Annotated in this window: 40 protein-coding genes and 4 pseudogenes (1 of these 44 only partly in view); 12 read left to right on the top strand and 32 right to left on the bottom strand. The window is 72.6% G+C overall.

Annotation, left to right across the window (positions count from 1 at the left end):
• Positions 1–443 precede the first annotated feature (443 nt).
• Entirely contained in the window at positions 444–2,261 is a 1,818-nt protein-coding gene (locus FRAQA3DRAFT_RS31305) for a serine/threonine-protein kinase (RefSeq protein ID WP_009738372.1), read from the bottom strand.
• A gap of 125 nt (positions 2,262–2,386) precedes the next feature.
• Positions 2,387–3,076 carry a hypothetical protein gene (locus tag FRAQA3DRAFT_RS34670; protein ID WP_009738371.1) on the bottom strand — a complete coding sequence of 230 codons (690 nt, stop codon included), beginning with the start codon at positions 3,074–3,076 and terminating at the stop codon, positions 2,387–2,389.
• Positions 3,077–3,527: 451 nt separating this feature from the next.
• Here FRAQA3DRAFT_RS34670 and FRAQA3DRAFT_RS07000 point away from each other — a divergent pair.
• Positions 3,528–4,828, top strand: a pseudogene (locus tag FRAQA3DRAFT_RS07000) (IS701 family transposase).
• Here FRAQA3DRAFT_RS07000 and FRAQA3DRAFT_RS36815 read toward each other — a convergent pair.
• The 7 genes and pseudogenes from FRAQA3DRAFT_RS36815 to FRAQA3DRAFT_RS06970 form a co-directional block, all read right to left on the bottom strand.
• Positions 4,792–5,316 (bottom strand): ParA family protein, encoded by a 525-nt coding sequence (locus FRAQA3DRAFT_RS36815; RefSeq protein ID WP_051054180.1) that lies wholly within the window; start codon positions 5,314–5,316, stop codon positions 4,792–4,794. The pseudogene FRAQA3DRAFT_RS07000 and the gene FRAQA3DRAFT_RS36815 sit on opposite strands and share 37 nt — an antisense overlap.
• Before the next feature lie 553 nt (positions 5,317–5,869).
• Positions 5,870–6,139: pseudogene (locus tag FRAQA3DRAFT_RS38465) on the bottom strand (pentapeptide repeat-containing protein); the annotation flags it as partial.
• Between the two features lie 109 nt (positions 6,140–6,248).
• Complete coding sequence (locus tag FRAQA3DRAFT_RS06990; RefSeq protein WP_009738368.1) at positions 6,249–7,253, bottom strand: SDR family NAD(P)-dependent oxidoreductase; 1,005 nt, start codon at positions 7,251–7,253, stop codon at positions 6,249–6,251.
• Positions 7,250–8,131: an LLM class F420-dependent oxidoreductase gene (locus FRAQA3DRAFT_RS06985; RefSeq protein WP_009738367.1), complete on the bottom strand. Its 882-nt coding sequence runs from the start codon at positions 8,129–8,131 to the stop codon at positions 7,250–7,252. Before FRAQA3DRAFT_RS06985 ends, FRAQA3DRAFT_RS06990 begins: the two co-directional genes overlap by 4 nt.
• A gap of 9 nt (positions 8,132–8,140) precedes the next feature.
• Positions 8,141–9,046, bottom strand: a complete 906-nt coding sequence (locus FRAQA3DRAFT_RS06980; protein WP_009738366.1) for an SDR family NAD(P)-dependent oxidoreductase — start codon at positions 9,044–9,046, stop codon at positions 8,141–8,143.
• On the bottom strand, positions 9,030–9,782 hold the full coding sequence (locus FRAQA3DRAFT_RS06975) for an SDR family NAD(P)-dependent oxidoreductase (protein WP_009738365.1): 753 nt from the start codon (positions 9,780–9,782) through the stop codon (positions 9,030–9,032). The genes FRAQA3DRAFT_RS06980 and FRAQA3DRAFT_RS06975 overlap by 17 nt, the downstream gene beginning before the upstream one ends.
• The gene (locus FRAQA3DRAFT_RS06970; protein ID WP_009738364.1) at positions 9,779–10,336 is read right to left on the bottom strand and encodes a nuclear transport factor 2 family protein; all 558 of its coding nucleotides are present in this window, start codon (positions 10,334–10,336) and stop codon (positions 9,779–9,781) included. The genes FRAQA3DRAFT_RS06975 and FRAQA3DRAFT_RS06970 overlap by 4 nt, the downstream gene beginning before the upstream one ends.
• Before the next feature lie 463 nt (positions 10,337–10,799).
• Here FRAQA3DRAFT_RS06970 and FRAQA3DRAFT_RS06965 point away from each other — a divergent pair, with 463 nt between their 5' ends.
• Both FRAQA3DRAFT_RS06965 and FRAQA3DRAFT_RS06960 read left to right on the top strand, forming a co-directional pair.
• Positions 10,800–12,014 carry a CaiB/BaiF CoA-transferase family protein gene (locus FRAQA3DRAFT_RS06965; RefSeq protein WP_009738362.1) on the top strand — a complete coding sequence of 405 codons (1,215 nt, stop codon included), beginning with the start codon at positions 10,800–10,802 and terminating at the stop codon, positions 12,012–12,014.
• A gap of 115 nt (positions 12,015–12,129) precedes the next feature.
• Positions 12,130–14,406 (top strand): acyl-CoA dehydrogenase, encoded by a 2,277-nt coding sequence (locus FRAQA3DRAFT_RS06960; protein ID WP_009738361.1) that lies wholly within the window; start codon positions 12,130–12,132, stop codon positions 14,404–14,406.
• Between the two features lie 123 nt (positions 14,407–14,529).
• Here FRAQA3DRAFT_RS06960 and FRAQA3DRAFT_RS34660 read toward each other — a convergent pair.
• A pseudogene (locus FRAQA3DRAFT_RS34660) lies at positions 14,530–14,691 on the bottom strand (RNA polymerase subunit sigma-24); the annotation flags it as partial.
• 652 nt (positions 14,692–15,343) lie between these two features.
• Between FRAQA3DRAFT_RS34660 and FRAQA3DRAFT_RS06950 the strand changes: the two are divergent.
• Complete coding sequence (locus FRAQA3DRAFT_RS06950; protein ID WP_083873727.1) at positions 15,344–16,054, top strand: FCD domain-containing protein; 711 nt, start codon at positions 15,344–15,346, stop codon at positions 16,052–16,054.
• A gap of 56 nt (positions 16,055–16,110) precedes the next feature.
• On the opposite strand, the gene FRAQA3DRAFT_RS06945 is transcribed toward FRAQA3DRAFT_RS06950, so the two are convergent.
• Both FRAQA3DRAFT_RS06945 and FRAQA3DRAFT_RS06940 read right to left on the bottom strand, forming a co-directional pair.
• A complete protein-coding gene (locus tag FRAQA3DRAFT_RS06945; RefSeq protein WP_009738358.1) occupies positions 16,111–17,418 on the bottom strand; it encodes an ABC transporter substrate-binding protein in 1,308 nt (435 codons plus the stop codon).
• Between the two features lie 109 nt (positions 17,419–17,527).
• On the bottom strand, positions 17,528–18,238 hold the full coding sequence (locus tag FRAQA3DRAFT_RS06940) for an ABC transporter ATP-binding protein (RefSeq protein WP_035922414.1): 711 nt from the start codon (positions 18,236–18,238) through the stop codon (positions 17,528–17,530).
• A gap of 145 nt (positions 18,239–18,383) precedes the next feature.
• On the opposite strand from FRAQA3DRAFT_RS06940, the pseudogene FRAQA3DRAFT_RS38460 reads away from it, so the two are divergent.
• A pseudogene (locus FRAQA3DRAFT_RS38460) lies at positions 18,384–18,503 on the top strand (hypothetical protein); the annotation flags it as partial.
• 49 nt (positions 18,504–18,552) lie between these two features.
• Here the strand turns inward: FRAQA3DRAFT_RS38460 and FRAQA3DRAFT_RS06935 are convergent.
• Together FRAQA3DRAFT_RS06935 and FRAQA3DRAFT_RS06930 are read right to left on the bottom strand one after the other, a co-directional pair.
• On the bottom strand, positions 18,553–21,345 hold the full coding sequence (locus tag FRAQA3DRAFT_RS06935; protein ID WP_009738356.1) for a branched-chain amino acid ABC transporter permease/ATP-binding protein: 2,793 nt from the start codon (positions 21,343–21,345) through the stop codon (positions 18,553–18,555).
• A 332-nt stretch (positions 21,346–21,677) separates the two neighbouring features.
• The gene (locus FRAQA3DRAFT_RS06930; protein WP_009738355.1) at positions 21,678–22,475 is read right to left on the bottom strand and encodes an SDR family oxidoreductase; all 798 of its coding nucleotides are present in this window, start codon (positions 22,473–22,475) and stop codon (positions 21,678–21,680) included.
• A 446-nt stretch (positions 22,476–22,921) separates the two neighbouring features.
• Here FRAQA3DRAFT_RS06930 and FRAQA3DRAFT_RS06925 point away from each other — a divergent pair, with 446 nt between their 5' ends.
• Entirely contained in the window at positions 22,922–24,259 is a 1,338-nt protein-coding gene (locus FRAQA3DRAFT_RS06925; protein WP_009738354.1) for an ABC transporter substrate-binding protein, read from the top strand.
• Positions 24,260–24,346: 87 nt separating this feature from the next.
• Here FRAQA3DRAFT_RS06925 and FRAQA3DRAFT_RS06920 read toward each other — a convergent pair whose 3' ends face one another.
• Positions 24,347–24,958: a TetR family transcriptional regulator gene (locus FRAQA3DRAFT_RS06920; protein WP_009738353.1), complete on the bottom strand. Its 612-nt coding sequence runs from the start codon at positions 24,956–24,958 to the stop codon at positions 24,347–24,349.
• Positions 24,959–25,315: 357 nt separating this feature from the next.
• Here FRAQA3DRAFT_RS06920 and FRAQA3DRAFT_RS06915 point away from each other — a divergent pair, with 357 nt between their 5' ends.
• Positions 25,316–26,485, top strand: coding sequence for an amidohydrolase family protein (locus FRAQA3DRAFT_RS06915; RefSeq protein WP_009738352.1), 1,170 nt, complete (start codon positions 25,316–25,318; stop codon positions 26,483–26,485).
• 62 nt (positions 26,486–26,547) lie between these two features.
• On the opposite strand, the gene FRAQA3DRAFT_RS38210 is transcribed toward FRAQA3DRAFT_RS06915, so the two are convergent.
• A complete protein-coding gene (locus FRAQA3DRAFT_RS38210) occupies positions 26,548–27,180 on the bottom strand; it encodes a TetR/AcrR family transcriptional regulator (RefSeq protein WP_009738351.1) in 633 nt (210 codons plus the stop codon).
• A gap of 84 nt (positions 27,181–27,264) precedes the next feature.
• Here FRAQA3DRAFT_RS38210 and FRAQA3DRAFT_RS06905 point away from each other — a divergent pair, with 84 nt between their 5' ends.
• Positions 27,265–27,699, top strand: a complete 435-nt coding sequence (locus FRAQA3DRAFT_RS06905; RefSeq protein WP_232291946.1) for a nuclear transport factor 2 family protein — start codon at positions 27,265–27,267, stop codon at positions 27,697–27,699.
• On the opposite strand, the gene FRAQA3DRAFT_RS06900 is transcribed toward FRAQA3DRAFT_RS06905, so the two are convergent.
• The 8 genes from FRAQA3DRAFT_RS06900 to FRAQA3DRAFT_RS06865 form a co-directional block, all read right to left on the bottom strand.
• Entirely contained in the window at positions 27,700–30,093 is a 2,394-nt protein-coding gene (locus FRAQA3DRAFT_RS06900; RefSeq protein WP_009738349.1) for a CoA transferase, read from the bottom strand. It abuts the gene before it with no gap.
• 157 nt (positions 30,094–30,250) lie between these two features.
• Positions 30,251–31,828 carry a class I adenylate-forming enzyme family protein gene (locus FRAQA3DRAFT_RS06895; RefSeq protein WP_009738348.1) on the bottom strand — a complete coding sequence of 526 codons (1,578 nt, stop codon included), beginning with the start codon at positions 31,826–31,828 and terminating at the stop codon, positions 30,251–30,253.
• A gap of 193 nt (positions 31,829–32,021) precedes the next feature.
• Complete coding sequence (locus FRAQA3DRAFT_RS06890) at positions 32,022–32,861, bottom strand: hypothetical protein (protein WP_009738347.1); 840 nt, start codon at positions 32,859–32,861, stop codon at positions 32,022–32,024.
• 12 nt (positions 32,862–32,873) lie between these two features.
• Positions 32,874–33,893: a DUF2889 domain-containing protein gene (locus FRAQA3DRAFT_RS06885; RefSeq protein ID WP_009738346.1), complete on the bottom strand. Its 1,020-nt coding sequence runs from the start codon at positions 33,891–33,893 to the stop codon at positions 32,874–32,876.
• 91 nt (positions 33,894–33,984) lie between these two features.
• Complete coding sequence (locus FRAQA3DRAFT_RS06880; protein WP_009738345.1) at positions 33,985–34,755, bottom strand: SDR family NAD(P)-dependent oxidoreductase; 771 nt, start codon at positions 34,753–34,755, stop codon at positions 33,985–33,987.
• 101 nt (positions 34,756–34,856) lie between these two features.
• Positions 34,857–36,017, bottom strand: a complete 1,161-nt coding sequence (locus FRAQA3DRAFT_RS06875) for a thiolase (protein WP_009738344.1) — start codon at positions 36,015–36,017, stop codon at positions 34,857–34,859.
• Complete coding sequence (locus FRAQA3DRAFT_RS06870) at positions 36,014–37,267, bottom strand: Zn-ribbon domain-containing OB-fold protein (RefSeq protein WP_009738343.1); 1,254 nt, start codon at positions 37,265–37,267, stop codon at positions 36,014–36,016. The genes FRAQA3DRAFT_RS06875 and FRAQA3DRAFT_RS06870 overlap by 4 nt, the downstream gene beginning before the upstream one ends.
• Before the next feature lie 43 nt (positions 37,268–37,310).
• Positions 37,311–38,237: an SDR family NAD(P)-dependent oxidoreductase gene (locus FRAQA3DRAFT_RS06865; RefSeq protein ID WP_009738342.1), complete on the bottom strand. Its 927-nt coding sequence runs from the start codon at positions 38,235–38,237 to the stop codon at positions 37,311–37,313.
• A 176-nt stretch (positions 38,238–38,413) separates the two neighbouring features.
• Here FRAQA3DRAFT_RS06865 and FRAQA3DRAFT_RS06860 point away from each other — a divergent pair, with 176 nt between their 5' ends.
• Genes FRAQA3DRAFT_RS06860 through FRAQA3DRAFT_RS06850 form a run of 3 tightly spaced genes read left to right on the top strand, consistent with a single transcriptional unit; the run spans position 38,414 to position 42,410 of the window.
• Positions 38,414–39,703 (top strand): acyl-CoA dehydrogenase family protein, encoded by a 1,290-nt coding sequence (locus FRAQA3DRAFT_RS06860; RefSeq protein WP_009738341.1) that lies wholly within the window; start codon positions 38,414–38,416, stop codon positions 39,701–39,703.
• Positions 39,700–40,857, top strand: a complete 1,158-nt coding sequence (locus FRAQA3DRAFT_RS06855; RefSeq protein ID WP_009738340.1) for an acyl-CoA dehydrogenase family protein — start codon at positions 39,700–39,702, stop codon at positions 40,855–40,857. The genes FRAQA3DRAFT_RS06860 and FRAQA3DRAFT_RS06855 overlap by 4 nt, the downstream gene beginning before the upstream one ends.
• On the top strand, positions 40,854–42,410 hold the full coding sequence (locus FRAQA3DRAFT_RS06850; RefSeq protein WP_009738339.1) for a class I adenylate-forming enzyme family protein: 1,557 nt from the start codon (positions 40,854–40,856) through the stop codon (positions 42,408–42,410). The genes FRAQA3DRAFT_RS06855 and FRAQA3DRAFT_RS06850 overlap by 4 nt, the downstream gene beginning before the upstream one ends.
• Here the strand turns inward: FRAQA3DRAFT_RS06850 and FRAQA3DRAFT_RS06845 are convergent, their stop codons facing one another.
• The gene (locus tag FRAQA3DRAFT_RS06845; RefSeq protein WP_035920642.1) at positions 42,411–43,442 is read right to left on the bottom strand and encodes an LLM class flavin-dependent oxidoreductase; all 1,032 of its coding nucleotides are present in this window, start codon (positions 43,440–43,442) and stop codon (positions 42,411–42,413) included.
• 205 nt (positions 43,443–43,647) lie between these two features.
• On the opposite strand from FRAQA3DRAFT_RS06845, the gene FRAQA3DRAFT_RS06840 reads away from it, so the two are divergent.
• Positions 43,648–44,361, top strand: coding sequence for a TetR/AcrR family transcriptional regulator (locus FRAQA3DRAFT_RS06840; RefSeq protein WP_035920641.1), 714 nt, complete (start codon positions 43,648–43,650; stop codon positions 44,359–44,361).
• Positions 44,362–44,377: 16 nt separating this feature from the next.
• Here the strand turns inward: FRAQA3DRAFT_RS06840 and FRAQA3DRAFT_RS06835 are convergent, their stop codons facing one another.
• The 7 genes from FRAQA3DRAFT_RS06835 to FRAQA3DRAFT_RS06805 all read right to left on the bottom strand — a co-directional run.
• Positions 44,378–46,000: an ABC-F family ATP-binding cassette domain-containing protein gene (locus tag FRAQA3DRAFT_RS06835; protein ID WP_009738336.1), complete on the bottom strand. Its 1,623-nt coding sequence runs from the start codon at positions 45,998–46,000 to the stop codon at positions 44,378–44,380.
• A 144-nt stretch (positions 46,001–46,144) separates the two neighbouring features.
• Positions 46,145–47,668 carry an HNH endonuclease signature motif containing protein gene (locus FRAQA3DRAFT_RS06830; RefSeq protein ID WP_009738335.1) on the bottom strand — a complete coding sequence of 508 codons (1,524 nt, stop codon included), beginning with the start codon at positions 47,666–47,668 and terminating at the stop codon, positions 46,145–46,147.
• 498 nt (positions 47,669–48,166) lie between these two features.
• The gene (locus tag FRAQA3DRAFT_RS06825; protein WP_009738334.1) at positions 48,167–49,339 is read right to left on the bottom strand and encodes an acetyl-CoA hydrolase/transferase C-terminal domain-containing protein; all 1,173 of its coding nucleotides are present in this window, start codon (positions 49,337–49,339) and stop codon (positions 48,167–48,169) included.
• 27 nt (positions 49,340–49,366) lie between these two features.
• A complete protein-coding gene (locus FRAQA3DRAFT_RS06820) occupies positions 49,367–50,518 on the bottom strand; it encodes a thiolase family protein (protein WP_009738333.1) in 1,152 nt (383 codons plus the stop codon).
• Positions 50,505–50,963: a Zn-ribbon domain-containing OB-fold protein gene (locus tag FRAQA3DRAFT_RS06815; protein WP_009738332.1), complete on the bottom strand. Its 459-nt coding sequence runs from the start codon at positions 50,961–50,963 to the stop codon at positions 50,505–50,507. Before FRAQA3DRAFT_RS06815 ends, FRAQA3DRAFT_RS06820 begins: the two co-directional genes overlap by 14 nt.
• A gap of 92 nt (positions 50,964–51,055) precedes the next feature.
• Complete coding sequence (locus tag FRAQA3DRAFT_RS06810) at positions 51,056–52,150, bottom strand: acyl-CoA dehydrogenase family protein (protein ID WP_009738331.1); 1,095 nt, start codon at positions 52,148–52,150, stop codon at positions 51,056–51,058.
• Positions 52,147–52,916 carry the 3' portion of an acyl-CoA dehydrogenase family protein gene (locus FRAQA3DRAFT_RS06805; RefSeq protein WP_009738330.1) on the bottom strand. 328 nt of this gene lie beyond the right edge of the window, so the window shows 770 of its 1,098 coding nt (coding positions 329–1,098); its start codon lies off the right edge, out of view; the stop codon is at positions 52,147–52,149. Before FRAQA3DRAFT_RS06805 ends, FRAQA3DRAFT_RS06810 begins: the two co-directional genes overlap by 4 nt.

The following is a 52,916-nucleotide window of genomic DNA, read 5'->3' as shown; positions in this document are numbered from 1 at the left end:
ATGCGTTGCGCGAGTGTCCAACAGGTAACCCTTTGTAGGTCGCTCATCATGCCGCGCAGGAAGCGGCGCATCCGCTGCCGGGACTCGACCCGGGGAAACCGGCGATCAAGTCGAGCCGCGAAGGCCTCGAAACCGGCGCTCCATCCGTCCGGGTCTACGCTGGGACACGGAGCCATCGGTTGATCTTTGCGAGTCCTCACAAACCGCCATGATCGCCGATGGCTTCCTCATGCCCCGACTCGCGCCGGAGCGCGCCAGCCCGGCCGCCCACCGTCAGCCCACAGCCCACCATGATCACAAAAGTCGGGTTGGAGTACTAGAGACAATCATAAAGCTTGCTTGCTAACCAGCAACTTTACCGAGACCCTGTCCAGGACTGCGGGGATCAATTAGCCAGCTCCACACCAGCCAAGCATGACCAACTGTTGTGTGTGACCTTATATCTACCCGTACGACATGGTCCGGCTGCCGCAGTCAGACCCGCCGGGGGACCCGATGCCATCCTTCAGATAAAGGGGCTTCTTGCAGACGCTGGCCAATACGGAAATAGAATTTGGATCATTCGGATACGAGAATTTTATAGTTAAGGTGTATTTGTCGGCAGAGATCTGCCGCGGGGCGCCGATGACAGGATTACCGGCCCCTAGGGAAAGTACTCTGGAGGGCGACGACGGGGAAAAACCTTCGTAATTGAGAGCGAAATACGTGTAGACAGTACTGGACATCTCCGTTTTCAGTGCCGAGGGCGGAACGGAGATTGTCACTGACCACGCGGCCTGACACTGCGTGCCCGCACAGGTAGGCACGAACGACCCGGAGTAGTTCGGGATCACGTAGATGACACTGATTGGCGAACTTACCAGCGGCGTTGTCGCGATCCTGCTGCGAAACACCTTCACCGAGTAACGGGTCAATACGATCGGCGTCACACGAAAGGTATACCTGGCAATCGTGCCGACGGGGCTTAGGTCGACCGAAGCGGCTGGAGTCGGCGGGGCAGCGAAGGGAAAGTGCTGAGCATATAGCGTGACGACCTCGCCGTTGACCGCATTGATGACCTCGCCGCCTATCTGCGCAGTCCCATCCGATCCACCTCCATATACTACAGAAAATTCCTTTGCCTTTTCCGTGTGGGGAGGAGTGGAGACGGTTACCTGAATTTTCGGCGTGGGCGGCACAAACGCGGTCAGATCCGCGGTGGATGGCATGGCGTCCGCGGTTTCAGCCCGCGGCGCGGGGACGGCCAGGGTAGTGATGGCAGCGATGACCGCGATTCCGGCGACCGCTATGGCAGCCCGCAACGGACGCGACGCCCAGCGCTGGCGAAAGCCTGGCTGATCTTCGAGTTGACGTAACTGGATGAAACCCATTGCGGTGCCCTGCTGGGCGGCCGCGGCGCCCATCGGCCACAGCGCTGCCAGGAGCAGCGCGGCCTCACTCAGATGCGACCGTCCGCGACGCCGCCAGCTCTGGCCGTAGGCGCGTGACGCGATAGATTGCAGATCTGCGACCAGACTGGCTGCGTCCGCGGGCCGGCTCCTGAGCTCTTTGGCCATTCCGGTGGCTATTAGAGGTCGCAACGGTTCGGGTAGCAGCTCGAGGGGCACGGGCTCGGAGTTGTGCTGGCGGAGAAGTTCCTCCCGCGTGCCGCTGAACGGCGGACGGCCGGTGACGCACTCATAGAAGGTTGCCGTGGCCGCGTAGACATCCCCGGCCGGGCTTGCAGGGGCACCGGCAAGCTGCTCGGGGGCAGCATACCGCAGAGTGCCTGCGGGAAGTGGCCGCTCGCCGGTGCGTGCGGCGATACCAAAATCGGTCAGCTTGCTTGTGCCCTCACCGTCGACCAGCACGTTTTCGGGCTTGTAGTCACGGTGCACCACGCCGCGCTGATGCGCCGCGGCCAGGCCCAGCAAGGAACCCTCAAGCACTACCAGGGCGGCCTCGACCGTCGTGGCTCCCTGATGGACAAGGATCTCGCGCAGCGAGACCCCGTCGACCAGTTCCATGACGATCCCGGCACCAACCGCGGATTCGACGTACTCGTAAAGCCGGACCACGTTCGGATCCTCGATCGAGGCCAGCGCGGTCGCCTCATCACGGAACATCTGTATGAACATCGGGTCGCTGCACAGGTTGGCGCGCAGATACTTGATTGCGACGGGCATGCCGGTCGCATCATGCCGGGCGAGGACGACCTCACCGAACCCGCCTGAACCAATTTCTTCGATCTCGGTGTAGCCGGGAATAGTCCACGCGGCCATCGGGGCCCCTTCTGATATGCGCCGGACGGCTCGCCGGGCCGTCCGGTTAGGTCACATCGATGCGGCAGACGGGCAATCGTACGCCCACGACTCGCTGTCCGTTGTGCTGCCGGCCCGTTGTTCGGTCAGCACGTGAGCACGACCGGGATCGACGCAGTTCGCGGATCGGGACTGAGGACCTCTAGGACCGCAGTCTGAGCCGAGGAGCCATGACCACTGACCTCGAGGGTGATGACCAGATCCGCGGCGTGCTGCCCGTGAGCGATGGTCTGGTGCAGCGTTGTAGCCTGCTGTCCGCCTGGCTTGAACTGCCACCGGTACGTGATGGTGCCGGCGGCACCATTGGTCGTGACCCGCCCGGCCACTTCAGCCCGGCAACCAGCCGCCTTCTGCACAGTGATCGCGGCACCGGTCACGTGAAGCGGCACATGGTGGAACCGCAGGAACAGGACAATGCCGGAGGCCACGATCAGGATCGAGGTGATGGCCCAGCCGCCCAGCCGCCGTACCGAATGCGCTGGCGGCGTGCCCCCGCCCCAGATGTGCTCGGCAGTCCGGCCCCGTCGGCCACCCGATAGGATGGCCGGAACCCCAGGGCCATGCCGGACAATGCCCGCTGCCGGCGACGGCAGGGTGTTGGTCGGCGGCTCGCCGCCGGCAGTCTCAGCCGCAAGCTCCTGTGACAATCCGCCAGATGCCAGGTCAGATTTCGGGCCAGGTAGCTCGACTGGAGTCGACAGGATAACGGTTTCCTGCTCCGAGCGGAGCGACGTCGCGTCGCCGCTACTATCCTTGCTGTCTCGCGGGTTCGCCATCTACCGGGTTCCCCTGCGGGCAGGACTGGATCCCGCCATCGTCTTGTACCCCATCGACTAGAAGCTAGCAGCCTGACGTCGGCTTTTCCAACGTTTATGGCTAAACACCGTTTTCCCTGGCCAGACGGCGTGTTGACATTCGTGGAGGAGGTAGACGAGGCGGTCGATGCGGCCGCCCGAACGGCTCGGATCGCGACTTGGTGCCTGTGGGCGGGGTGTCGCGTTAGGGTCGAGCAGCGTTACAGCGCACGACGCGGGTCGATAGGGCGTGTAAGGCGTGGCGACTGGATCAGAGTCGGGGTCCAATATAGTACTCCAACCCGACTTTTGTGATCATGGTGGGCTGTGGGCTGACGGTGGGCGGCCGGGCTGGCGCGCTCCGGCGCGAGTCGGGGCATGAGGAAGCCATCGGCGATCATGGCGGTTTGTGAGGACTCGCAAAGATCAACCGATGGCTCCGTGTCCCAGCGTAGACCCGGACGGATGGAGCGCCGGTTTCGAGGCCTTCGCGGCTCGACTTGATCGCCGGTTTCCCCGGGTCGAGTCCCGGCAGCGGATGCGCCGCTTCCTGCGCGGCATGATGAGCGACCTACAAAGGGTTACCTGTTGGACACTCGCGCAACGCATGGGTGAGGACAGGGACCGATGCAGCACTTCCTGTCGAAGGCCGTCTGGGACGACGACGGCCTTCGTAGCGATCTTCGTGACTACGTCACCGAGACGCTCGGCCACCCCGAAGGCGTGCTCGTCATCGATGAGACGGGAGACCTGAAGAAGGGAACGGCTACCATCGGTGTTCAACGGCAGTACACCGGAACCGCCGGGAGAATTGAGAACTCGCAGGTCGCGGTCTATCTGACCTACGCATCCCCGATCGGGCACGCCCTTATAGATAACGCTTTGTACATGCCGAGGTCGTGGATGGACGACCCGGCGCGACGCGAGGCCGCCGGCGCACCCGAAGATCTCGCGTTCGCGACAAAGCCCGCGCTCGCCCAGAGGATGATCGAGAAGACGGTCGATGCCGGCGTCCAGGCACGCTGGGTCACCGGAGACGAGGTCTATGGGGCGAACCCGGCACTGCGGGCCGCGCTCGCCCGTCGCGGGATCGGCTCTGTCCTCGCCGTCGCGAAGAGTGACATCGTCACGACGAAGGCCGGGCCGAAGAAGGCGATCGACCTCGCCGTCACCCTGCCCGACAATGCCTGGAACCGTATTTCCGCAGGTCAAGGCGCCAAAGGCGAGCGGCTCTACGACTGGGCGATCATCGGTGTGACCGACGGCGATCTGCCTGGCCACTGCTACCTGATGATCCGTCGCAGTATCGATGACGGCGCGTACGCGTTCTATCGAGCCCAGAGTCCGACCAGCGTCGCGTTGCGCACGTTGGTGCGGGTAGCTGGTATCCGTTGGTCCGTCGAAGATGATTTTCAGTCGTGCAAAGAACTCGCGGCGCTCGACGAACACCAGGTCAGGCGCTGGACCCCCTGGCATCGCTGGACCATGATCGCGATGCTGGCCTACGCGTTCCTCGCCGTGACGACGGCCCGTGCTCGCAAGATCGAGCCAGCCGAGGGTCTGATCCCGCTGACCGTCAACGAGGTCCGCCACCTGTTCGTCGAGGTAGCCATGCGACGACCTTCCGTGACGAAAGCCTTCCTACTGGCCTGGTCCTGGTGGCGGCGCCACCGACAACTCCTCGCCAAACACTGTCACTACCACCGCCAGACCGTGAAACTACAACTCAACTGATCACAAAAGCCGGGTTGGAGTACTAGATGGGTGCCGCCGGCGTAGAAAGGGCTGGTGTCCATGAGGATGCCCTCTGCGCCGATGTTGTTGGCCTCGTCGTCCAGCACCGTCTTGAGTGACTCCAGGAGTGAGTTGACCACTTGGGGTCGGCCCTGGGCGTTGGCAATCTGCAGCTGCTGGTAGAGCGTGGAGGGGAAGGCGAACATCTCGGCCGATCCGGGGATCAGTCGGCAGTCCTTCTGTCCATGGAAGGCGTCGCAGTACCTCGAGACCTTGTAGGTCAATGTCGACGGTGCGCGTCCGAACGCTGGGCCGAGGAGCACGGGCTGCAGCGCCTGAATGATGTCGATCTCTGGTGACTCATCCGGCATCAGGGTCTCGGTCATGTTGCACTGTGCACAGAGGTCGGCCACTAGCAGCGAGCGCTTGCCGGCGAGTTCGTAGGCGAGGTTGAAGCTCAGGGTCGACTTGCCGACGCCGCCGCGCAACGTCGAGATCGCGTAGCTGCGATACCGCGGGCTTCCGCGCTGATCTTGAGCCCCTCGACTTCGCCTCGCCAGCCGTTGGCCGTGGCCTCGTCGATGCGGTCGCCGAGGTTGCGGATGATCTGCTCGAGACGTGCCCGTTGGCGGGGGTCGACGCGCAGCATGGGGCAGCGAACGCAGGCTTAACCGAACTGAAGACTGGGCTCCGCTTTGCCGAAGGACGTGACTTAGTGTGACGATGCATGTCCTTCGTCCGCGCTCTCTCGGGTGTGTCGGGCTGGGCCGTGCCGCCGAGGCGGCGGTCGGTGGCAGGGAGTCGCGTCGCGGTGTGCGACCACGAGTGCATCGCTGTCGCTGTGTCGGGAACACGTCGTCGGGCACGGTGGGTCGGTCCCCGTCGGATGAGAGGGTGCTTCAGGCGGTCCATGACGACGGTCGGGTAAGCCCGGGTGGCAGCAAGGTCGTCGTCTCCACGTGCCGAATCGATCTGCGTCTGAGTCAGCCCGCGAGCGTGGTCAAGCTTTGCTCCCCGCAGTTCGGCGTCCGTCAGGTCTGCCCCTCGTAGGTCAGCGTGGCCGAGCTCGGTGCGGGTAAGGTCGGCCCCTCTCAGATTTACGTGACAAAGATTCGCGCTCCAGAGGCGGGCGTCGGTGAGGTCGGCGCCGACGAGGTAGGCTCCGTGTCTCTTCATCGGATTGCGGTGGTGGTGTCCGAGTTTTGCGTCGAAAAGGTCTGCACCTCGGAGAATGGATCCGTCGAGCCGGGTGAATACGAGATTCGCATTCCATAGCACTGCGTTGACGAGGTCGGCACCGCGAAGATCCATAAGGCCCAGGTCGGAGCCCCGGGGAGGGTCAATGTTGAAGTTGAGGCGGGCGAGGCTGGCGGCTTCCGCCGCATAGTCCGCGAGGCCGGTCTGCACGGTGGTGTCTTCGTTAGGCAGGACGGTCGGTCGCGGTTGCGGCGGCGCGTTCGGTGAGGCGGCGGGTCAGGGGGCGGTCGGCGGCGCCGAGGTCGGGGACGGTCACCTCCCCGCCGGTCAGCAGGGCCGCGCCGGCGCGGACGTCCTCGGGGGTCAGCGCGCCGTCGACGGTGAGCACGTCGCCGGTGGCGACCGCGATCCGACCGACCGCGTCGACGCCGGCCTCGAAGGCCATCCCGGTGACGGTCGTCGACTCGTGCGCGAGCCACAGCGCCACCGCGGCCACCGACGCCGGCGGCGCGACCCGCTCGATCGCCTCGTACATCTCGGGACGCGACCGGGTCCGGTCGGCGGCCAGCCGCGACGCCGCGAACGGCGCGACCGCGTTGACGGTGATGCCCCGCCGGGCCCCTTCCAGAGCGAGGGTCTGGGTCAGACCGTGCAGGGCGCCCTTCGCGACCGTGTACGGCAGCGCGGCGGCCAGACCGAAGTAGCCCGCCGCCGACGTCGTCGTCACAATCCGGCCGTAACCCTGCTCCGCCAGATGCGGCCAGACGGCGGAACACAGCGCCCAGGTGCCCAGCACATGTACCCGGAAGAACTCGGTGAGCACGTCGGCGGTGACCTCGCGCAGCCGCACGATCCGGTCGATACCGGCGTTGGCCACGACGACGTCCACCCGGCCGAACTCGCCGAACGCGCGCTCGACCAGCGCTTCGGCGACCCCCGGCGCGGCGACGTCGCCGAGGTGCGCGACGGCCCTGCCCCCGGCCCGACGGATCTCCGCGACGACGGCCTCGGCCCCCTCGGTCCCCTCGGCCCCATCAGCCCCCTCGTCCTGACCGTCGGCGGGATCGGGCAGGTCGTTGACGACGACGGCGGCCCCGCGGGCGGCGAAGGCGAGCGCGTGTGCCCGGCCGACGCCGCGCCCCGCACCCGTCACGACCACGGTGCGCCCCGCGAACGACAGCGGCCCCGGCGCGGTGGATGACGGAGCGGAGACGTCGGCGGCGGTCACAGGTCGACCGTCGGGGCGATGAGCTCGTCGCCGAGGCGGGCGACGTCGTCGCGCATCTCGGCGATGGTGCGCCCGCGCACGGCGACGGTGAGCCGGTGGACGCCGAAGTCGGCGTACACCTTCGCCTCCTCGACGTTGCGGGCGCCGCCCGCGGTGAACTCCATGGCGTCGGGGTCGCGCCCGACCGCCCTGGTCTCCTCGCGGACCCGGGCGAGCAGCCTCGGCAGCTCGACGAGCGGGTCCTGGCCGGGGAAGACGAACGGGAAGTAGCCGTCGCCGCGCCTCGCCGCACGGCGGATCGCCGCCTGTGACGCCCCGCCGACGAACAGCGGGATCGCCCGGCGCACCGGCCACGGCCGGCACTCGACCTGGTCGAAGGCGACGTACTCGCCGGCGAAGGTCGCCGTGTCGTCGCGCCACAGCACCCGCATGGCGTCGATGTACTCGTCCATCCGCCGGCCCCGGTTGCGGAACTCCATGCCGACGGCGGCGTACTCCTCGGGCAGCTCGCCGACGCCGACGCCGAGCATCAGCCGGCCGCCGGAGAGATGGTCGAGGGTGGCGGCGGTCTTGGCGAGCACCGTCGGCTGGTGCTCCGGCAGGATCAGCACGCCGGTGCCGAAACGGATGCGGGTGGTCACGGCGGCGACGTAGGTCAGCCAGATCAGCGGGTCGGGCATCCCGCCGCGCCGCGACAGCCGGTCCATGCTGCCGTTGGTGACGCCGCGGTAGGGGGTGGCGTCGGGGCGGCGGGACTGCACGACGTGCTCCGGCGCCCACAGCGACTCGAACCCGGCCTGCTCGGCCGCGACGGCGAGCGCCACGGCGTCCTCGGGGTCGGGGAACCCGGTGCTGGCGAAGACGATGCCCCACTTCATGGAGACTCCTCAGGAAAGCACGGTCGGGGCGTCCTCGACCGCGGCGTGGCGGCCGAGCAGGTCGGCGAGGTAGGGCTGGGCGGCGCCCATGCCGCCGTCGACGCGCAGCACGACCCCGTTGACGTAGCGGGCGGCGTCGGAGGCGAGGAACGCCACGACCCGGGCGACCTCGTCGGGCGTGCCCAGCGGGGACGGGGTGTGCGCGGCGAACGCCGCGCGCATCCGGCGCAGCCCGCGGCCGGGCCCGCGCACGGTGTCGGTCAGGACGAGTCCGGGGGCGATGGCGTTGCACCGCACCCCGGCCGGGCCGTAGCGGGTGGCGATGCTGCGGGTCAGCGATTCCAGCGCCGCCTTCGACGCGCCGTAGGCCGGGCGCAGGTGCTCGGCGGCCGCGGCGGCGCCCGACGAGGTGTTGACGATCGACCCGCGGCCGGCGGCGATCATCGCGGGCAGCACGGCGCGCGCCAGCAGCATGGGTCCGCGCACGTTGACGGCCATCGTCTCGTCCCAGAGCTCCGCCGACATGGTCAGCACCTCGGCGTCGCCGCCGCCGCCGGACAGCGCGGTCGCGGCGGCGTTGTTGTGCAGTACGCCGATCGGGCCGAGCTCGGCTGCGACCCGTTCGACGCAGTCGCGCACGGCGGCCTCGTCGGCGACGTCGAGGGCGAACGCGACCGCCCGCCGGCCGGCCGCGACGATCTCGTCGCGGACCCGCTGCGCCGACGCGCCGGCGATGTCGGTGACGGCGACCGCCGCGCCCTCGGCGGCGAGCCGGCGGGCGCTGGCCGCACCGATCCCCGAACCCGCCCCCGTGACCAGCGCGACCTCGCCGGCCAACGGACCGCCGGCTAACGGACCGCCGGCTAACGGACCGTGGGCGTCGGCGCTGCCGGCCGGCTCACCGGAGGTAGTCATAGCCGCCGTCGACCATGAGCGTCGTGCCGGTGATGTACTGGGCGTCCGGGCCGACGAGGAACACCACGGCGCGGCCGACATCGGCCTCGGCGTCGCCGAGCCGGCCCAGCGGCACCTGGGCGGCGAGGCTCGCCGCGGCGTCGGGCAGGTCGGCGGTCCAGCTGTCGAAGCCGGGCGAGCCGGCCAGCGGGCAGACGACGTTGACCCGGATGCCGTAGCGGCCCCACTCGGCGGCGGCGACGCGGCTCATCGTCCGCAGCGCCTCCTTCACCGCCGCGTAGGCGCCCATCGCGGGACGGGCGGTCAGCCCGCTGCCCGAGCCGAAGTTGACGACGCTGCCGCGGGCGGCCCGCAGGTCGTCGAAGCAGGCCTGCATGAACCGCAGCGACCCGACCGGGCCCGACTGCCAGACGGCGTCCAGGTCGTCCTCGGTGAGCCGGCGGATCGACCCGTAGCGGGTGGTCTGCGCGACGTTGACCAGGCTCGTCACCGGGCCGAGACCGGCGCGCACCGCGGCCACGGCGGCGTCCACGTCGGCGCGGCGTGCCGCATCGGCCTGCACCGCGATCGCCCGCCCACCCCGGTCGACGATCTCGGCCGCCACCGCCTCGCACTTCGCGAGCGTCCGCCCGACGACCGCGACCGCCGCGCCCTCGGCGGCCAGCGCCAGGGCCACGCCGCGTCCGACGCCCTGCCCGGCACCGGTGACCAGGGCGACCGTCTCCGCCAGCCTCACGCCGATTCCCGGACGGCCGCCGCCTGCAGCGTGGAGTAGAGCGGGTCGGTACGGTCGCGCCGCGGCAGGTGCTCGCCGAACGCGGCGATCCGGGCGCGGTCGGCGTCCCAGGGCCGGACCCACTCGATGGCGGTGATCCGGTCGGCGATGCGCCAGCGCCCGTCGCGGCGTTCGAACCGGTCGACGTAGCGGAAGCCGGCGGCGTAGTTCCACCGCAGGTCGCCCGCGGGTTCGCCCGCGTGGTAGGCGACGCCGTAGCTCTCGGCGACGGCGACGTGGGCGTCGGCGACGTCGTGGCCGGCGGGGATGTCGACCAGGACGTTGCCGAGATGGTGCATGGTCATGGTCTGGCGGCCCAGCAGCGGACCGACCCAGTCGATGAACTCGTCACGGGTGCCGGTGAACGGCCCGTGCCGGTCGGTCGCCTCCGGCCAGTAGCAGCCGCGGACCAGTTCGAGGTCGAGCCGATCGATGCCGCGGCAGTACTCCAGCAGCACCCGGCGGATGGCGGACTCGTCGCCGGCCGTGGCCGGCCCGCCCGCCAGCGCGCTCATCGGCGGGCCTCCCGCGGGCCGACGGCGCCGCGACCGGCGCTGCTGGCAGGAGCGGCGCTGCTGGCAGGACCGGCGCTGTCGACGGGACCGAAGATGCTCACGGGAACGCCGATGTTGACGGGACCGACAGATTTGGCGGGCGATCGCCCGCCGAGCCGCTCAGCGGCGGACGATGCGCGGGCTCTTCCCTGGTCACGGTAGTCGGGAACGTCCGTTGCCATCGCGCGCCCACCTCCTCGGGAGGCCGCCGTTGGCCTCGCCACCGTCATTGGAGCGACGTTTGACGGTCATGTCAACATGCAGGATGCTCGACCGGTGGGGCCGACCGGCGCGATGAGTAGCATGCCCCGGGGGCGGCATCCGGACGGCTGCGTCGCCTTCGCGGCGAGTCGGACCGAGAAGCCCCGACCGTGTGGGTATCGAACTGTTGTAGGAGACCGGAGCGGATGAGGCGGGGTATTCGATGAAGCAGGACATCCTGGCTGGCGTGCGGGTCGTCGAGGTGGCGACGTGGACGTTCGTCCCGTCCGCGGGCGCCGTGCTCGCCGACTGGGGCGCCGACGTCGTCAAGATCGAGCACCCGGTCACGGGTGACCCGCAGCGCGGCCTGATCAGCTCCGGCATCGTCGCCGGCGCCGGTAGCGTCAACCACTTCATCGAGCAGCCCAACCGAGGCAAGCGCAGCCTCGGCCTGGACATCGGCAGCGAGTCCGGCCGCGAGATCCTGCAGAAGCTGGTCGCGCAGTCGGACGTGTTCGTGACGAACCTGCTGCCCGACTCCCGGGCGCGCGCCGGCATCGACGTCGACGACATCCGCGCCTGGAACCCGAAGGTCATCTACGCCCGCGGCCACGGCTACGGCTCGCGCGGCGAGCAGGCCGGCCGCGGCGGGTACGACATGGCCGCCTACTGGTCGCGTGGCGGCATCGGCGACTCGCTCATCCCGCACGAGGGCGACTGGCCGGCGCCGCAGCGGCCCGCCTTCGGTGACACCTACGGCGGCTTCGCGCTCGCGGGCGGCATCGCCGCGGCGCTGTTCCGCCGCGAGCGCAGCGGCGAGCCGTCGATCGTCGACGTGTCCCTGCTGGCCGCCGCGATCTGGCAGCTCGCCCCGGACATCGTCGGGGCGGGCGTCACCGGCGCCCCGATCCCGAAGTTCGACCTGGCGGAAATGCCCAACCCGGTCGCGAACCTCTACCGCACCGGCGACGGACGGTTCCTCGCGGTCGTGCTGCTGCAGGCCGACCGCTTCTGGGCGGACTTCTGCACCCGCCTCGGCCGCACGGACCTCATCGACGACCCCCGGTACAGCGACGCGAAGGTCCGCTTCGCCAACCGGCGCGAGTGCATCGCCGAGCTGCGGGCAACCTTCGAGTCGGCGCCGCTGTCGCACTGGGAGAAGGTCCTGGCCGACTTCGACGGCGTCTGGGACCCCGTGCGCACCGCCCCCGAGCTGCATCAGGACCCGCAGGTCCAGGCCAACGGCTACCTGCCGAAGATCACCGACGGCAACGGCAACACGTTCTCCGTCGCGGCGAGCCCGGTGCAGTTCGACGAGAAGCACCTCGACCTCACCGCCGCCCCCGAGCACGGCCAGCACACCGAGGAGATCCTCCTCGAGCTCGGGTACGACTGGGAGAAGATCATCGAGTTCAAGGAAAACGGCGCCACCAGCTGAGCGAGCACGGTGGGCCGCGGCGACGCACGCCCGGCCCACCGTCGCACGTAACTGCTTTGTCACCCCCGCGGGGCGCCCACGGCGCCTCCCGCCGAGCCCCACGAGGTATTCAGCAGTGATCGACCAGGTCGGGGTCGCCGACACCGAGGATCAGGCCGCGCTCACCGAGGCGGTGGTCGGCCAGCTCGCCCGCCACTGGCCCGCCGACGAGCGGCACAAGCAGATCGCCGACCCGGCCCAGGTCTCGGAGCTGCCGGTGTGGGCGGCGCTGGCCGAGGTGGGGCTGGCGGGTCTGCCGCTGGCCGAGGAGCAGGGCGGCGGGGGCGGCCGCTGGGTCGATCTCGCCGTCGCCCTGGAGGCGGTCGGGGCGGTGCTCGCGCCGGTACCGAGCGTCGGCGCCGCCGCAGCGTTGGGGACCCTGCAGGCGCTGCCCGGTGCGGCGGCGTCCGCGCTGCTCGGCGCCGTCGCCGAGGGGACGGTGGCGACCTTCGCCTGGACCGCGCACGAGGATCTGTGGGGCGCGCCCGGCTCGGTGCGCGCGGCCGCGGCGTCGACGACCGACACGCAGGTGACCCTCACCGGCGAGGTCTCGGCCGTGCTGTCCCCGGAGGCCGCCCACGTGCTGGTCCTCGCCGAGGCACCGGGCGGCTCCCTGCTGGTCGCGGTCGACGCCGGCGCCGCCGGGTTCGACCTGACCCGGGTCGCCGGCGTCGACCCGACTCGGCCGCTCGGCACACTGGCCCTGCGCGAAACCCCTGGCACCGTGCTGGCGTCGGGCGCCGAGGCGATCGCGGCGGTGCGCCGCGGCCAGGCCACCGCTGCGCTGGCGCTGGCCGCCGAGCTCACCGGCCTCGCCGGGCACTGCCTGACCGGCGCAGTCGGCTACGCGGGCGACCGCCATCAGTTCGGCCGGCCGATCGGCTCCTTCCAGGCCATCAAGCACCGCTGCGCCGAGATGCTCGCCGAGGTCGAGCAGGCCCGCGCGGCCACCCGCCACCTCGCCGCCCGCCTCGACGACGCCGCGGCCGACCCGGCCGAGCTCGACGACGCCCTGGCGCTGGCCCTGCTCGCCGCCGGCCGCGCCGCCCACGTGGTGTCCAACGAGTACCTGCAGGTCCTCGGCGGGATCGGCTTCACCTGGGAGCACGAGGTCCACCTGTACCTGCGCCGCGCCGCGGCCACCGCGCCGCTGCTCGGCGGCGCCGCGGCACACCGCGCCCGCCTCGACCCGACCCACCACATCGCCCGCGCGCGTCCGGCGCTGACCGTGCCCGACTCCGGGCCGGCCGCGGAGCTCGCCGGGCACGTCGCCGCCCTGCTGCCCGCCTACCGCGAGCGCTGGGGCGACGAGGTGTCGTTCGCCGCCCGGATGGCCTGGCAGCAGGCGCTGCACTCGGTCGGCTGGGTCGCCCCGCAGTGGCCGGTTGAGCATGGTGGGCGCGGACTCGGCATCGTCGACCAGGTCGCCTGCGACCGGGTCATGGCGATCCACCGGGCCCCGCAGCCGCTCGGCGGCGTCCTCGGGCTGAACAACGTCGCCCCGACGCTCATGCGCTACGGCACGCCTGCGCAGAAGGCGCACCTGCCGGCGATCCAGGCCGGCACCGAGATCTGGTGCCAGGGCTTCTCCGAGCCGGGCTCGGGCAGCGACCTCGCCTCGCTGCGGACCCGGGCGGAGCTGGTCGGCGACGGCGACGACGCCGAGTTCGTCATCACCGGGCAGAAGGTGTGGACGTCGGAGGGCATGGAGGCGACCCACTGCCTGCTGCTGGCCCGCACCGATCCGGACGCAGCCCCGCACCGCGGCATCTCCGCGCTGCTCGTGCCGCTCGACCTGCCCGGCATCACCCGCCGCCCGATCACGATGATCACCGGCGAGAGCGGCTTCGCCGAGGTGTTCTACGACTCCGTCCGCGTCCCGCGCAGCGCGCTGCTCGGCCCGCTGCACGCCGGCTGGACGGTCACGATGACCACGCTCGGCTTCGAGCGGGCGGGGGTCATCGAGCTCGCCGCCGGGCTGGAGCAGTCCGTCGACGACCTGGTGGCGGCGCTGTCCGGCCATGGCCTGGACGAGCAGACCCGCCTGGAGCTCACCGACCGGCTCGTCGAGGCCCGCCTCGTCGGCCTGCTCGGCAGCCGCGCGCTCGGCCGCATCGCCGAGGGCGGCGCCCCCGGCGCCGAGCACTCGGTGATCAAGCTGCTGTGGTCGCGGGCCATGCAGCACCAGGGCGAGACGCACCTCGCCGCGCTCGGCCTCGCCGGCGTCGCCGAGGCGACCGGGTACCGCGCGCAGCGGGAGTACCTGATGTCGCGCTCGGCGACGATCGCCGGCGGCACCACCGAGATCATGCGCAACATCCTCGCCGAACGCGTCCTCGGCATGCCCCGCTGACCTGCGACTTCCCCCGCCGGCAACGCGTCGTGCAGCTGGTCTCGACCCGCCTACTCATTGGGAGGCGACCGCTCTGGCCACGGGGCCGCGCCACGTCCCGCGGGCAAATCCGAGCGCGCCCCGTCAACGACACCGGCGGGCGTTGAGCCGGGCGGCCTGGCGCGTCAGGTGGTCGCGCTCGGCGAGGTTGGGTGCCTGGTGGGCCGCCTCGGCGTACAGCCGTGCCGCCATCGCCAGGTCGCCATCGCGCTCGTGGAGGTGCGCCGCCACCGCGGCGTGGCGGGGCCGAATTCTTCGGCTCTCGTAGAGGAGCCTGGGTGAGCCGTCTCGCGGCGTCCGGGGCCACGGCGTGGCGCGAGGGCGAGACGGAGCAAGGCCTTCCAAGATCAGCATGACCAGGCGGCTGAATCGAGAGGAGTCCTCGCGTGCGTCACTGTCAGTGTGGTCCTGGCGTGTCGTGGTGGGCTCGGACCGATGCGTTGTCCGGCGTGGAGAGCATGCACGTCCTCGACGTCACCCGCGATCCCGACGTCGGCGGCGGACAGGGTCTGGTGGTGCTGGACGCCGATCCGACCTGTCTCCGACCCCAGCCCTGGCGGTCGTGGTGTTCCGCGGAACCGGGCACCGCGCCCGAGCCGGCCGCCGGCCTGCGTCGGCCCCCGCTCAGACCCACCCAGGCCGTCACCGCCACACGGCCATCACTTCCCCGCCGCCCCCCGACCCGGTGACCTGAAGGTCGATGTACCGGTCCGGTGCGCACCGGGCCGGTAGCGTGGAGATCCGCCCCACGAAGGAGACGCGCATGCCAGCAGCCGAGCCGGACGCGGGCGCGGGTGTCGCCGGCAACGCTGGTGGGGTCGGCGCTGGTGGGGTCGGCGCTGGTGGGGTCGGCGCTGGTGGGGTCGGCGTCGTGGGGCAGCGGATGCGGGTGCCGAAGATGGCCGAGCTGGTCTCGGCCGACCTGCGCCAGCGCATCGTGCGCGGCGAGCTGGTCGAGGGGCAGGCGCTGCCGACGGAGGCACTGCTCGTCGCGCAGTACGGGGTGTCCCGGCCGACGCTGCGGGAGGCGTTGCGCATCCTGGAGGCGGAGTCGCTGATCACGGTGCGCCGCGGCGCGGGCGGCGGGGCGCGGGTGCAGACGCCGAGCCCGCAGGTCGCGGCCCGCTACGCCGGGCTGGTGCTGGAGCATCGCGGCACGACCGTCGCCGACGTGTGGGAGGCGAGGCTGTACCTGGAGCCGCCGGTCGCGGGGCTGCTGGCGCGCCGGCGCACCCGCGCCGACCTGAGCCTGCTGCGCGCGGCGCTGGAGCGCCACGGTGCCGATCCGGCCGAGACGGTCCGGCTGCACAACGACTTCCACGCCCTCGTCGTCCGGTTGGCGGGCAACGACACCCTCGAGCTGCTCATCGGCATGCTCAGGGAGATCGTCGACCGCTCCACCTGGTCCGCGGTCGAGAGCGACCTCGGGACGTCGGTGCAGGCCGACACCGAGCGGGCGACCGTCCGGGCGCATCACGCCCTGGTCGATCTGGTCGAGGAACGGGACGCCGCCGGCGCGCAGGCGTTGTGGCGGCGCCATCTGCGGGCCGGTGCCGCCTACCTCGACGGGGGCGGCCGCAACGCCGCTGCCCTCGACCTGCTCGCCTGAGGGCGTGAACCGCGGGTCACGCGGCCCACGCCCTCGGCGGTCAGCTCACGAACGGGTCAGTTCGCGCCGAGCTTGTAGATGCCGGTGGCGTCGATGGTGCGGAAGTTCGACAGCTCCGCGGTCTTCGAGGCGTCGGCGACGAAACCGGTCGTCGAGCAGATGTTCGCCGACACCGGGCTCGCCTTGCCGTTGCACTGGAAGGTCGCTCCGCCGCCGAGCGGGTAGGCGGTGGGCTGCGCGGTCTGGACGGCCTTCGTGATCGCCGCCGGGGTCACGTCGGTACCCGCGACGGAGTTGACCACACGGATGAGGCCGAGCATGCCCTGGAAACCACTGACGGTGTACGAGTCGTTGATCTTCAGCCCCTTGCCGTAGGCGTCGATCACCGCCGAGTACAGCTTGTACTCGGCGGTGGTCGGGTCCTGGTTGGCCTGCCCCATGATCTTCACGCCCTCGAAGCCACCGGGGATCGAGGCGCCCTTGTCCGAGCCGACGCAGCGGTCCAGCGCGGTGATCGTCGCCTTGATGCCGAGGGCCTTGATCGCCTTGATCGCGCTGGCGCAGAAGGTCGGGTCACCCGTGACGTGGTACTGCGCGGGCTTGTCCTTCTGCGCGGACTGGATCTGCGGGGTCATGTCCGCGGTACCCGGCGGGATCGCGATGACCTTGGCCTTGCTTCCCGCATTGGCGAAGAAGATCGGCGACAGGGCCTTGGCCGGTCCGCTGGCCGCGGGCACGTCGATGACGAGCACGACCGCGCTGGACAGCTTCGCCTCGCGCGCGTACGCCGCGGCGGTCCCGAACGGCCCGAGCGGGTTGCCGAGCAGGAACACGTTCTTCGTCGTCAGGGCGACCTGCGTCGCGACGAGGTTCAGCACCGTCGGAATCCCGGCGGGAGAAACGATCTTGATCCAGGGGTCGGCCTGCCCCGGGCTGCCGCCGGCCACGGCGGAGACCTTTTCCCGGACGAACGTGTTGCCGCACGCCTGGGCGTCCGCGGGGACGGATTTGTCCTCACAGGCGACGAGTTGGATTGGATGCCCGCGCAGTCCGCCGAGGTGGGCGTTGGCGTAGTCGACGACGGCCTGCGCCGACCTCTCCTCCGCCGAGGCGTCCACCGCCTGGGTACGGCCGGTGCCGACCCAGCCGATTTTCACCGGGGTACCCGTGGCGGCCTTGGCCGGGCCGAGCAGGGCCGAGTCGGCCTTCGTCGACCCGCCCTTGTCGCCACCGCCACTGCCACTGGAACCGCAGGCGGCGGCCACCAGCGAGGTGGCGAGCAGAACGCCGGTCAGCGCGGTGCGGGTACGCGGCCGCGCGGGCAACCGGCCGGCCGTCGACGAACGAAGCGGTAACAAGCGCACGTCAGTGCTCCCTAGTTCTCTGTTCGCTACAAAGGACGCCCGGTCCGTGGCCCATACGGCTCACGGACCGGGCGTTGGTGCGGGATGCGGGCCAGAAAGAATGCGGGGGTCAGGCGGAGGCGCCCGCCTCGGCTCCCAGGTAGGCGGCCTCGAGGCCCGAGCGGTCGGCGGCGAGGTCGGCGGCCGGGCCGCTGCGGACGACCTCGCCGTGGACGAGCACGACGGCCTGGTCGGCGACCTCCAGCGCGAGCTGGACGTGCTGCTCGACGAGGATGACGACGGCCCCGGTCTCGTCGGCGATCCGGCGGACCACGGGCAGCAGCCCCTCGACGATCACCGGCGCGAGGCCCATGCTCATCTCGTCGATGAGCAGCACGCGCGGCTTCTGGACGAGCGCGCGGGCGACGGCGAGCATCTGCTGCTCCCCGCCGGACAGCGCACCCGCCGCAACGCCCAGCCGCTTGCCCAGGCTCGGGAACAGTTCCACGACGTCGTCCAGGCTGTAACCGCCGGAACGCCGCGCCACGACGAGGTTCTCCCGGACGTCGAGATCGGGGAACAGCGCCCGGTCGTCGGGGACGAGCACGATGCCGGCCCGGTTCGCCGCCGCCGGCCGTCCCCCGGGCACGGGCGTGCCGTCCACCAGCACCTCGCCGCCCAGCCGCGGCAGCAGCCCGGCGAGGGTCATCATCATCGTGGTCTTGCCGGAGCCGTTCGGGCCGAGAACGCCCAGCACGGTCCCGCCGTCGGCGGTCAGGTCCAACGAGCGGACCACTCGCACCGCGCCGTAGCCGGCCTCCAGCCCGCGCACGTCCAGCAGCGGCGTGGCGGCGCCCGCCCCGTCCCCACCGGCGGCCGCGGCGGTACCGGGAGCGGGCGCGGCGCTGACGGCCGCGGCGCCAGGGGTGGTGGCGGGAGCGGACGTGCCGGCGCCCGTCACCGGGTCCGACGCGGCCGGCTCCTTCACCAGGGCCGGCTCGGTCGTCACTGCCGGCTCGGTCACCGCTGCCGGCTCAGTCGTCACTGCCGGCTCAGTCGTCGCTGCCGGCTCAGTCGTCACTGCCGGCTCAGTCGCCGCTGCCGGCTTGCCGGTCGCCGCCGCGTCCTTCGTCGCGGTCGGCTCGTTCGTCGCGGTCATGCCGACACCTCCTCCGCGTGGGTGCTGCCGAGATAGGCCTGGGCGACCGCGGGATGGCTCCGGATGTCCGCCGGGGTGCCGTGCGCGATGACCTTGCCGAAGTCGAGCACGTGGATCTCGTCGCAGAGGCTGAGCACGAGGCTCATGTCGTGTTCGACCATGAGGATCGTGACGCCGCTGGCGCGGATGTCGCGCAGCCGCTGGCCGAGCCAGTGGCTCTCGACCGTGTCGAGGCCGCCCGCGGGTTCGTCGAGCAGCAGCACGCGGGGCCGCCCGACGAGCGCCCGGGCGATGGAGACGAGCTGGCGCTGGCCCTGGGAGAGCTCACCGGCGGGACGGTCCGCGACCGCGGTGAGCCGCAGCAGGGCGAGGGTCGCCGCGACCTCGTCGGAACGGGAGCTGCCTGCCTCGCGACGCGAGGCGCCCGCGGTCAGCCCGACGCTGACGTTCTCCCGGACGCTGAGGTCCTCGTAGAGCTCGATGGCCTGGAAGGTCCGGCCGAGCCCGGCGCGGACCCGCTCGTGCGGGCGCAGCACCGACAGGTCCTGCTCGGCGAGCGCCACGCTGCCGGTGGCCCGGGCGAACCCGCTGATCGCGTCGATCGCCGTCGTCTTGCCGGCGCCGTTCGGGCCGATGAGGCCGACGATCCGCCCCGGCGGCACGGACAGGGACAGGTTGTCGACGGCGAGCACACCGCCGTAGCGGACGGTGAGATCGCGCACGGTCAGCACGGGCTCGTCCCCGTCGCCGAAGGCAACCGCCGGCACCGAGGTCGCCGCCGCGGCGTCGGCGACGATCTCGCCGGCCTGCGCGACGACGGCGTCCTCGGGCGCGACGAGCGCGTCGGGACGGGCGCCCCCAGCCCGCGAGCGGCGGCGTTCGAGCACCTGGTGGGCGGGGCCGACGATGCCCTCGGGGTTGAGGATGACGGTGAGGATCAGCAGCAGCGCCGCCACCGCCTCGTACCAGACCCCGGTGGAGACGACCTTGTCGACGAGGGCGTAGACCAGCCCGTTGACGACGGTGACCCCGGCGAGGATGCCGCCGGAGACCGAGGTGGTGCCCGCCAGGTAGACCGTGCCGAAGAAGGTCAGCCCGATGATGGCGGTGAACGGGTCGTTGGTGACGTTGCCGAACTTGTAGGCCAGCAGCGCCCCGCCGATGCCGGCGATGAACGCCCCCAGCGCGAACGCGGCGAGCTTGACCCGCACCACGTTGACGCCGGCCGCGGCGGCGGAGCGCTCGTTGGCGCGCACGGCGAGCATCTGCGATCCCAGCGTGCTGGTGCGCAGCCAGGCGACGCCGAGCCCGACGAGCACGAGCACGAGCAGGCAGACCACCCCGAACGTCACCCGGGGGAAGTCCGAGCCGCTGCCGACGCCGAGGTCCCACCCGAAGATCTCCGGGGTGGGCACCGCCGCGCCGGAGGAGCCGACGAAGTCGAGGTTGCGGAACCACAGCGCTTCCAGCGCGAACGCCAGCGCGAAAGTCACCACCGCGACCGTCAGCCCACGGATGCGCAGCGCGGGCAGGCCGATCACCACGCCGACGACGGTCGCGCCGAGCGCGGCGACGATCGGCGCGAAGGGGAAGGCGATGTGCAGGTGCTCGGAGATCGGCCCGACCAGGAACGCCGCGACCCCGGCCAGCGGGAGCTGCGCGAACGACACCTGCCCGGCGTAGCCGGTGACGACCACGACCGACAGCGCGATGACGGCGTAGACGAACGTGGAGATCAGCCCGTCGCGCAGATCGCCGGTGAACGCGATGAGGCCCACGACACCGAGCACGGTCGGAACGATGGTCGGAAGCACCACGTTGTGTGGTCGAGGAGCACGGCCGAGGTTGCGGGTGATGACCGCTCCACGGCCGGGCAGCGGCTGCGCGCGCACCACGAGGACGATGAGGATCAGGACGAGCGGGACCAGCTCCGGCAGGCCGGACGACGGCAGCCAGTCGTAGCTGTTCTGCAGGTACTGGGCCTCGGACTGGAGGGCACCGATGACGATGCCGGCGATCGTCGCCCACAGGACGTGCTGGAACCGGCCCATGATCGCCGCCGCCAGGGCGGGAACGATGAACAGGGTGTAGGAGACGGGGATCAGCGGGACGATCGGCGCGATGAGGATGCCGACCAGGCCGGCCGCCGCCGAGGAGATCATCCAGTTGCCGGCGGCGACCCGGTCCGGGGAGATGCCGCTGACGTAGGCGCCCTTCTCGCTCGACGCCGTCGCGCGGGTGGCGAGGCCGAAGCGGGTGCGGGCGAACACCAGCGACACCGCGGCGGCGAGCACGAGCACGGTGATCGCCAGGTAGACCCGGTCGCCCGGGACGTTGATCGAGCCGGCCTTCCACAGGTCGGTCGGGTAGATCGGGTCGACCGCGACGGCGGTGGTACCCATCCGCGCGGCGATCAGGGCCGTGATGACCAGCGAGACGCCGAGCGAGGCCACCGCCTTCGCGACCGGCGGGGCGTTGCGCAGCGGCCGGAAGATCAGCAGGTGAAGCCCGAGGCCGAGCAGGGCGGAGAGCAGCACCGCGATCGGCAGTGCGGCACCCATCGGTAAGTCACCGCCGATGTCGACGGTCGTCGGCAGGCCGGGGAGCAGAATGATCAACTCGCCGGAGCGCAGGTAGGCGTAGATGTACGCGGCGAGCAGCGCGATGCTGCCCGTCGCGAAGTTGATGATCCCCGAGCTTCGGTAGGTGATGGTGAGCGCGAGCGCGAGGGCACCGAACACCGCACCGTTGCCGAGGCCGAGGAGCAGGAAAACGATGTGTTGACTCAAAAGTCACTCCGCAGGATCGTCCCAGAGCAGGAGGGGCGCTCATGCCTGCGCAGGTCGCGGATCACCGCGCCTCAACAGGACCGTCGGGGCGCGTGACGAGTCTCGCCGGCCCCCCGATTGAGTTAAACTCATTGGATTCTTGTGTCTTACTTCACAGCCTGTCAAGCGATGCCCTGACCTGCGGTGGAACGGGCGGCAAACGGCGGGTTCGCGGCTAGGCGGAGGACCCACTCCGCACCCACGTCACGCTGCGTCTGCGGTGCCCCGAGCGGGCGGCCCGGCCCGCAATCCTTGGGCCAGCGGCGTCGCTGCTGACGGGGGGCCGAGCTTCGTCAGAAGGCCGAGCGGTGATGGCCCCCGTCGACGGCGATGTAGTGCCCGGTGAGGTAGCCGGCCTGGCGCGAGCACAGGTAGACGATCGACGAGGCGATCTCCTCGGGCTCGCCGAGCCGGGCGGCCGGCACCCCCGCCGTCTCGATCATCCACTTGCGGCGCGCGTCCGGCTCGGTCAGGCCCTCGTGCGTGGACAGGTACCAGTTCGTCGTCTTGGTGGCGATCCAGCCGGGGGCGATGGTGTTGATGGTGATGCCGTGGCGGGCGTACTCGTCGGCGACGCTCTTGAGCAGACCGACGGTGGACGGCCGGGTGGCGTTGGCCACCGTGTGCGGCGGGGAGCTCTGCGGCTCCTTGGCGGTCGCCGAGCCGATGTGCACGTAGCGCCCGAAGCCCGCCTCCTGCATCCCCGGCAGGACCGCGTGCAGCATGTGCACCTGACTGAGCGTGTAGGTCCGGTAGGAGTCGACGTAGTCCTCCGCCCGGGTGATCTCGGCGAAGAAGCCGCGAACATGGAAGTCGGCCTGGGTGATCACGATGAGCGGGGGCCCGAGCCGCTCGGTGACCTCGGCGACGGCGGACTCGATGCCCTCGGAGGTGCTCATGTCCGCGGACACCCCGACCGCCTCGCCACCGGCCTGCGCGATGGACTCGACGGCGGAGTCGATGTGGCGCTGCGTGCGCGCGACGACGGCGACGAGGGCGCCCTCCGCCGCGAGCATCCTCGCCACCTCGAGCCCGATCCCCTTGCTGCCGCCGACGACGAGCGCCACCCGGTCGCGAATGCCAAGGTCCACTGTCTGCCTCTCCTCCCGGGACGGTTCCACTCCTGCCGCCGTTCCCGCCCACACCGGGAGGGAACGGCGTTCCCATCCTGGCACGCGTGCCGCCCGGCCGCCCAAAGCAATGATCACAACGATCGATTGACAACCCAACGTGACCCAAGCCACAATCGCGGCCGGACGTCAACCGGCCGCCGGCCGGGCGCCGTCCGGATGCCGCCACCAGATCCCGCGGAGGAGGCCGTCCTCACGCGGACCACGCTGCCCGCCGGCCGGGAGAAGCGTCGGAGGTTCGACGAACCCACCCGCCGCGTCGCCCACGAGCCCCTCGACCCGACGAACCAGACCGTCTGACGATCTCGACCGACCGGCGGACGAACTCGTCGGACGTCGCGGGGCCCAGCTCCATCACCACCCGGGTCGGCCCCCGGGCATTCCCGCTCATCATGAGGAGTTCCAGCGTGCATATCTCCAGGTCACGATTACCGCTTCGGCGCGAGTGTCCGACCCGCCCCCGCGGGCACCTGTCCCGATCGGGCGGGCATGCCCGCGCCGGACTGTCGGCCGTGGCGCTCGCCGTGGCGGTCGCCACCGGCGTGGCGGCCTGCGGCGGCAGCAGCGGCGGCGGTGGCAGCACCGGCGGTGCGGCGAAGGCCGACAGCAGCCTGCTCGGCCCCGCCAAGGCCGCCACCGGCACCCCGGTCAAGGTCGGCTGGGTCAGCACCGGCCGGACCCAGGCCGTCGACACCTCCGGCGAGATCCGGGCCGCCCAGGCCGTCGTCGACTACGCCAACGCCCACCTCGGCGGACTGCGCGGTCACAAGATCGAGCTCGTCCCCTGCGAGGACAAGTCCATCCCGGCCAACGCGCAGGCCTGTGGGAACCAGTTCCTGCGGGAGAAGGTCGCCGTGGCCGCGGCCGGCAGCCCCGGGCAGACCGATCCCTGGCTGAAGATCGTCTCGCCGGCGGGGATCCCGGTGTCCCTGAACCTCGTGGCGACCCAGGCCACCCTGTCGACGAAGAACGTGTTCATCTGGGGCAACCCGCTGGCCTCGTTCGGCACACCGGCCGCCTTCGCCCGCGACAAGAAGCTGACCAGCGCCGCCGTGTTCGTCATCGACGTGCCCGCGGCCAGCGAGCCGGCGAAGCAGCTCATCCCGCCGTTCTTCGCCAACGCCGGGGTCAAGGCCGAGGTGATCGCGATCCCGCCGGGCACCGCCGACATGACCCCGCAGGTTCAGACCGCGCAGAAGAACAAGCCGGCGATGTACCACGTGATCGGTGACCCGACGTTCTGCGCCAGCGCCATCAAGGCGATCAAGGCGCTCGGCATCACCACTCCAATCACCGCCCTGGACCGCTGCATCGGTGCCGACCACGGCGCGTCGATCCCCGGCGGCTTCGCCGGCGTCGACATCATCGCCCAGGGCAACGTCGACCCGTCCACGCCCGAGTTCAAGCTGTTCAACGCCGTGATCGACACCTACGGCAAGGACCTGAAGTTCGACGCCATCAGCATGAGCGGCTACCAGGGCATGCTGGGGCTGGTGCGGGGCGTGAACTCGGTGCCCGGCACGGACGTCTCCTCCGCGGCCATCGCCACGGCGCTGCGCACCATGCCGCCGACCGCCTACCCGCTCGGCGGCGGCGCCACCTTCCAGTGCAACGGCAAGGCCAACTCGGTCTCGCCGAACATCTGCTCCACCACCGGGTTCATCGCGGACGCCGACAAGGAGGGCACGCTGACGGACTTCCGTAGCCTCGACACCACCGGGATCTTCAAGCTCGGCGCGCGCTGACGGATACCGCCCGCCGCCAGGGCGGGACACGCAGGTGAGACGGGCGCTCCGGGGCTGCGGGCCCCGGAGCGCCCCTGCTTTCCCCGGCTACCGGGAGCCGGCGGGCTGGGACAGCCCGACGAGGTCCAGGACCAGCTCCGCGTAGGCGGCCACCTCGTCGGCGTCGGGCTGGTGATCGAGGGCGATCCAGGCCGCCTGGCGGCTCAGGACCAGCTCGAACGCGGCGTCGGCGAGCAGCTCCGCCCGCGGCAGCTCGGCTCGTCGCAACGTCCGGGCCAGGGGCTGGCGCAGCGGGAGGGTGAGCGTGGCCTCGGCCTGGGGGAAGCGGTGCAGCAGGCGGTAGCGGTCCAGCGCGAGGGCGCGGATCGCCCGCGCCGCCTCCCCCCGCGCCAGTGACAGCAGTGCCACCGCCCAGGTGCGCACCGCCTCGACGGGCGGTCCGGCGGCGGCGACGCGGCGCTCCACCACCACGGCCGTGCGCCGCGTCGCCTCCTCGACCACGGCCAGGGTCAGCCCGTCCTTCGACCCGAACACCCGGTAGAAGGCGGCGTTGTGCCGCCCGGCGCGCGCCACGATCCGGCTCACCTGGAGATCGACCGTGTCGGTCGCGGCGAGCAGGTCCAGGGCCGCGGCGATGAACGCCTGGCGTTCGCGCGCCAGGGCGACGGGATCGTCGAGGTAGCGCAGCGGACTCGCCATCGACGTTCCCTTCGTCGGCGCACGCGGGCGGCCGGGCACGGCGCGTGGAACATCATTCTACGGTGTGCGAGCGACGTCCCGGCGGCGGCCCCACGGCACGGACGACCAGCGAAAACACAACGTAGTTGACACTTGCGCCAACGACGGCCCCGACGGACCACCGGATCGGGCGGCCGATCGAGCCGCCGTGCCGCCCCCCTCGCTCACTAACGGCAAACGTCCTGCAAGCACGGCACGTCGGCACTCGGATGCCCTGAGCAATCACCTCACCAGCGGCCAACAATCAGGTGACGGGTGCGTCAACATTGGGTACGCTGCCTCGCGCCAAACCGCAACACCGACGAGGGAGCGCGTCTCATGCCGCTGCAGGATCATCATCAGATCGTCTCGGTGGACGACCACCTCATCGAGCATCCGCGCGTCTGGCAGGACCGGCTGCCGGCGGCGCTGCGCGAGCAGGGCCCGCGCATCCAGGAACTCAACGGCAAGCACGTCTGGCACTACGACGGTTCGGTCTTCCCGACCGTCGGGCTCAACGCGGTCGCCGGCCGCCCGCCGGAGCAGTGGGGCATCGACCCGGTCCGCTACGAGGAGATGATCCCCGGCTGTTACGACCCGGTCGCCCGGGTCAAGGACATGGACCTCGACGGCATCCAGGCCGCCCTGTGCTTCCCGTCCTTCCCCGGCTTCGGCGGCGGCGTGTTCCAGCGGGCGCCGGACAAGGACCTCGCGCTGCTGTGCGTGCAGGCGTGGAACGACTTCCACATCGACGAATGGTGCGCGAGCGCGCCGGACCGCTTCATCCCCCTCGCCCTGGTGCCCACCTGGGACCCGCAGCTCGCCGCCGCGGAGATCCGCCGCACCGCCGCCAAGGGCGCCCGGACCATCTCCTTCCCCGACAGCCCCGTCCCGCTGGGACTGCCGTCGTTCCACAACGCCGCCTGGGAGCCCGTGTGGGAGGCGTGCGAGGAGACCGGAATGGTCATCTCGCTGCACTTCGGCTCGGGCAGCTACGTCCCCGGCTTCTCCTTCGCCGCCACCCGCGCCATTCCCGGTGAGGTCGTCCTTCCCGACGCCCCGTTCGCCGTCGCCATCACCATCTTCTCGACCAACCTCATGTGGTCGACCACCGACCTGCTGTTCTCCGGGGTCCTCCAGCGGCACCCGAAGCTGCAGTTCTCCCTGGCCGAGGGCGGCATCGGCTGGATTCCCTACATCCTCGAGCGCGCCGACTTCGTCTGGGAGCGTCACCGCTACTACCAGCCGATCGACTTCGACGCCCGCCCCTCCGAGCTGTTCCGCAAGCACTTCTGGGGCTGCTTCATCGACGACGAGTTCGGCCTGGAGAACCGGCACAAGGTCGGCATCGACCGGATCATGCTGGAGATCGACTACCCGCACTCGGACTCGAACTGGCCGAACAGCCGCAAGCGCGCCGCCGAGGTCCTCGCGAACGTCCCCGACGACGAGGTCGCGAAGATCACCGAGACCAACGCCCGCACGATGCTCAACTTCCCCCGCTCCTGACCGACCCTGTTCTTGGCCGACCCTGCCCCGCGCGAGCCACCCGGCCCGCGCGGGGCGGTGGTTCAGGGCGCGTCGGCGGCCGTGGCGCCGGGGTAGAGCGCGGAGGTCAGCAGCTCGGACTCGGCGTCGCGCCACCGCGTCCAGGACCGCTCGTCGTCGAAGTCGACGTCCAGGGCGTGTTCGAGCAACGGGCCGAGCAGGACCGGGGCGAAGCCGAGGATGAACAGCATCGCCGCCTCCGCGCGCAGGTCCGTCGACGGGCGGGCCTTGCCCATGCGCTCCCGGTGGGCGAGCTCCTCGGCGGACAGGTCGACCGCCCGGCGGAACCAGTCCAGGCCGTCGGGCTGGCCGTCGAGCAGCATCCGGCGGACGTAGGCGCCGAGCAGCGGCACCTCGGCGACCATCCGCTCGAAGCGGACGAGACGGCGTTGCAGCGCCTGCGCCGGGTCGCCACCGCGATCGGGTTCGCGGGTGTTGCGGTGGAGGTACTCGACGATCCACGTCGAGATCGCGTCGATGACCCCCTGCTTCGAACCGAAGTGGTGGATCACCAGCGCCGGGGAGACGCCCGCGCGCTGGGCGATCGCGCGGACCGTCGTCGAGTGCACCCCCCGCTCGGCGACCAGGGCGAAGGCCGCCGCCCGGATGCGGGCCTTCGCGGTGAGATCCTCCGGCCCGGTCAACTGCGTCGACATACCCATCCCCTCCCACGCCGTCGTCCAGCCAGGACTGAACAGATGTTCAGCATAGGGCCGCACAGACGAAAGGAGAGTCCCGAGGTGGCCGAGACCGGTGCAGTGACGCGGAACAAGGCGGCGGTGCGGGCGTTCTTCGACCGGATGAACGCCGGCGACGTGGCCGGCGCCTTCGACCTGCTCACCGACGACGTCGCCTGGTTCAGCCTATCGACGCGGCGGTTCTCCGCCCGCGATCAGATACGCGCGTCGATCGAGTGGGTGAACACCGAGCTGCTGCGGGCGCCGATCCAGCAGACCGTCACGACGCTCACCGCCGAGGACGACCGGGTCGCCGCCCTCACCGAGGGCCACGCGGTCACCGTCGCCGGAAAAAGCTACGACCAGGCGTACCACTTCCTGTTCGAGTTCTCGGGCGAGCGCATCAGCCGGCTGTGGGAGTTCAACGACACCTACCATTCCCGGACCGTCTTCGCGCTGAGCGAGGCCGGCGACCTGCCGCGGGCCGACCCCGCCTGATCACGGCGCCGTGTGCCCCCGGACCGCCCCCGCGGCGAGGAGTTCGGCGATGCGGTCGTCGGAGTAGCCCAGGCCTGCGAGGATGCGGCGGGTGCCCGCCCCCGGGGGCGGGGCCGCCGCGGTGATCTCGACCGGGTTGCCGGACCAGTCGGCGTAGCGGCGCACGACCGTGCACGGGCCGAGGTCCGGCTCGTCGATGCGGGTGAGGATGCCCGCCGCGGCGAACCAGGGGTCGGTCAGGAACCCGCCGCGGTCGAGGACCGGGGCGGCCGGCACGCCCGCGGTGGCGAGCAGATCGGCGGCCTCGGCGCTGGTCAGACCGGCGAGCGCCGCGGTGATCCGATCGGCCGCCGGGCCCGCGGCCGGCGCCCGCAGCAGCGCCGCGGCGTCACCCTCCCCTACCGCGCCGGCCTCGCGCCCCGCGTCGGCGAGGCCGAGCGCGGCCACGAGGGCGGCGGCGTGCTCGGGGGTCGTGGCGGCGACGGCGACCCAGCCCTCCTTGCACGGGTGCAGCCGGTGCACCGCGGTGTCGCCGACGTACTCGTGGCCGCCCACCGCCGGCGCGGGCTGGCCGGCGTGGCGGACGAACTCCCCGGCCTGCATCATCACCGAGGAGTTCACCATCGTGGTGACGACCTCCTGCCCGAGCCCGTCGCGCCGGCGCGCGTACAGCGCGGCGAGGATGCCGAAGGCGACGAGCGCTCCGGTGCCGATGTCGTGCACGAGCATGGCGCTCTGGCACGGCGCGCCGGCGCCGCCCTGGGCGGTGATGAGACCGGAGCGGGCCTGCAGCAGCGGATCGAAGGCGGGGGTGGCGCTGAGCGGGTTGCCGGTGCCCCAGGCGGTGACCGTTCCACGCACGAGCCGCGAGTTGATCGCGGCGAGGGTGGCGTAGTCGGTGCCGATGCGCTCGCGCACCCCCGGGCGGACGTTGTCGAGCAGGACGTCGGCGCTGCGCACCAGGTCGTGGAACGTCTCCCGGCCCGCGGGGGTCTTCAGGTCGACCACGATGTCGTCCTGGCCCTTGTGGAAGGCGAGGAAGGAGACGCTGTAGATCCGGTAGGGATCGCCGTGGGGTCCCTCGACCTTGATGACCTCGGCGCCGTAGTCGGCCAGCAGCGTCGAGCCGAACGGCCCGGCGACGAAGCTGCCCAGGTCGAGCACGCGCAGCCCGGCCAGCGGCGGCGCCGGCGGCTCCTCCGCCGGCCCGGTCGGCTCCCCGGCCGACCCGGCCGCCGCGGCGGGACGCGGGTCGGTCCAGACCGCCGCGGCGTCGATGAACGCCCGCGCGCTCGGCAGGTGGGAGAACGTCCCCGGGGTGCGGCTCAGCCGGACCGGATCGCCGGGGATCTCCACCGGGCCGAGCTCGGGATGATCGTGCACCCGGCGCATCCCGTTCGACGCGACGACCTCGCCCGTCCACCACTCGTCGCGGGTCTGCGCCGGGGCGTTGGGCACCCCGGCCTCGGTCAGCAGCCGCTCCCAGTGGGCCAGTGGCCGCTCGGCGAACCGCGCCGCCAGGCGTTCGACGACCGGGGCGCCGACGCCGGGGCGCAGCAGGTTCAGCATCGAGCCGTCCACGCCCGGCATGGTCAGCACCTCGAACAGGTCGAGCACGTCGAGCGCGGTGAGGAACAGCGGCTCGGTGAGCGCGCCGAGGTAGAGCCAGCGGTCGTCGGCGCAGCGGTAGAGCCGGTAGTTCGGCGACGAGCCGCCGCCCCCGGGCTGGCTCGCGCGGATGATCCCCTCGGCGTCGGTGAGGCTCGCCGCCTGCATCGCCGCCGTCGCGTGCAGCCCGCTGACCAGCACCGCCCGCCCTCGGCCGGCACCGTCGCGGCCGGCATCCCCGCCGCCGGCACCGTCGCGGCCCAGCAGGGCGGCCGCGACGGCGGTCGCGCCGAGGATGGCCTGACCGTAGGCGGCGATCGGGGTGACCAGCGCGAGCGGGTGACCGTCGTAGGAGCCGTGCTCGCCCGACGCGCTGGACACGGCGTCGGCGAGCAGCGGGTCGGCCGGCAGCCGACCCCACGGCGCCACCGGGGCGAGCAGCGGCAGCCACAGGTGGATCAGGTCCGGATGCGCGGCGCGCACGCCGTCCGGGTCGAGGCCGTCGCGGTCGAGGTCGTCGGGGGTGCCGTCGACGACGAGCACGTCGGCGGCGCCGAGCAGGCGGCGAAGCTGCGCCGCCCCGGCGGGGGTCGTCCGGTCCAGCGCGCACAGCCGCTTGTTGCGGTCCCAGCACAGCGCACCCGGGCCGTCGTCGAGCGGGCCGCGCCCCGGCGGGAGTAATCGCACGACGTCGGCGCCCTGATCGGCGAGGTACATCGCGGCCATCGCGCCCGCGATCGCCCCGCTCGCGTCGAGAACCCGCACGCCGTCATACGCGCCGCTCATCCCGCACCTCTCCCACCGAGGTCGCGCTGCCGTCCGCACCGCCGGATCGACCAGGCCGGCGAGCCTCCCTGTCCACCCTAATGTGTGTATTCCTGCAGCTCAGCCAGTTCTGGACACCCCCTCGCACGCGACCTCCGCACAATCCAGCCGATCGACGTCAGAGGGCGAGCTGGAGCTGGCGCTTGAGGACCTTGCCCATGGAGTTGCGGGGGAGCTCGCCGACGAGTTCGAGCTGCTCGGGAATCTTGTAGGGGGCGAGGCCCTCGGCGCGGCAGAACGCCACGAGCGCCGCGAGCGTCGGCGTCGGCTGGTCGGGGTCGGGCACGACGACGGCGACGGCGCGCTCCCCCGTGCGGGCGTCGGGCAACCCGACGACGGCGACCTCGGCGACCGCCGGATGGCGCAGCACGACCGCCTCGACCTCCAGCGCCGAGATGTTCTCCGCGTTGCGGATGATGATGTCCTTCAGCCGCCCGGTCAGGTGCAGCCAGCCGTCGGCGTCGACATAGCCGAGGTCGCCGCTGCGCAGGTAGCCGGCCTCGTCGAAGGCGTCGGCGTCGAGGGCGGGATCGGTGTAGCCGGCGAACAGCTGCGGGCCGCGCAGGCGCAGCTCGCCCTCCTCCCCCGGGGCGGCGGGCGTGTCGTCGGCGCGCACGACCCGCACGCTGACCCCCGGCGCCGGACGGCCGGCGGTGCGTTCCATCCGGTCGTCCGGGGACCCGGGCGCGGCGTAGCCGACGACCGGATGCTCGGTGAGGCCCCAGCCGTTGCAGATCCCGGCCCCGCCGAGCTCGGCGCGGATCCGCGTGTGCAGGCCCGGCTCGTTCGGCGCCCCGCCGGAGACGCACAGCCGCAGCCGGGGAAACAGCGGCTCGTCGCCGTGGCGGCGCTGCGCGTCGAGGTAGGCGTGGAAGAACGGGGCGGCGCTGCCGAGCATCGTCACGCCGTGGCGGGCGAGCATCGCCGGGGTGGCCTCCCGGTCGAAGGCCTCCACGAGCACGCCGGAGCAGCCGACCCGCGCCATGAGGCCCAGCATCCCCGGGCCGCCGATGTGCGCCAGCGGGAACGGGATGGAGGCGACGTCGGCGTCGGTGAACCCGAGCTGGTAGACCATCCCGTTGGAGCTGGCGAGCACCGAACGGTCGGTGTGCCGCACGCCCTTGGGCACGCCGGTGGTGCCCGAGGTGTAGAACACCCACCGCACCGCGTCGGCGTCGGCGTCGGCGGGCGGCAGCACGGCCGGATCGCCCAGCGGCAACGCGATCGGGACCCCCGTCTCCCGTTCCCCGGCCGCCGCGGCGGGATCGCAGACGAGGACGCGGGCGTCGTGGCGGGCGGCGACCTTCTCCGCCATCGTCCGGTGGTCGAACCCGCGGAAGACCTCGGGGACGACGATCCAGCGGGCCCCGAGCTGGCCGACGATGAAGTCGACCTCGGCCTCGCGCAGGACCGGGATGAGCGGGTTCTGCACCGCGCCGAGGCGGGCCAGCGCGGACATGAGCACGGCGGCCTCGATCGTCGTCGGCAGCTGCCAGCTCACCGTCTCCCCCGGGCGCACCCCCAGCTCCCACAGGCCGGCGGCGGCCCGCTCGGCGACATCGCGGAACTGGCGGAAGGTCAGCCGCCGCCCGGCGGCGTCGACGAGCATCGCCAGCTCCGGGGTCGCCCGCGCCCGGCGCTCGATCAGCTCCCACCAGGTGACGGCGTCATTGATGACCGAAACCGGAACCGGCACGCGAAGCACCCCTCGGACTCGATGCGGCTCGGCCGGCGGAACCGACGCAAACGAGATCCCCGAATGACAGAGGAATCCCGGCGCAGGATACGGAGGACACCTATTCGCCGCACGTAGAATGCTATTCTATGAACGCGCCGCAAGTATCGTCAATGACGGGACGCCCCGAAGCGGCCCGCTCACCCGACGTGCGTCACACCCGGCGGAAGACGGCGCGGGCGACGCTGACGACACGGTCCCCGCGACCCTCGTCGCGCAGGGTGAGCTGCGTGGCGATCCGCTCGGAGCGTCCGCTGACGACCTCGGCCTCGGCCCGGAACGGCCCGGCGACGCCAGGGCGGACGAACATGACGATCCAGCTGTCGACCTGCAGCGCGTCGGTGCCCGCGTGCGCGGCGGCGGCGTCCGTCGCCGCGGCCTCGAGGACGATGTTGATGGGCCCGAGGTGCAGCGCGGCGTGCGGCGAGGACAGCTCCGGGGTGACCTCGGGCAGCCGCCAGACCCCGTCCTGCCCGCGGCGCGCCCCGAAGACCTGGTGCAGCGGCGGCAGCGACGGGGAGTCCACGACCGGGACCGGGGGGTTCGAGACCTTCTGGTAGTCCTCGGGGACGTCGCCGAGGCTCACGCCGGTCCCGCACGACACGGCGATCACCCGGCTCGGGTCGTCGGCGTCGACCGTCAGCGACCGGCTGAAGCCCATGGAGCGGCCGAGGTGGATGACGTCGCGGTGCACGACGACCTGGTGGACGTCGCGGGCGCTGTCGAGGATGTCGTAGGACATCACCACCGGCGCCGGCACGCACTGGCTGTCCAGCCAGTAGGGCTCGGGCGAGGCGATGCACAGCGGCGCCGCCATGATGCCGCCGGTGGAGTTGCGCATGTCGTGGCGCAGCGGCATCGTCTCCCGCTCGACTTCGCTGTCGAGATCGGGGCTCAGCTTTCCCAGATAGCGATAGCTGAGCAGCGCCGTCCAGGCCTCCTCGAACTGCTTCCAGTGTTCTTCCGGGGTGACTTCACGAATATCCCTGACCATTCTTGGACGGTACTACAGGGATACCGGGCGAACCGCCCCGAAATTCTTTCCGAGCGCGGCGGCGAGCGCCTCGACGTCGCCGAGGGAACGCAGCAGGTCGTTGAGGTGCGTGCAGGTGGAGATGCCGCGGAACGCGCCGCCGACCAGCCCGCGCACGGCGCGGACGTCGGTGCCGACGAGGCGGTCCGCGCTCGCGCCGGCCAGCGGGCACTCGACCCACGGCAGGACCCGCGGCTGCGCGGCGACCGTCACGACGGTGAACGTCGCCGCGTCGATCCCGGCGGTCAGGCCGTACTCGTGGACGACGGTCTCGTCGCCGTCGGAGTCGACGTAGGTGTCGCGGAACATCGCGTCAACGTCGAGCAGCCCGTCGTGGGCCGTCAGGTCGAGCCGGCGGCGGCGGCGCACCCCGTGCAGGCCCAGCGGCGCCAGCTCGTGCCAGGCGGCCGGGTCGTCGGGGTCGGCGAGGTCGGGGGCGACGGGGCCGGCCATCGGCGGCAGGCCGCCGGCGCTGCGCAGGGAGACCATCATCGTGCCGTCGGAACGCCAGCCGGAGCAGATGTCGGCCTGGGCCATCCCGCCGGGCTGCGGCCCGTTCTCGCCGGGCTCCACCGCCCAGGCGTACCCAGAGATGATGACCGCGCCGGGCACGTCGTCGAGCAGCAGGTGCCCCAGGGAGGACGTCTCGGCGGGCAGGGCCGCGGCGATGGCCTTGCGGAACCCGCCGGGCACACTCGCGCCGACCAGCGCCTCGGCGCCGGGCAGGGGCGGGTCGGCGGTGACGCGGGCGACAGCGGGGCGCCCCGCCCGGTCGATCTCGACCTCGACGGCCGCGTGCGCCAGCTCGAACCCGGCCCCGGCCGGGTCGGTGACCAGGTCGCGGCCCCGCCCGCGCAGCACCAGCGGGCCGGTGAGCTCGCGGCCGCCGGCGATGTCGACGGTGCTGGTACGCCGGATCGAACCCGGCCGGCGCCGGGGGGTCGCCACCGCCGGGATGCGCGGTCCATGGCCGGGATGACCTGTTCGGATCATCGCCACTCCCCCTGTCCGTTCGAGTCCCCTGTCAGTGCGGGAACGGGCTTCGGCCGCGGGGTCGCCACCGCGCCCCCGCGGCCGCGAGGACCTACCGCGGCTGGAAGCGCTGCGCGCCGTCCAGGCGGATCGTCTCGCCGTTGAGGTACGGGTTGGTCAGGATGTGGGTGACCAACGCGCCGTACTCCGACGGGTGGCCGAGCCGCTTCGGGAACGGCACCGCCGCGCCGAACTTCGCCAGCGCCTCCGGCCCGACCGACTCCATGATCGGCGTGCGCATGGTGCCGGGGGCGACGCAGACCACTCGGATGCCGAGCGAGCCGAGGTCACGGGCCGCGGCGAGGGTGAGGCCGACGACGCCGCCCTTGGCCGCCGCGTACGACGACTGGCCGATCTGGCCCTCGAAGGCCGCGATGCTGGCCGTGGTCACGACCGCGCCGCGCTCGCCGTCCTCGCCGGGCTCGGCGCGCGCGATCGCCGCGGCGGTCAGGCGCAGCACGTTGTACGTGCCGGTGAGGTACAGGTCGACGGTCTTGCGGAAGCCGTCCAGCGACGCCGGCGAACCGTCGCGCTGCACGACCTTCTCGGCGACACCGAAGCCGCCGTGCGCCGCCACCGCGTAGCGCAGCGTGCCGAGCTCCCCGGCCGCCTCGATCGTCGCGAGCACCGAGTCGTCGTCGAGCACGTTGGTGCGCGAGTACTTCACCGCGTCGCCGAGCTCGGCGGCGAGCTTCTCGCCGCGCTCGTCGTTGAGGTCGGCGATGATCGCCGAACCGCCCGCGGCGACGATCGCCCGCACCGTGGCCTCACCGAGGCCGCCCGCTCCGCCGGTCACGAGGGCGACGTTGCCTGCCAGTGTCATCCGGTCCCTTTCTCGTCTGTGTCGTTCGGCCGCCGGTCGTTCGGCCGCCGGTCGTTCGGCCGCCGGTCGTTCGGCCGCCGGTCGTTCGGCTTCTGGGCCGGTCAGCCCCGCTGGGACGACAGAATTGTCACCGCGGACACCGCCGTGGGGCCACCGATGTTGTGCGCGAGCGCCGTGCGGGCGCCGTCGACCTGGTTGGCCGCCTCGCCGCGGAGCTGCTCGAACAGCTCCACGCACTGCGCGACGCCGGTGGCGCCCGGCGGGTGCCCCTTCGCCTTCAGACCGCCGCTGGGGTTGACCGGCTTGGCCCCGCCGACGTTGGTCACCCCGTTCTCGATCAGCTTGTAGGCGCCGAACTTCTCGGCGAACCCGAGGTCCTCGTAGCTGATCAGCTCGACGCCGGTGAAGCAGTCGTGCACCTCGGCGACGTCGATGTCCTCGGGGCCGAGCCCCGCCATCGCGTAGGCGGCCTTCGACGCCTTCACCGTCGGCGGGAACGTCGTCATGTCCTTCTTGTGCTGGTGCATCACCCGGTCGAGGCCGAGCCCGACGCCGCGCACCCAGACGGGACGGTCGGTGTAACGCTCGACGACGTCCTCGGAGACGAGCAGCAGCGCCGCGGCGCCGTCGCTCTGCGGCGTGCAGTCGTACAGGTTGAACGGGGCGACCACGACGGGGGCGTTCAACGCCTGCTCGACGGTGATCTCGTAGCGCAGCTGCGCCTTCGGGTTCGGCACTGCGTGCTTGTGGTTCTTCACGGCCACCATCGCGAGGTGTTCCTTCGTCGCGGGCGACTCGTGCAGGTAGCGGGCGACGTGCAGGGCGAAGTTCGCCGGGGCGACCAGGCCGAGCGGGTAGTCCCAGGCCATGTCGCGGGTCAGGCCCGCCCACTCCCAGAACGTGCTGCGTGCCGAGGACTCACGCACCTTGTCCGCGCCGACGACGAGCACGACGTCGAACGCCCCGGACGCGACCGCGAAGGTGGCGTTGCGGACCGCGTCGTTGCCCGTCGCGCAGGCGTTCTCCACCCGGGTGACGGGAATGTCGAGCAGCCCGCAGGTGTCCGCGAGGATGCCCGTGGGGAAACCGTCCGAGGTCGTCAGCTCACCGAACCAGGCCGCCTGGATGTCGGCGCGGTCCAGGCCCTTGTCGACGTGCGCGGCCATCTCGGAGACCGCCATCGGCAGCAGTTCCTTGATGCCCAGGCCGAAATGCTCGCCGAACGCCGTCATCCCGGCGCCGACCACCGCCACTCGCCTCATCGCACCGCTCCCTCGCCTGCATCCGCGGCCGTCGCCGCATCCGGGTACTCGGCCGCATCCGGGTACAGCGCATAGCCGTAGTCCGGAATTCCTGAACGCACCGCGACCCGACGCAGCACCAGTCGGCCGCGGTCACCGATCTGCACCGTGCCGGCCGGGGCGCCGGTCACCTTCACCAGCGCGCGCACGTCGACGTCGTCGAGCTGGACGATCGCCAGCGAGTACGGCGTCGGCAGGCCCGGCACGGGGACGTGCACGGTGACGACCGTGTACACCTCGCCGGTGCGCGGCAGCGGGGTCAGCGTCCAGCCGTCCTCGGAGCCGCAGTTCAGGCACCGCCGCCGCGGCGGCAGCGCCAGCGTGCCGCAGGCGTCGCACCTGCCCGCGTCCCAGCGCAGCTTCGCGTCGAAGGCCCGCTCGTAGGCGGCCAGCGAGATCGCGATGTCCGGCCCGGGGGTGCGGGTCAGCTTCTCCGGCGCCAGCAGCGCCGGGGAGTCGCGACGCACCGCGGGCACCCCGTCGACGCGCAGCGCCGTCGCCGACCCCTGCTCGACGGCGAGGACGAGCCCGCCGGCGCCGACCTCGGCGAGCGCCGCCACCGCGAACAGCGCCGCGCTCGCGCCCGTCGTCGGCAGCGTCGGCGGCACCCCGGCGCACAGCGCCCGCGCCTGCTTGGCGGGCAGCCCCGCCACGACCACCGGCTTGTCGGTCAGCTCGAGGCGCTCGATGGCGACCCCGACGCCGCGTTCACGCTCCAGCCGGGCGTCGGAGTAGTCGCGGGCGCCGCCGCCGTTCTCCCGGCTGTGTACCGGCAGGCTGCGCACGATCCGGCCGACCGGCTCCACGCCGACCCCGGCCCCGTCGGCCAGCAGCGCCGCGGCGGCGCCGACCGGGCCGGACTCGCCCGCGTCGACGCCGATGACCAGCGTGCCGGCCTCGGCGCCGCCGAGGGAGTCGAACACCGCCGGCCCGCCGCCGACCTGCTCGACCACGGGCACGTCGTCGGGCAGGCCGATGCCGGCCAGCAGCGCCGCGGCGTTGCCACCGACGAGCAGCGGCAGCTCCCGGGTCACGAAGACCACCCGGCGCACGTCCGGCGCCGTCGCCGAGCCGGCCGGGGTGGCCTGCTCCAGCGCCGCACGGGCGGCGGCGACGGCCAGGGTCACCGCGTCCTCGTCGGGTCCCAGGACCCGTCCCCGCGCGCTGCCCCAGGGGGGCAGGTACGTACCGACAGCGGCCACCGTCGTCATCGCGTCGTCTCCTCTCGCCGCCAGCAGATCAGTGACACACCGATCACGAAATGATGTTCAGGCCGGCCAGGCCCGCCGGGGCGGTGCCCAGCACCACGCGCAGCCCGGCGTCGAGCTCGGCGGCGTCCAGGCGCCCGCCGCGGGCGGCGCTGTAGCCGCGGCGCACGCTCCACGGGTCCACCGGATGCACGGTGTTGCCGTCGATGCGCAGCACCCGCCCGGTCAGCCAGCCGGAGCGCTCCGAAGCCAGCCAGGCGACGACCGGGGAGGAGTTCGCCGGGTCGAACCGGTCGAAGCCCTCGGCGGCGCCGGGCTGGGCGAGGCCCGTGCCGGCGGTCATCCGGGTCGCGGCGACCGGGGAGATGCAGTTGGCGGTCACGCCGTAGCGGCTGCCCTCGAGCGCCGTGGTCAGCGTCAGGTTCGCGATGCCGGCCTTGGCGGCGCCGTAGGCGGCCTGGCCGACGTTGCCGGCCAGGCCCGTGCCGGAGGTGGTGTTGATGATCCGCCCGGCGACCGGGCGGCCCGCCTTGGACTCGGCCCGCCAGTAGTCGCAGGCGTGCTTGGTCAGGGCGAAGGTGCCCTTGAGGTGGACGCCGATGACGGCGTCCCAGTCCTGCTCGGTGAGCGAGGTGATCGTCGCGTCCCGCAGGATGCCGGCATTGTTGACGATGGCGTCGAGCCGGCCGAAGCGTTCGACCGTGTTCGCTACCAGGGAGCGCACCGCCGCCCAGTCGGTGACGTTGCCGGTGTCGCGCACCGCGACCCCGCCCTTGGCCTCGATCTCGGCGACGACGGCGTCGGCGGGCTCCTCCTGCGACGACTCCCCGCGGACTCCGACGCCCAGGTCGTTGACCACGACAGTTGCCCCGTGCGCGGCCAGCTCGAGGCTGTGGCTGCGGCCGATTCCCCGGCCCCCGCCCGTCACGATGACGACGCGTCCCTCCAGGAGACGCTCACCCTGTTGCGACACCCGTCAGCTCCTCTGCCCGGTCAGTCCGCACGGCGACGCTGGCGACTCTAGGGTCTACTTGACATATTCGTCAAACCTTAGTGTCATGAGGCCATAATCCTTGTCCGGGACCCCCCAGCGCACCCCTGGCAGCCGGGACTTCCCGCCATACTTGACACCCCAGTCGGAGATTGCCCATGCCGAGCGAGATGGACCAGTTCGTCGCCGAGGTCACCGCGTTCCTCGACGCCCACGCCACCCGCCGTGCCCGGGCGGCCGAGGACGTCGCCTGGGGCGAGGGCGAGGACCGGCTCTCCTATTTCAGCACCGATCCGCCTGACGTGGAGAACGCCAAGGTCGCCGAGGCCAAGGCGTGGCAGCGCACCCGCTTCGACAACGGCTTCGGCTGGCTCACCGGGCCGACCGAGTTCGGCGGGCGCGGGCTGACCACCGTGCACGACCTCGTCTACGACGGCCTGGAAGCCGCCTACGAGGTGCCCGAGACCGGGGTGCTCTCCCTCATCGGCCTCGGCATGATCGGCCCGACGATCCTCGCCCACGGCTCCGACGAGCTCAAGCAGCGCTACCTGCCCAAGCTCTACAGCGGTGAGATCATCGCCTGCCAGCTGTTCAGCGAGCCGGCCGCGGGCAGCGACCTGGCGAGCCTGGAGACGAAGGCCGTGCGCGACGGCGACGGCTGGATCCTCAACGGGCAGAAGGTCTGGACGTCGGTGGCGCACCATGCCGCGATCGGGCTGGCGCTGTGCCGCACCGACCCCGACAAGCCCAAGCACCGGGGCATCACCGCGTTCATCGTCGACATGACCGCCCCCGGGGTGGACGTGCGCCCGCTGCGTCAGATGAGCGGCGGCTCCGAGTTCAACGAGGTCTTCCTCACCGACGTCCGCATCTCCGACGACCACCGCCTCGGCCCCGTCGACGGCGGCTGGGGCGTCGCCCTGACCACCCTGATGAACGAGCGGGCCAGCGTCGGCGGCGAGGGCGCGGGCCCCGTCGGCCGCGCGGTCGCCCTGCCCTTCCTCACCGAGCTGCTGCGCGCCAACGGCCGCCTCGACGACGGCGCCGCCCGCCGGCGCCTCGCCGAGCTGCACGCCGACAGCCTCGCCACCGAGTACCTCAACCACCAGATGGTCCGCAAGTTCCGTGCGGGCGAGCAGCCGGGCCCCGAGGCGTCGGTGTCCAAGCTGATGTACGCCCAGAACCTCACCCGGGGCGCCCACTTCGCCGCCGAGATCATCGGCCCGCGCCTGATCGCCGACACCGGCGCGTGGGGCACTTACTCGTGGACGGAGCTGCTGTTGTCCACCCCGGCGCTGCGGATCCTCGGCGGCACCGAGGAGATCATGAAGAACATCCTGGCGGAGCGGGTGCTCGGCCTGCCCAAGGAGCCGGGCATCGACACCAGGTCGCCGTTCCGGGAGCTCCGTCGTTCGGCCGGCGCCACGGAATCGAGGTCTGGAGCATGAGCACCGAGGACACCACCAGCACCGAGCTGGACGAGCTGCGCTCGGCGGTACGTGACTTCATGACCGCCAAGGCCGACGAGCAGGCCGTGCGCGCCGCGATCGACTCCGAGCGCGGCTACGACGACAAGATCTGGGCGCAGATGGCCGAGCAGCTCGGCCTGCAGTCGCTGGCCCTGCCCACCGAGCACGGCGGCGACGGCTACGGCCTGGTCGAGCTCTCCGTCGTGCTGGAGGAGATGGGCCGGGCGCTGCTGCCCTCGCCGTTCCTGTCCTCGGTGGTGCTCGCCGGCACCGCGCTGGTCGCCGCGGGCGGCGACGAGGCCGCGCGGATCCTGCCCGGCATCGCCGCCGGCACCACCACCGCCACCCTCGCCCCGCCGGCCGTCGACGGCAGCTGGTCACTCGGCGGGCGCGGCACCGGCGACGCCCTGGCCGTCACGGCGAGCGCCGGCGCGGCCAGCGGCGACACCGGTGACGTCACCCTCGACGGCACCGCGCCGCTCGTCCTCGACGGCGCCGGCGCCGACGTGCTCCTCGTCATCGCGGGCGGCCCGGCCGGCCCCGGCCTGTACGCCGTCGACGCCGACGCCGCCGGGCTCACCCGCACCCCGCTGCCCGTGCTGGACCTGACCCGCCGCATCGCCAAGGTCACCTTCGCCGCCACCCCGGCCCGGCTGGTCGGCGAGGCCGGCGGCGCCGCGGCGATCCTCGACCGGGTCCTCGACGTGGCGACGACGGCGCTGGCCGCCGAGCAGGTCGGCGCCGCCCGCGCCTGCCTGGAGGCGTCCACCACCTACGCCAAGGACCGCGTCCAGTTCGGCCGGCAGATCGGCACCTTCCAGGCCGTCAAGCACAAGGCCGCGGACATGCTCACCCGCGTCCAGGTCGCCGACGCCGCGGCCCGCGAGGCCGCCCGCGCCGTCGACGGTCTCGCCGACGCCCCCGACGCCGGCGTCGCCGCCGCCGTCGCGCACGCCGTCTGCTCCGAGGCGTTCCTCGCGGTCGCCACCGAGAACATCCAGGTCCACGGCGGCATCGGCTTCACCTGGGAGCACGCGGCGCACCTGTACTACCGGCGGGCGAAGGCCTCCCAGCTGCTGTTCGGCGGCCCGGCGGTCTACTACGAGCGGCTGCTGGCCAAGGCCGGCGTGTGAGCGCCGCCCCGGACCCGGCCACCGCGCCGCCGTTGCCGGGTCCGGGGCTCGCCGCACCGGGCCCCGGCCCGGACACCGCGGGCACGGTGCGCACCGCCGCCGGACTGCGCTTCACCGGCCTCGCGGCCACCGTCGGCGACGGCGCGCGCGCCACCGTCGAGCGGGTGCCCGACGCCGAGGCCCTCGTCGACCTCGCCACCGGCCAGCGCCTGACCTACCTGCAGCTGTGGGACGCGGCCAGCCGGGTCGCCGGCGGCCTCGTGGCCGCCGGCGTCGAGTCGGGCGACCGGGTGGCCGTGCGGCTGCCCAACGGTGCGCCCTGGTGCGCGGCAGTGCTCGGCGCGATCCTCGCCGGCGCCGTACCCGTCCCCGTCAACACCCGGCTGACCCCGGCCGAGGTCGCCCACATCGTCACCGACTCCGCCGCCACGCTGGTCGTCGACGACCCGGCCGCGCTGCCCGACGGCCCGCCCACCGTGCGCCTCGCCGAGGACCCGGAGGCGCTGGCGGCGCTGTTCTACACCTCCGGCACCACCGGCGTGCCCAAGGGCGCGATGCTGTCGCACCGGGCGCTGCTGTCCGCCGCCGAGCAGTGCCGCCGTGCCCTGCACCTCGGCCCGACCGAGGCGACCCGGACGCTGGTCGCCGCGCCGCTGTTCCACGTCCTGGCCTTCGGCATGCAGTGGCTGCCCGCCCTGCTCGCCGGCGGCACGGTCGTCATCGCCACCCACTTCGAGACCGGCGCCTGGCTGGCCGCGATCCGCGACGAGCGCATCGACGTGCTCAACGGCGTGCCGGCGATGTACTGGCAGGCGCTGCGCCACCCCGACTTCCCCCGCACCGACGTCTCCCACGTCCGGCTGGTCAGCTACGGCGCCGCACCGACCCCGCCGAGCCAGGTCGCGGAGCTGCTGGCCGCCTTCCCCGCCGCGCGCTTCGGCCCCGGCTACGGGCTGACCGAGGCCGCCTGCGTCAGCGGGCTGGACCATGACGAGGTGCTCGCCCACGCCGACTCGGTCGGCTCGGCCGTCGCCGCCACCGAGCTACGCCTCGACGGCCCCGAGGCCGCCGCGGGCGTCGGCCAGCTCCTCGTGCGCGGCCCGCAGCTCATGAGCGGCTACTGGCGCCGGCCCGAGGCCAGCGCCGAGGCCCTCGACGGCGGCTGGCTGCGCACCGGCGACCTCGCCCGCATCGACGACGCCGGGCGCGTCCACCTGCTCGACCGGATCAAGGACATGATCAACCGCGGCGGGGAGAACGTCTACAGCATCGAGGTCGAACGGGTGCTGGCGGCGTTCGCCGGCGTCGGCGAGGTCGCCGTCGTCGGCGTGCCCGACCCGCGCCTGGGCCAGCGCGTCGCCGCGGCCATCGTGCCCCGCCCCGGCGCCGCCGTCGACGTCGACGCCCTGCTCGCCCACGCCGCCGGCCGCCTCGCCGACTTCAAGATCCCCCAGTACGTCGCGATCCTGACCGAGCCGCTGCCCCGCAACGCCGCCGGCAAGGTCGACAAGGCCCGCCTGCGCACCGACACCGCCTGGGGCCCCCGCCGCTGATCAGCTGTCGGTGTGGGCGCGCACGACCGGGGCGACGGCCTCGGCGAAGCGGTGGATCGACTCGCCGACCTGCTCGCGGGGCAGGCCGCCCCAGTCGATCTGGCCGTAGAAGCGGTCCAGGCCGAGCGCCTGGTGGGCGTCGAGGATCTTCTCGATGAGCTGGGCGGGCGTGCCGATCATGATCGCGTTGCCGCGGCGCATCCCGTCGGCGAACGCCTCCGCGGAGACGACGAAGCCACGCCCGCCGGGCGTCTTGGGACGCAGGTACTCGTAGTAGTACGGGTGGACGTCGCGGGCGTCCTGCTCGGACTGCGCCGCGTAGAAGTGCGTCGAGATGCCGACCTTCAGCTGTTCGGCGTGGCCCGCCTGCTCACCGGCCGCGCGGTAGATGTCCACGGCGCGCTTGGCATGGCTGAGCGGGCCGCCGATGTAGCCCAGCACCATCGGCAGGCCGAGCCGGCCGGCCCGCTCGGCACTCGCGGGCGACCCCCCGACCCCGATCCACACCGGCAGCGATCCGGGCTCGACTCGGGGCGTGATCGGCGCGTCGGTCAGCGGCGGGCGGAACCGGCCGCGCCACGTCACCCGCTCGTGGGCGCGCAGGGTCAGCAGCAGGCGGAGCTTCTCGTCGAACAGCACGTCGGCGTCGGCGAGGTGCTCGCCGAACATCCCGAACGGCTCGGCGTACGCGCTGCGCCCGGCAATGATCTCGGCCCGGCCGTGGCTGACCAGGTCGAGGGTGGCGAAGTCCTGGTAGAGCCGCACCGGGTCGAGGATCGGCAGCACCGTCACCGCGCTGGTGAGCCTGATCCGGCTGGTCCGGGCGGCGATGGCGGCGAGCGCGACCGCCGGCGAGGAGACCGCGAAGTCGAGGGTGTGGTGCTCCCCCAGGGCGAACAGGTCAAGCCCCACCCGCTCGGCGAGCGTCGCGTGGCCGACGATCTCGTCCAGCCGCTCGCCGTGGCCGACCCGCACGCCGGTGCCCAGCCGGATCTGGGCGTCGCTGAGCGAGAGCACCCCCAGCTCCAGCATCTCAGGCAACCCCCGCCGCCGGCCGGACCACTGCGCGCATCTGCCTGTCTCCTCAGCTGTCAACTCGGCTGTCAACTCGGCTGTCAACTCGGCTGTCGACCCGCCCGCTACGGACGCGACCCTAAATGGAGCACTAGCTCCACATGACCGCAGCCTAGCGGAAATCCGGAAAAGGTGCTCCAGATGGTGCGGTACCGTCGGAGCCGTGACGGGTGACGGCCAGCGGATGCGGGCCGACGCCCGGCGAAACCGCGACCGGATCGTCGAGGCGGCTCGGGAGCTGTTCACCCAGCACGGGCTGTCGGTGTCGACCAACGAGGTCGCCCGGCACGCCGGCGTCGGCATCGCGACGCTGCTGCGCCGCTTCCCCACCCGCGACGAGCTCGTCGGCGCGGCGTTCTTCCCGAAGATGACCGGTTACCGCGACGCCATGTCCGCCGCCCTGGCCGACCCCGACCCCTGGCACGGCTTCTGCCGCTTCATCGAGACCGTCTGCGGCATGCAGGTCGCCGACCTCGGCTTCACCGAGGTCCTGACGCGCACGTTCCCTACCGCGCGGGCGTTGGAGTCGCAGCGCGACGAGGTCGCGGCCGACTTCGGCCGGCTCATCGGCCGGGCCCAGGCCGCCGGCCGGCTGCGGGCGGACTTCGCCCACCAGGATCTCGTCGTGATCCTCATGGCCAACGCCGGCGTCGTCGCCTCCAGCGGACCGGCCGCCGAGGTGGCCTCCCGGCGCCTGGTCGGCTACCTGCTGCGCTCCTTCGCCGTCGACGCCGCCCATGCCGCCGACGCCGCCGACGCCGACGCCGACGCCGCTGCCGCCCATGCCGAGCTGCCCCCGCCGCCGAGCCGCACCGCCATGTACCGCGCGATGCTACGCCTGCGGACGGCGCCGCCGGAGCCGGACAGCAGCCCCTGACTGCGCGCGCCGCCGGTCAGGCCGGGGCGGGCAGGTGCAGTTCGCGGCCGGGCCAGCGGGAGCGCAGCCAGCGGTCGTGGGAGGCGACGACGATGGCGCCGGGGCCGGGCCCCAGGGCGTCCTGCAGCTCGTCGGCGAGGCGCGGCGAGAGGTGGTTGGTGGGCTCGTCGAGCAGCAGCAGGTCGGGCGGGTCCGCGACGAGCAACGCCAGGGCCAGGCGGCGGCGCTGGCCGACCGAGAGCTCCCCCACCGGGCGGCCCAGCTCCCGCGGGGCGAGCAGGCCGAGGCCGACCAGTGGCACGGCCTCGGCCCGGCGCTGCCCCACCGCTCGCATGTAGGTGTCGGCCGCGGTGCGTTCCGGCCGGTCGAACACACTGTCCTGGGCCAGCAGGCCGACCCGCAGGTTGCCGCGGCGGCGCACCTCGCCGCCGCCGGCTCCGAGGCGCCCGGCCAGCACGGCGAGCAGCGTCGACTTGCCCGCGCCGTTCGGCCCGGTGACGAGCAGCCGGTCGGTGGCGGTCAGGTCGAGGCGGTCCAGCGCGAGGCGGCCGGGCACGCGGACGTCGCGCAGCGCGAGCAGGGTGCCGTCCGGCGACGGGCCGGCCAGCGCTGGCACGGCGAAGCGCAGCGGCGGCGGGGGGCGGCGGACCTGGGCGCGTTCCAGCTCGTCGAGGCGGCGGGCGGCGTTGCGGACCCGCCGGGAGATCTGCTGCTCCACCCGGTTGGTGAGCAGGCCGAAGCTCATCTTGTTGTTGTCGCGTGGCCCGCGGTTCGCCGCGATGGTGCGCGAGGTGGCCGCGACCGCGTGGCGCAGCGCGGCGAGTTCGGTCTGCTCGTCGGCGAAGCGCCGCTCCCAGCGGTCCCGCTCGGCCTGCTTCGCGGCCTGGTAGGCGGTGTAGCCGCCGCCGTAGCGGGTCGGGCCGTCGACGGCCGGGTCGAGGTCGATCAGGTCGGTGCAGACGGCATCGAGGAACGCCCGGTCGTGGCTGGCCGCGACCACGACGCCGGGCAGCGCGCGCAGCTGCTCCTCCAGGAAGGCCGCGGCGTCGTCGTCGAGATGGTTCGTCGGCTCGTCGAGCAGCAGCGCGGTGGGCCGGCGCACCAGCAGCGCGGCGAGGGCGAGTCGGGCCCGCTGGCCCCCGGACAGCGCCGACAGGGCCCGGCCGAGCTCGATCCCGCCAAGCCCGAGACCGGCCAGGGTGATCTCGGCGCGCCGGTCGGCGTCCCAGGCCGCATGGTCCTGCGCCCGTTCGAGTCGTATGCCGTACGCGGCGAGCAACGCCGGATGGTCGGGGCCGTCCGGCGGGGTCGCGGCGAGCGCGGCCGTGAGCCGGTCGAGTTCGGCGAGGTCCTCGCGGGCCTCGCGCAGCGCCTCGTCGAGCACGTCGGCGATCGTCGCGGCCGGATCGAACGGCATCTCCTGATGGAGGAAGCCGACGTCCGCCGGCCGCGAGACGGCGCCGCCGTCGGGTTCGTCGACGCCGGCGAGCAGCCGCAGCAGGGTGCTCTTGCCGGCCCCGTTCTCACCGATCAGCCCGACGCGATGCCCCGGCGCCGCAGTGAGCGACACCCCGTCGAGAACGCGGCGTCCACCAAGCGAGCGGACGAGGTCGGACGCCGAAAGAGCGGGCTGAGCCACGCGAACACCACCGAAAGGATCGCATCTCCCGCCCGCCGGGACGCTGCCTCGGTCGCGGGCGCGGGTGGTGTCAGAGCTTCATGATGCGTCCATGGTAACCCTGGGCGGTTCCGCGGAACCGGCTGCGTCGGGGTCTGTCTCGGCTCAGGGGTTGAGGAGGGCGTGGATCGAGTCGATGAGGCTGAGTCGGCCGCCGTCGGGGGTGTGGATGGCGGTGGGGGTGATGTGCCGGGTGGCGTGGGCGAGTCTGCTGGCGGGTTCGGGTCCGGGCAGGATCGGTGGGGCGGTGGTGAGGACCCGGCCGTCAGCGGTGCGGGCGGTGACCGTACCGTCCGCAGCACGGTCGAGTCGGATGTCGTCGTCGTGGACGGCCCGATGATGGGCCGAGCAGATCAGCAGCAGCCGATCGATGTCGGTGTCACCTCCCCAGCCCCACTCGGTGAGGTGGTGGATCTGCAGGAAACGGGTGTGCCCACAGCCCGGGTACTGGCAGACGCCGTGGTCACGGGCGTAGACGGCGTCACGCAGTCGCTGGCCGGGGTGACGCTGCCGCCGACCCAGGTAGAGCGGGTTGCCGTCGGGGTCGGTGACCATGCCGCGGAGGAACCCGTCACAGCCCAGGCGTGCCACGACCTGCCGGGACAGCCCGATCCCCCCATCAACCTCCGCCCACGCCCCGATCCCGATCCGCGTCATCCCCACCGGCCCTGAGACGCTGCCCGCCGCCGCCCCGGCCGGGGTGTCCGCAGCGCCCGTGCCACCACCGCTGGCAGGGCAGTCGCTGCTGGACACGGCGGTGTCGGGGAGGGTGGTCAGGTGCATGGTCAGGGTGTGCTCAGGGGCCATCAGCCCGGGCGCCTGCCGGTCGAGGAACCCGTCGGCCAACGCGACCAGCGCCTCGGCGTCCCGCTGACGATCCCGCATCCGGACCACGCTCTCCCCGTCCGCGGGCACCTCCTCGGCCTCGGCGGCACGGGCCTGGGCATCGCCGGTGGTGTCGAGAGGGGTGGTGGTGTCGAGAGGGATGGTGGTGTCGAGGCTCGCCCGGGCCGCGTTCAACGCCGCGATCAACCGAGCACCATCGTCCGGAGGAAGAACCGCGCTCACGCGGAGCATCCCGTCATCGTCGTACTGCCACGCCAACCGCGGCCCCGACCGGCGTGTCCTCTCCTGGCCGCGGGCCTGCCGGGCGCACCGCACCAGCCGCTCGATCTGCCCGGCGGTGCAGTACCGCGCATGGGTCAACCACACCTGCTCGGACCGTTCGTCGGCGATCCGGGTCACCGCCCGGACCTTCGCATACGACAGGGTGCCCGCGGCGAACGCGGCCCGGATCGCCGGGAGACGCTCCAACGCATGCCCGGTCGCCACATGCTCCCGCGCGGTCCGCAGACCGATCCCGCACCGCCACGACAGCCAGTGCGCACACGAGCCCATCCCGATCCCCGACCAGCCCTCCCGCCGGTCGAACGCCGCCACCGCCAGCAACCAGGCACACGTCGCCGCCGCGATCCGCCCCGCCCACCGGCAGATCACCTCCTCCACCTCCCCCAACGACGCCGACTCCACATCCACCTCCACCACCGCCGACCAGGCGGAGGGATCGGCGGGTACAGGGGACACGGGAACAGTCATCATGATCACCGGGCCAGGGGTGTCGTCGAACATCGGACTCGAACATCGTCCCACCCCCCACCGACAAAAACCCAACCAAGATCAATCGAGCCTCAACGCCCACACTCCGCCGGGATCGACCCGAAGCCCCGACCCGGACGCGGAACCTGGGCTTGTAACCGGCATCACGGCATCACAGCATCACGGCATCACAGCATCACGGCATCACGGCATCACGGCATCACGGCATCCGATCACGGCATCCGATCACGGCATGCCGCGGAACCCGAACCGGCCGACAGCAGACCCGGAAACTGCGCGTGGAAGCCAAGCCGGCAACCCAAAAGACGATCATGGTGTTCCGCGGAACCGGCACCGACCCGAATCCTGAGCCAGGACGCGAATCCGGCAGGCCGACTGCCGATCATGGTGTTCCCTGGCCGGCGCCGGGCCGGACCGGGCCGGGATGGGCCGGGATGGGCCGGGATGGGCCGGGATGGGCCGGGCCGGGATGGGCCGGGATGGGCCGGGCCGGGATGGTGATCGGGGAGATCAGGGGGTCGTCGGGTGGTCCCAGAGGTGGTGGAGGGCGGCGGCGCGTTCGCGGCGGTCGAGGCCGCGCAGATCGGCGGTGCCGTGCTCGGTGACGACGACGTCGACGTCGTGGCCGGGGGTGCTCACGGGCGCGGACAGGCGCTCGACGAGGGTCGGGCGGCCGCGGTGCGTCGAGGGCATCGCGATGATCGACAGGCCGCCGGCCGATCGGGCGCCGGCGGCGGCGTAGTCGGCGTGGCCGCCGACGCCGCCGACGGTCGCGCCGGGGAAGCCCTCGACGTTGACCTGGCCCTGCTCGTCGAGCTCGATCGCGGTGTTCACCGCGACGAACGGCTGGCCGCTCGACAGCCGGCCCAGGTCGTGGGTGTGCTCGAGGGGATGCAGCAGCGGGCGGCCCGCAGCCCAGGCCAGCAGGTCGGGGCCGCCGGCGAGGTAGGTCGTCACCGGGGTGCCGGCAAGCAGGCCGCGGCGGTCGAGGTCGACGACGCCCTCGGGCAGCAGGCCCGAGTCGATGTGCACCGGGATGCGCAGCGCCTCCAGCACGGCGACGCCGAGCGCCCCCGGGCCGACCTGCAGGCGGGCGCCGGGCGGGACGAGGGCGGCGACCCGCTCGGCGATCGCCCGGTGCTCGTCGCCGGGGGCGCTGAACTCCAGCGCGACCGGCGGGGTGTCGGTCTCCCCCACCAGGACGAGCCGGTCGGCGGGCAGCGCGGGGCCCGCGTCGCAGTGCGGGGTGGCGTGGGCGACGACCCCGGCGACGCGGGCGCCGGCGGCGATCGCGGCGTGCATCCACGCCACCTCCGTGCCGAACGCATAACCGCCGCCGGGGGCCGGCACGACCGTGGCGACCAGCAGGTCCGGGCGCAGCGGGCCATGCAGCAGCGCCGGCACCGCCGACAGCCGCACCGGCAGCGCGCGCACCCGCCCGTCGTCCACCGGGCGGCGCAGCCCCCAGCCGGACATCACCGCGCGCACGTCGGCGAAGGCGGCGAGGTCGAGCTCCCGGTCGGCGACGGGCAACCAGCCGAGCAGCAGCCGCACCCCGCCCACCGCGGCGGCCGCGGCGGCGAGCTCGCCGGACACCGCCCGCGGCGCGCCGATCCCGTCGGCCAGCGCCACCCGGCTGCCCGGCTCGACGAGCTCCGCCAACTTCCCGCTCTCGACACTCACGCTCTCACCCTCGCAATCGGGTCCAGCTCAGGTGGACAGGATGGTGACGGCGGCGGTGCCGGGGGCACCGTAGAGGTGGGCGTAGCCGACGCGTGGGGTGCCGCCGACCTGCCGGCCACCGGCCCGGCCACGCAGCTGGGTGACCAGCTCGTGGATCTGGCGCAGCCCGGAGGCGCCGACCGGCTCGCCGTTGGCGAGCAGCCCGCCGTCGGTGTTGACCGGCAGCTTCCCGCCGATCTCGGTGGCGCCTTCGGCGAGCAGCGTCTCCTGCTCGCCGTCCTTGCAGAAGCCGTTCTCGGCCAGGTGGATGACCTCGGAGCCGGCGTCGGTGTCCTGGAGCTGGGCGACGTCGACGTCCTCGGGACCGATGCCGGCCTGCTCGTAGGCGGCCTGGGAGGCGAAGACGGTGGGGCTCGGGGCCGTCTCCAGTGGCAGCGACGGGCTGAGTAGCTCGAAGGCGCCCTCGCGGCGGGAGAACAGGGTGCTGGCGCGCAGGTAGATCGGCTTGTCGGTGTACTTCGACGCCAGATCCGCCCGACAGAGGATGGCCGCGGCGGCGCCCTCGTCCGGCGAGCAGTACATGTACTGGGTCAGCGGGTAGTTCAGGTACTGCGACTCGAGGATCTGCTCGGCGGTCATCGGGGTTCGCCGCCACGCCCGCGGGTTCGCCGCGCCGTTGCGGAACGCCTTCTCCGCCGCCCGGGCCAGCGTGATCGGGGTGATGCCGAAGTCGTGCATGTAACGGTTGATCTTCATGCCGAAGAAGTGCGTGGTCAGGAACAGGCCGGCCTCGCCGTACCAGCCCGGCAGCCCGGAGACCGACGGGTGGTCGGAGAACGCGCCGCGGGGGTGCTTGTCCAGGCCGATGGCGATCGCGATGTCGGCGTCGCCGAGGCGGATGGCGTTCGCCGCCATCGCCAGCGACGTCGCGCCGGTCGCGCAGCCGGTGAACACCGCCCGGCCCGGCACGCCGGTCAGGCCCAGCAGCCCGACGATCGCCTCGGGGTTCTTGACCTCCATGCTGCCCGCGTACAGCGCCTGGATGGCCGACCACTCCACCCCGGCGTCGGCGAGGGCCTCGATGACGGCGTCCTCGCCCATCTCCAGCGCCGACTTGCCGGGGTAGCGCCCGAACGGGTGCAGGCCCGTGCCGATGATCGCAACGTCACTCGGAGCCATCGCCGTGTCCCTCCTCGGCCCCGACCGGGGCGAACGCGTAGATCAAGGTCTGGTTGCCGTCGGCGTCGGTGCCGAACGGGACGATGCGCAGCTCCATCTCCTGGCCGATGTGCAGCTTGTCGGGGTCGGCCTCGGTGAGCCGGGCCTCGACGCGCAGCGCGCCGGGCAGCTCGACGTAGCCGACCGCGAACGGCTCGAACGTCTTCGGCGTGTCGTCGCCGGCGTATGGCGGGGACGGCGGGCGGAACCGCTGGCCGGTGAACGTCCACAGCGTGCCGCGGCGCGGCAGCTCCACCCGCTCCAGCTCCTCGTTGACGCCCCCGACCAGCTTGTGGCTGCGGTACGGGAAGACGAGCTTGCCGTCCGACGACCGGCCGCCGATCAGGGCGGGTTCCTCCGCCGGCCAGGTGAAAAGATCCTCGGCCAGGGGTACCTGCTGTGCCATTCCCACTCTCCTTCGAGCGTTGGAGCCTTCGAGCGTTGGAGCCTTCGAGCGGTCGAGCGGTCGAGCGGTCGAGCCTTCGATCGGTCGAGCCGTCAGACGGACGCGCCGGTGACCAGCGCCCACAGCGGTTCGTCCGAACCGGTGCGGACCACCTCGTCGCCGAGCAGCCGCTCCCAGCGCCGCTGCGTGCCCTCGTCGTCGCGCCACGACCACAGCCGGCGGGTCACCAGGTGCAGCGGGTACTCCTGGGTGATGCCGATCGCGCCGTGCAGCTGATGGGTGTCGGTGGCCACCGTCCCGGCGGTGCGGGCGGCCACCGCGCGCACCGCCGCCGCCGTGCCGGACCCCGGGCGGGTGACGGCGACGGTGAGCGCCGCGTCGAGCAGGTCGCGCTCGACGGCGAGGCCGGCGACGAGCTGGCGCACCGCGGGCAGCGCCGACAGCGGCCGGCCGAACTGCTGGCGCGTGGTGACGTGGTCCTTGGTCAGCGTGCAGGCCCGCTCGACGGCGCCCGAGATCGCCGCGGCGCGCAGCACCGCGGTGCGGTCGAGCACGTCCGCGGCGAGCCGCGCGGGCGCCACGGCGACGCGGTCGGCGGGCAGCCGCAGGCCGTCGAGGCGCAGCGGTCCCGCCGCCTCACCGGCCAGGTCACGTTCAACCCCGCCGGCGGCACCGGCGGCGCTCCCGGGCGCGGTCGGGTCGGCGGGCGGCGCGGCGCTCGGCGGGGCGTCCAGGACGGCGACGACGGTGGCGTCGGCCTGCTCGACGACGAGGACGACCGTGGGCACCTCGGGCAGCCAGCGCACCCGCGCGACGGTGCCGTCGAGGACCCAGTCGGCCGCATCGTCACCGGCATCCGGGTCGCGGCGGGCCTCGACGGTGCCGGCGGGGGCCAGCGCCAGCGCGGCGCGCTCGGCGGTCGCGGCGATGGGCAGCCCGGCGCCGGCCAGCGCCCAGGCGGCCAGGCCGGTCTCGATCAGCGGGACGGCGGCGGCGTGGCGGCCGACGCCCGCGGCGAGCTCGGCGACCGCGGCGAGATCCCCGCCAGCGCCGCCGTCGTCCTCGGGCACGCCGACACCCGGCCAGCCGAGCTCGGTCAGCAGCGCCCACAGCTCGCCGGGGGCGGTGTCGGCGTTCGCCCCGAGCACGTCGTCGACGACGGGGCGCAGATCGGCATCGAAGATCATCGTGGCAGCTCCGCCCGGCTGATGACGGTGTACAGGACCTCGGAGGAACCACCGCGGATCGACGCGCCGGGCACGACGGCCAGGCCGTCGACGAGCAGCCGGTGAGCCTCGGCGTCGCCCTCGCAGACGTCGAAGACGTACCGGGCGGTCTCCACGACGTCCTTCTCGAACCGGGTGCCGGCGAGCTTGAGCCCCGCGGCCAGGCGCACCGGCGCCTCTCCCTGGTCGAGGGCGTCGGCGAGCTGCAGGCCGAGCTGGCGCAGCGCGGTCAGGCGCGCGGCCAGCTCGCCGAGACGCTCGGTCGCGGCCCGGTCGGGATGGCGCGCGACCGTGCGGATCATCGCGGCGAGCACGGGGTAGGTGCTCAGGTAGCGCTCCACCCCGCCGCGTTCGAAGGCGAGCTGCTCGGTGACCTGTTTCCAGCCGGCGCCGACCGTGCCGAGGACGCGGTCGTCGGGCACGTGCACGTCGTCGAGGATCACCTCGTTGAAGTGGTGCTCGCCGACGAGGTCGAGGATGGGCCGCACGGTGATGCCGGGGGTGTCGGCGTCGACGAGGAACTCGGTCAGGCCCTCGTGCTTGGACGCCCCCTCGCCGGTGCGGGCGAGGATGTACAGGTGGGTGGCGTGGTGCGCGGACGTCGTCCACACCTTCGCCCCGGTGATCGACCAGCCGCCGTCGATGGGCGTCGCCCGGGTGCGCACGGCCGCGAGGTCGGAGCCGGCCTCGGTCTCGGACAGGCCGAGGCCCACGACGACCTCGCCGC

It is taken from the genome of Frankia sp. QA3 (assembly GCF_000262465.1).
Classification (GTDB): Bacteria; Actinomycetota; Actinomycetes; order Frankiales; family Frankiaceae; genus Frankia.
Note: the sequence above shows the minus strand (reverse complement) of the source record. Positions and strands in the feature narration are given on the sequence as shown.

What these genes read in the sequence shown, in the direction of transcription:
- FRAQA3DRAFT_RS06855 (WP_009738340.1), top strand. Translation starts at nt 39,700, where the DNA reads ATGAGCACCGAGGACACCACCAGCACCGAGCTGGACGAGCTGCGCTCG.
- FRAQA3DRAFT_RS06920 (WP_009738353.1), bottom strand. Translation starts at nt 24,958, where the DNA reads ATGGCGAGTCCGCTGCGCTACCTCGACGATCCCGTCGCCCTGGCGCGC.
- FRAQA3DRAFT_RS38210 (WP_009738351.1), bottom strand. Translation starts at nt 27,180, where the DNA reads ATGTCGACGCAGTTGACCGGGCCGGAGGATCTCACCGCGAAGGCCCGC.
- FRAQA3DRAFT_RS06870 (WP_009738343.1), bottom strand. Translation starts at nt 37,267, where the DNA reads ATGACGACGGTGGCCGCTGTCGGTACGTACCTGCCCCCCTGGGGCAGC.
- FRAQA3DRAFT_RS06845 (WP_035920642.1), bottom strand. Translation starts at nt 43,442, where the DNA reads ATGCTGGAGCTGGGGGTGCTCTCGCTCAGCGACGCCCAGATCCGGCTG.
- FRAQA3DRAFT_RS06860 (WP_009738341.1), top strand. Translation starts at nt 38,414, where the DNA reads ATGCCGAGCGAGATGGACCAGTTCGTCGCCGAGGTCACCGCGTTCCTC.
- FRAQA3DRAFT_RS06950 (WP_083873727.1), top strand. Translation starts at nt 15,344, where the DNA reads ATGGCCGAGCTGGTCTCGGCCGACCTGCGCCAGCGCATCGTGCGCGGC.
- FRAQA3DRAFT_RS06875 (WP_009738344.1), bottom strand. Translation starts at nt 36,017, where the DNA reads ATGAGGCGAGTGGCGGTGGTCGGCGCCGGGATGACGGCGTTCGGCGAG.
- FRAQA3DRAFT_RS06980 (WP_009738366.1), bottom strand. Translation starts at nt 9,046, where the DNA reads ATGACTACCTCCGGTGAGCCGGCCGGCAGCGCCGACGCCCACGGTCCG.
- FRAQA3DRAFT_RS06830 (WP_009738335.1), bottom strand. Translation starts at nt 47,668, where the DNA reads ATGTTCGACGACACCCCTGGCCCGGTGATCATGATGACTGTTCCCGTG.
- FRAQA3DRAFT_RS06810 (WP_009738331.1), bottom strand. Translation starts at nt 52,150, where the DNA reads ATGATCTTCGATGCCGATCTGCGCCCCGTCGTCGACGACGTGCTCGGG.
- FRAQA3DRAFT_RS06890 (WP_009738347.1), bottom strand. Translation starts at nt 32,861, where the DNA reads ATGGTCAGGGATATTCGTGAAGTCACCCCGGAAGAACACTGGAAGCAG.
- FRAQA3DRAFT_RS06965 (WP_009738362.1), top strand. Translation starts at nt 10,800, where the DNA reads ATGAAGCAGGACATCCTGGCTGGCGTGCGGGTCGTCGAGGTGGCGACG.
- FRAQA3DRAFT_RS06985 (WP_009738367.1), bottom strand. Translation starts at nt 8,131, where the DNA reads ATGAAGTGGGGCATCGTCTTCGCCAGCACCGGGTTCCCCGACCCCGAG.
- FRAQA3DRAFT_RS06885 (WP_009738346.1), bottom strand. Translation starts at nt 33,893, where the DNA reads ATGATCCGAACAGGTCATCCCGGCCATGGACCGCGCATCCCGGCGGTG.
- FRAQA3DRAFT_RS31305 (WP_009738372.1), bottom strand. Translation starts at nt 2,261, where the DNA reads ATGGCCGCGTGGACTATTCCCGGCTACACCGAGATCGAAGAAATTGGT.
- FRAQA3DRAFT_RS34670 (WP_009738371.1), bottom strand. Translation starts at nt 3,076, where the DNA reads ATGGCGAACCCGCGAGACAGCAAGGATAGTAGCGGCGACGCGACGTCG.
- FRAQA3DRAFT_RS06815 (WP_009738332.1), bottom strand. Translation starts at nt 50,963, where the DNA reads ATGGCACAGCAGGTACCCCTGGCCGAGGATCTTTTCACCTGGCCGGCG.
- FRAQA3DRAFT_RS06820 (WP_009738333.1), bottom strand. Translation starts at nt 50,518, where the DNA reads ATGGCTCCGAGTGACGTTGCGATCATCGGCACGGGCCTGCACCCGTTC.
- FRAQA3DRAFT_RS06915 (WP_009738352.1), top strand. Translation starts at nt 25,316, where the DNA reads ATGCCGCTGCAGGATCATCATCAGATCGTCTCGGTGGACGACCACCTC.
- FRAQA3DRAFT_RS06880 (WP_009738345.1), bottom strand. Translation starts at nt 34,755, where the DNA reads ATGACACTGGCAGGCAACGTCGCCCTCGTGACCGGCGGAGCGGGCGGC.
- FRAQA3DRAFT_RS06970 (WP_009738364.1), bottom strand. Translation starts at nt 10,336, where the DNA reads ATGAGCGCGCTGGCGGGCGGGCCGGCCACGGCCGGCGACGAGTCCGCC.
- FRAQA3DRAFT_RS06900 (WP_009738349.1), bottom strand. Translation starts at nt 30,093, where the DNA reads ATGAGCGGCGCGTATGACGGCGTGCGGGTTCTCGACGCGAGCGGGGCG.